Here is a 57,671-nt window from a genome sequence, read left to right on the forward strand (position 1 = left end):
CCATACGGCGCCGGTTGCCGGCCGCATCTCCCTGAACCGGATTGAATTGTACGGCCGCAACCTTGTACATTAACGGCCGTTGTTCCGAACTTGTATTCATACGATTACACCCACCATCGATTGTTCCGCCCAGTCGATCAGTACCGCCTCATCCACTCCGCTGCGGATTCGAACAGACGTATCCGGTGTCAGCTCCCCGACAACGGCTGCCGTAATGCCCTCTTGCGCAAAAAGCGCCGTCACATTATCCGTATGCTCCGGATCCACAGCCAGAATAAATCCGTAGCCCGGGAACATCTGCAGCCATCGCTCCATTTCAACCGCGGCCGGCTGCGGAATCCGGTCCAGATGAACGACCGCTCCGCAGCCGGCGTTCTCCGCCAGCATCGCAATCGTGCCGACAATCCCCGCATTGCTGATGTCCCGCGCTGCCGTTGCCCATCCGCTTTGCGCCAGCTTGGGCAGCAGCTCGAGTTTACGTTGCAGCTGCTCCGGCTCTTGCGCGCTTGTGCAGTCCCACTGCAAGTAATGCTTAAACGGCTTGCCGTCCAAATCGACCGCCATAACAAGCGACTGTCCCGCTCTTCCCATCGGGCCGCGAAGAAGGTGCGCCGCTCTGCCGATAATCGCCGTCGCCACCCCTTCGGCTTCCTGCGGCAAGTAATGTCCCCCTACCATCGGGACACCGAGCTTGCGGCATCCTTCCGCCATTCCTTCGGCAATAAGGGCGGCCGTTTCTCCATCCGGAGCGCTGAGCATATTCACGACCGCCGTCGGACGCCCTCCCATAGCGTAAATATCGCTGACGCTTACCAATACCGCGCAGTATCCGGCCCACTTCGGTTCATCCCGCACCAGCCCGGGCATGATGCCGTCGCACGATAAAAGCAAATATTCATCGCCGTTTGGAATAACGGCGGCATCATCGCCGATCGGATCGAGCATTTTATCCGGGTCCCAATGAAACGCTTTTAAAGGAATTTGAATATCTTTTTTCCGCATGAATCCGGACGAGTTAACAATTCGGCCCGCGAGATCGCGTAGTTCATCCATCGGACAATATCCTCCTGTAAAAATGGATATGACGGTCGGCGGCCGTTAGCCACGAATATTCGGCAGCCGTTTGTTTTCCGTTTGTCGTGAGCCGCTTTTGCAGCTCCTTGTCACGAACGGTTTGAAGCATGTGCGCCGCAACACTCGTCGGGTCGCCGGGATCCGCAAAACAGGCATTAAATCCATCGGTTAAAAATTCGCGGAATACGTCGATGCTGGAGGCAACGACCGGCGTTCCGCTTGCCATCGCCTCCAGGACGGCCAGTCCCCAGCCTTCCTGCAGAGAAGGCTGGAGGTAAACATCGGACAGCTGATACAGCTGCTGAACCGTGGCATCGTCGGGTGCGGTTATGATGCGGATATCGCCGCGCACCGATGAAGGCAATCGTTCCAGTATCCGGTCGAACTCGAGCCGGTAAGGCCGGTAATCAAACAGCGTCGACCCGCCGGCAATGATAAGCGCCGCCTGCGGAAGCTGCCGTTTTACCTCGGCAAACGCCTGCAGCGTAACGATCGTATTTTTACGGGGCTCAATGCCGCCCAAAGTCAGGAAAACGATGTTGTTTTCCAATTGCAGAGAGGTTTTAAGCGCTGCAGAGGCTGCATCGGGTTGAAAGAAACGGTCATCCACGCCGTTGTGGATGACCGCGGAGGAGCGTTCATACAACTGCTGTAATTTTTGTCGCCACGTTTGGCTGACGGTTATTAAAGCTTTGGGCACTACAACCGATTGCTGCTGGCAGCTCACTAGAGACGGAGTGACAAAATCGTCCAAATGATGTACCGTGCGAATAAAGAAAGGAATAAGCCCTTTTTGCTGAAGGCGGTTCAAGCAGTTTGCCGAAATGCAATCCTGAGCATGGAATATATCAAACCGGTCCAAAGCTTCCTGCTCCATACCTGCTGTATACGTGTCAATATAGCGGAGTATGCGGGATTCCAAACTTTCATCCTCGCGGGGAGGAAATGAAAATACTTGGGTCGGTACAGCAGCCGGTCGGTAAAATTGCGTCGAGCCGCCTAGTCCGAGGGCAAAGACGGTAACCGAGCAGCCTCTTGCGCAGAGCGCCTCGGCTAATGCGAGCGTGTGTACAACCCCGCCTCTTGGCTTCGTATTATAAGTGAAAAGAGCGACGTTAAGCATTGTTCATGCGCTCGCGGGAATCTTTGGGCTTGAAAGCAGGCCGGCATACTGTACGACTTTGTTGACGCTGTCCTCCGCACCGCCGATCGGGCGAATATGGATCCCTTTAATGCCTTCGATTTGCCGCAGCTGCTTAATGAGCTCCGCTGCAATAACCAAACCCTCTTCTTTCGATTCGGAAGCGGCGAGCCGACCACGGAACGAATCGGGTATGACGATGCCCGGAATTTTAAGCGCCGTCCCGACATGATCCGCATCGCGAAGAGGCAAAATGCTGGCCATGATCGTTGCTCTTTCGTGCAATCCGCGGCGCCGCGCCTCCTCCATCCATTCGCCGATCAGGTCCATATCGAAGACGAGCTGGGTCCGCACAAAGTCGGTTCCGTTGTCAACCTTCGTTTCCAGACGGTCAATCAGCTCCTTGATCGGCTTGCCGGCAATATTTTCGACGGTGCCGATCGTAAATTTGGGCGGCTCCTGCATCCGCGTACCGTCAAAGAGCAGCCCCTCATCCGCAAATTTGCGGGCGTAACGAACCAGCTCCATCGTTTCCAAATCGTACACTTCCTTGGCGCTGGGCTCGGTGCCGACTTTGGCCGGATATCCGCCCAAGATCGTTATATTTTTGACGCCGATTGCCGCCAGTCCCATCAGATCGCTTTGAATTCCCATCCGGTTCCGGTCGCGCAAATTGATTTGCACAATCGGCTCCATCCCGACCTGCCGTACAAAAAATGCACCGACGACAGGCGACAGCCTCGCAATTGCGAGCAGGTTATCGCTTAAATCGACCGCATCGACGTATCCTCTATACCGCAGCGCTTGCTCGATCAGCGGACGCGGATTCCAGTCGCGGGGAGGGATCAGCTCCGCTGTTACCGCGAAGCTGTCCTGCTGCTGTTGCCTCTTTTCCAATAATAAAGTCATAGCTACACCTGCACTTTCCCGGTTCGACCGATCAAACCGTTTAAATTTGGAACGTGCTCAATATGAAAGCTCCGGCACGCGAATATTCAATTAAGCAATCCTGCAGGTCGAGCGGGTGTACGGGAATCGTTCCTTCGATCAGATCTTCTTCCCTGAGGCCGTGCAGTCCGAGTCCGAACCGGCAAACGTACACTTTACCGCCTTCTTTAATAAAGGTCGCCAGCCCCTCGTTCGTATTCAGCTGACCACCGAAAGCAGCGTTCCCAACCGTCGGGAAGCCCCGGGTGGCAAGCGCGTTCATCGCGCCGGTGCCGTAGAAATAAATCGCCGTTTCATAACCTTTGCGCTGTGCCCGGATCGCCTGCAGCACGGCCACATAAGACAAAGAGGATTCATGAGCGATACCGTGGATCAGCGCCAGAAACTTTTCCCCCGGGTTGGCCTTGTAATCGGGAAACACTTTCGTTTCTCCGTACAGCCTCGTACCTGCAGGCAGCGACGGGTGAGGAATTTCATTCATCGATCTCAGTTCATTTTCCGTAAAGTTGGCCGTCATAGCTCATCTTCCTTCCAAAAGTTATTTTTTATATGGTAAAGGGCGCTTTATTGCCCTATGCCAACTTGTTAAAGTACATCTCCTGCGCATTGCCCCAAAAAATTCTTTCTTTAATCTCGTCGGAGATGCGCGCATCTTGAATTTTCCAAAATTCGCTTTCGTAATCGCTCCACGGCTCGTCGCAGCCGAACATAATCCGGTCCGCGCCGATGCCCGTACGATCCACCTCCTGAAGCAGCTTGCGGACGGCAAAGCCGATCGCCCAGCTTGTATCGATGTAAATCCGGTATCCTCCTTCGATCAGATCCTTCCATTGCGAAAGAAGCCGGATATGTCCGCTTACCCCGCCGCCCATATGGACGAGGTGGATTTTCATTTCTTTGCCCCAACGTTTGATCAGTTCGAAAAATCCGGTAATATCGGAGCCTCCGCCCGGGCTCGTATGGAAATGAATCGGGATGTCCCGTTCGATAGCCGCCTGAAAAATCGTCTCGTGCAGCTTTGTCGTCGCCTCATCCCACTTGCGCGGATCCGCCGTTCCTCCGAGCAAATAGCTCATTTTCAGCGCCGAAATGCCGGGTTCATCCATCAACGCGAGCGCGACCTGCGTTCGTTCGCTGTTCTGCGGCAGCCCGGACACCCATAGCGCTCCGGCCACGTTCCCGCCCCCCTGCCTGCACAGCTTGACGACGAGCTCATTATGGGAAAAAGGCTGCGCTTGAACGGGAATGCCGTAGTTCGGAATAATTAACGTTTTTTCGATGCCGCGGCATTTCATGAAATAATCGAGCTCTTCATTTGTCGCCGGCCCGGGGTCGGCAGGCGATATCGGTTCCTCCGATTCGTAAAACGGCCACGGGTCCAGATGCCCGACATGATTGTGCACGCTGAACACCTTGCGCCCGAAAGCGATCGTAAGCGGTGTTTCATGGATACATTCCTCTTGCTCGTGCGCCGGCGTCTCAGCTTTGGACAGGCTGTTTTGAACGCTTGCGGTTTGGTGCATCATGCACATGCAGATCCGCCTCCATAATTTGGTGAGGATGGTCGTGGAACCAAAATTCATCCCCAACGGTCTTCCACCCTAATTTAATGAACAGGTTTACATTTTGCTGCTGGACCTGGGCCAAAAAGCGTCGTACTTGACGAAGCTTCATTTCCGCGACGGCCGCCTCGATGAGGTATACACCGATTCCTCTCAGCCGGTATTCCGCGCGGACGGCAAGCCTGCCGCCCCACCAAACGGTTGCATCCTTTTTATCGGGATAACATCGTACGGTTCCCGTCAAAATCGACCCGTTTTTCCAGATGTTGATCAAGATCGAATCTTCATCGTGCTCATCCGCATCCGAAGCGTGAAACATATGCTGCTCTTCCACAAACACTTGGCGGCGGAGATGAAGAGCGGCTGCGACTTCCTGATCGGTGTCCGCCAGCTTGACCTCATAATTTCTCATTTGCCGCCGCTCCCTCCAGATGCAAGCTTTTCGAAGGAAGACAGCGCCGAGCAAGCGCCGCATTTGGCGCATCCCGCCCCGCTCGCCTCCGCAGAAATTCCTTCGTCAGCCAATATCGCAGCCACTTGCCGATAAACGCTTTCCATATATTCGCTCGTCGGCGGCACCGCATCCTCCAGCAGCGTTCCGCGCAATGGGCGGAGCGGAACGACGAACGGGTATACGCCCATCCTTGCCGCACGCGCGCAGCCTTCCAGCGTCCGGTCCACATTTTCTCCCATTCCTAAAATGACGTACGTGCTGACCTGGTTTCTCCCGAATATGGCTACCGCCTGTTCGAATGCTTTGAAGTACGTTTCGAGCGTGATGCCCGATTTGGAAGGCATTATCGTCCGCCGCACATCTTCGTCGAACGACTCGACATGCAGTCCGATCGTCGTAGCCCCGGCCTCTTTAAGCACCCGGTAGAGACCGTCGTCCTCGGGAGGCTCGCACTGCACCTGGATCGGGAGGCTGCTCACCTCACGGATCGCCTTGACGCATTCGGCCAAGTGCAGCGCGCCCCGGTCCGTTTCGTTCGGCGTCCCGGTCGTCAGCGTAATTTGCTTAATGCCGTCCAGCTCTTCCGCCGCCTGAACGACCTCCGCAAGCTGCTGCGGGGTTTTCATCGCAACGGTGCTTCCCGATTCCAATGAATTTCCGATTGCGCAAAATTTGCAGCGCTGGCTTGGCGCCCAGCGGATACAGCTTTGAATGACGGTGCTAGCGAGTACGTCGGCGCTGTGAAGGACGGCAATTTTGTTGTACGGGATTCCGTCTTTTGTCGTCCGGTCGTAAAACTTCGGACGCGCTACCGGATCCAGATACATCAAGCTTTTTCCTTCATATTGGAGTACGAGCCCTTCTTCCGTATCCGCCAGCGAATAAGGGGAAGTTTGTGCGGGACCGTTCAATGTCGGGAGCATGACAGCCCTCTCTCCCATCACAAAAGCGCGATCGTCGGTCGGTCCGGCTCCTCCGCGCCTGCTGCCTTCGATAAGCCCGTTCGAGCGCAGCCCCTTGTTGTGCAGATCGACCAGCCAGCTGGCATAGGATCGGCTTGCCGGTTCATCTTTTGCATCCTCTTGCTTCATGGAGAGCATATCAATCCACACCTTTCTTCCCAAGTATGTAACGCTCGCTTGCTTTGTGTTATCTTATATTCCATATGATGACGGAAATCCGGCCATCCGTGATCATCCACTAAAGCAGTTTTTTTCCCATCCACCTCAAGCGGGAACAAAAGCATAGAATCATACGCTGCATCGAGACAGACCGGATCCGGCTGCTTATAATCGGTGGAATATTCTCTTACATTTAGCTATAATGAACGTAATCGCGGTGCGAATGATCAAACTTAATCGTTGGAGGCTGCTATGGAATGGAGACCGAGCAAAGCGGAAGGTGTGCCCATTTATAAGCAAATTGCCTATTATATGGAAACCCGAATCTTTAACGGCGAATATCCGCCGGGCGGATCTCTGCCCTCGGAACGATTTTTGGCGTCCGAAATGGGCGTCAACAGAAGCACGATTATTTCCGCTTATGACGAGCTGCATGCGGTCGGGCTTGTGAAACGGGTTAAAGGGATCGGCACAATCGTGAGTCCCGATGTGTACGAGGAAGGGCCGCAGAAGCGCGTGCCGAATTGGGAGCAGTATGTGCGGAGCGGTTTTTTTCAGATCAACAATCCGATTAATCAGCAAATTTACCGCATTATACAGAGCAAAGATGAGATGATCAATTTTGCGATCGGCGACTTATCGATGGATTTGCAGCCGATTTCGCTGCTGCAAAGCATTCATCGCTCGATGGAAATTAGCCAGTATTTGGGATATGAACATTTGCAGGGCAATATCAAATTACGCGAATCCATTTCAGCCCATCTTCAGAAGTACCGTGAAATCGAAACGACTCCTTCTTCCATCATCATAACATCGGGCGCCCAACAGGCCCTTCACCTTATTATTCAATGCTTATTGAAGCCGGGCGATGCGGTCGCGATCGAAGATCCGTCCTATGCTTATTCGCTGCCAATCTTTCATTCGGCCGGCCTGAAAACGTACTTTCTACCGACTGAACCGGAAGGGATCGACCCCGAGCACATCATTTCGTTATACAAGCGGAACCGGATCAAAATGGTGTTTCTAAACCCTACGTTTCAAAATCCTACAGGGACAACGATGACGATGGAGAGAAAGCAGAAAATCATTGAAATCTCGACGAAATACGGAATTCCGATTGTCGAGGATGACCCTTACAGCATTACCGGTTACGACCACCAGCCGGTTGCGACACTCAAATCGATGGACCGGGACGGCGCTGTCCTATACATTAGCTCGCTTTCCAAAATCGTAGCTTCCGGCCTTCGCATCGGGTGGATCGTAGGTCCTCAATCCGTTATTAATCGTTTAACCGACGCCAAACAGCAGATCGACTTCGGTCATCCGAACTACCCGCAATGGATTGCCGCGCAGCTTCTCTCTTCCGATCAATTCGACGATCATCTGAAACAATTGAGAATCGGACTGCAAACAAAGCGCGATTTAACGATCGGAGCTTTCAAAAAAGAATTGGACGGATGGATTGAATTTCAAGTCCCCGCTGGAGGCATCCACCTCTGGTGCAAAATGAACGAGGAATGGGACGAGAAGGCTTTATTCAAAGAAGCGATTCAAAACGGCATGATCTATGCTCCGGGCAGCACGCTCGGCTCCAAGCCAAACTATTTGCGGTTCACATACAGCCGTACAGATACGCACCAAATCGAAGAAGGCATCGGACAGTTTGCCGCTGCTGTGAAACGGATTTGCAAATAATGAGCCAACCCCCGGCCTGCGGAGGTTAGCTCTTTTGTTTTTCAGGGGCGGCAAGCGAAAGCTAAGGTTCATCAATATACTCTTCTTCATTAACAGCACCGGCGTCATTTTCTTTCAGTGGCTGTTCATCCGTCACTAAAGTCATATCTCTGCAGCTGTTGTTCACATTCATTGTTTCATCTACCAGCTCATCATTTTTCATGGATGCATTCTGTTTGGGCATGGAGGTCCTCCTTTCGACGAAAGTAGGGTTGCCAATTTCAAGACAAATATTCGGTTGGATCATGATATAATGTTTAAGATGATCGATCGATGAGGGGGACTAGATGATGGAAATACATGTTCATGATGAATTAAACGGCGCGGCAACGTTCAGCGTACAGGAAATAGCGGCTCTGGCGCCGGGTCATTTTCCGATAACTGAACGGGTGGAAGGAGTAAGCGGCAAGGCATTCGACTGGTTATCCTGGTATAAAGCTTGGTGCGAGCGCCAGCAGGGTGCTCCCGCACGGATTCCTACCCATTTGCAAGTCGAGGCGGCCGATGAGTTCCAGGCGACGGTTCCGTGGAATCAATTGGACAAGGCGTTGTTTTTGTATGCGCAAGAAAACGGAGAGCCGCTTAAGAAAGGATTCCCGATCCGGCTCTACGTCCCGGACGGAAGCAGCGAATGCTTAAACGTAAAGAGCGTTGTGGCGATTCGGGTGCTCTATGACGGCGCAGCTGGCGACGAAGCTACTTATGGTTACAAAAACATGGTTACTCCGGACGAGCTGTTTAAGACGATAAAAAAATAAATAAAGCTGTCTCATAATTGATCACATAAACGAACAAGCCCAAATAGATGCAGAAAGGACCTCCCGTTCCGCTGGCAAAGCGGAGTTGGAGGTCCCTTCCTCGCTAAACCTGCGAATGTGCAGGTATTATCGCTCGTAATCGCATGTCTGGAGGGAAAGCCTGCGATAGTGCAGGAATTCCGGGCTATTCTGGCCTAAACGTAAGATGAAAAAAGATGCACGGACGCATCTTTTTCAAAAATACCCCATCATGCAGAGCGATTGTAGCGTTCGACGGTTATCTGTAGCTACGGTGATGGCCATTTTCGTTAACTATTTTAAAAAAGAGCAAGCTGCTCGTGAATTTTAGCACAAAAAGTCCATGCATCAATGCCCCGAATTGGCTTCGGCTAACAGCTTGTCTATTTTGGCCGCGGCAATATCCAATCCCGTTTTAACGGACAGTTCGCCTTGAAAAATTTTCTTCAAGTACATGAAGTATACTTCGTCGATTTTGCCCCAGTTGTTGACCGGCGGCCGCAGAAATGAATTATTTACAGCTTCGGCAAATGGATGCAAGTAAGAATTCCGGCTTACGGACCAAGCTTTGGCCGCTTCCCGGTTGGATGGAATCAATCCGGTTTGAGCCATGAAAAGCTGCGCTTCCTTGCTCGTCAACCATTTCATAAAGGTCCAAGCCTCGGCTTGCCGTTTGCTGCCCTTCATAATAACCATGTTTTCGCCGCCAATGATCGAAGAAAATCCGTCTCGATGCGGAAAAAGCGCGGAAACGGTCAACTTCTCGGCCCGTTCCAATTCCGCTTTATTCAATAAGCTGTAGAACCAAGGCCCCTCATCAATCATCAGCATATTTCCGGCCTGTATCCGTGACCACCGTTCCCCGTTGTTGGACTTGGAAGAAACAACAAGCAGCTTTTCCTTATAAAGGGCCTTAAGCAACTCCACGGCATGAACGGTTTCTTCACTGTTTAAATATCCCGATGATCTGCTGATCTTCTCGTCGGTTAAGGAGCCTCCGAGACTGTAAATATACAGGAGAGTTTCCCATGACCAGAATCCGTCGATTCCGATCGTATATCGATGCTGGCGCGCAATCCGGAGCACTTCTTCCATCGTACGCGGAGGGTTGGTATATCCCGCTTTCTTAAGGAGATTGCGGTTAAAAATGGCCACCTTCGTGTAAAGGTTCAGAGGCAGCGAATAATAATCGTTTTTATAGAGACCGACATCCATAATTTTAGGATCGAATCGGCTGCGGATCTGATCGAAACCCGGGAATCCGTTTAACGGAACAAGCAGGCCTTTATGTGAAAATTCGGGCACCCAGTCGATACTCATCCGGACGACATCGGGACCGCGGCTCGAGGAGGCTCGCGCAATCAAGGTGTTTTTTAATTCGTTATTGAAAACGAGATTTTTCGATTCGACCCGGATGCCCGGATTTTCCCGCTCGAACGCAGGAATCAGCTCCCGCTCCAGCAGCCAGGCTTCTTTATCGCTGTAGGTGTTCCAAAACGTCACGACGGTTTCTTCCTGTTCATGAAGCTTTTGAACGTTGTTCGGATCGGTAATGACCGATGGGCTTCCACAACCTGCTGTCAATACGAGAATGAGTAATAGGGTCAGCCATCGGCAGCACATTAACGAAATCCTCCTTTCCTAAACGGCATGCCTTGGTGCCGCCTGGTGCTTTTCCCTGTATTCCAAAGGAGTTAACCCGGTCATCTTCTTGAATACTTTGCTGAAATATTTCACGTCTTTAAACCCGGCGGCTTTGGCGATATCGTAAATCCGGCTTTCGTTTTGTGCGAGCAGCCGCTTCGCTTCCCGGATCCGCAGCTCGATCAAATAATCGATAAAGTTCCGGCCGGTCAGTTTTTTGAAATAAAGACTGAAGTAGCTTTTGCTGAGATGAACGATATCCGCTACGCTCTGAAGGGATAAGTTCTCGGTATAATGAGCCGCGATATAATCGAGCGCCTTCGTAATCAGCTGCCCGTCATATCCTTGATCGGACAGCTTCAGTGTAAAGGACTTTTCCATCATCTCTTCCAGCTGTTCAATCATAGTGGCTGCCAATTGTTCCAATGTCTCCACTTTGAGAAGCTGATCACGCAGCTCAGGGGGCAGCGGCTCAGACTCCTCATGCAGCTGATAAACGGTTGTCAGCAAACTGAGCGCTTCCTGCTGCACTTCTTCCGTATTCAAGAACCTGCTCTTCCAGCGTTCAAGCGCAAATTCGACGGCGGAAGAAACCGGATCGCCATTGCGGATCATATCGAAGAAAGGAGCCCAGTCATGCTGCGCTTCCTTGTCGGCCGACGTTTTTTCCCGATCCGATCCCGATTCGTCGATCCGATACAAACCGCCGAGCCCTTCGAAAAATCGTCTATTGCAAGCCGAGAGACTGTCTTCATATCCTTTAAGAATACTGCCCGTCCCTTGTTTTACGACGAAACCGACGGACGTTGAAACTTCCCATTCCGTCTCCAGCATCCGCTTCCACTCATTGATCCGCGCTTCCGCTTCATCGCAAGCACCCGGGATGAGCAGAAACAAGCTGCTTTCAGACACCTGAAGCGCCGTTCCTTCTTGCATTTGCACATAAAACTGTTCTTGTATTTCCTCAAGCAGCAGCTGCACATGCAAATAACCGTGATTTTCAATCCATTCCTCGGCCCCGTCCAGCATAAGGTAGACGCAAGCATAACATTTTGCCAGCCAGGCTGGAGCCCAATCGGTTGACGCGAGCGGGGTTTGTTCCTGCACGATCAATCGTTTGATCTGCTGTTCGACTTGCTTTCGTTCCTTGTAAAGCAATCCCTGCCGGGAGATCGTCCGTTCGGAATCCTCTCTTCTTTCATCCTCCAGCAACGTGATGCATCTTCTCAGGACGGCCAGAAGATCCTCCTTTTGGAGCGTCAGCTTCAATAAATAATCGACAGCACCCAGCTTAAGCCCTTCTTTTACATACTCAAAGTCGCTGTAGCTGCTGATCAGAATGACTTTGAGCCAAGGGCACAGCTCCAGCGCTTGTTTCATCAGCTCGATACCGTTTAAGCGCGGCATTTTGATATCCGTAATCAAAATATCGAAGGAACGGTTTTTTAACGCTTCCAGTGCTTCCATGCCATTGGCATAATGATCTTCAACCGTCAGCCCTACCTTTTCCCAATCGATAAAAGCGCTAATTCCGTTGCGGATGACAGGCTCGTCATCCACGATAAGAACCGAATACTTCATATCACACTCTCCTTCAGGTTTTGCCGGAGGCAAAACCACTTCGTTAGCGTAGGCTTAGGTTTTGCCGGAGGCAAAACCACTTCGTTAGCATACGCTTAGGTTTTGCCCGTTCTAAGAGACGGATTTCGCAAGTTGTTTCAATACGATGTGTATGGCGGTTCCTTGCCCCGGCTTGCTCTCGACGGACCACTCCCAATTACCAGCGTAATACAGCCGCAGCGTGTCGTAGATATGACGCAGACCGATACCGATTTCTCCTGCCGCAATCGCCGCCTCCGGCTCGTTCAGTTGCTTCAACCTCTCTTCATCAATGCCCATTCCGTTATCATATACATGAAACTCCAAATCCCCATTGCAGGAATGAACCCGGATCGAGATGCGGCCGTCCTGATTTGTCGGAACGATTCCATGGAAAATCGCGTTTTCCACTACAGGCTGCAGCAGCATGCGGGGGATGACGATCTTCTCTAGACCGGGTTCAACGTCTAGTTTGAGATCAAATGTTTTCTCATAACGAAGCTCCAATATGACCAAGTATTTCTTAATAATGTCCAGTTCCTCACTTACCGTGATCATGTTCCCGTTTTTGGCCATATTCGCCTCAAGCAGATGGTTCAGTGCCGTCAATACGCTGGAAGCGCGATCGTTCTGGTTCGAATCGATCAGCCACCGCAGCGTGCTGAGCGTGTTATAAAGGAAGTGCGGATGTACCCGGTGAATGACCGCCCTCAGCTCCGCGTGATGCTTCTCGCTTTGTTCATTTTTGACCTGCCGCATCAAATGACCGATTTCGTGAACCATTTTGTTAAACTGCTTGCTCAAAAAGCCGATTTCATCGGAAGATTGGACGGTCGTCCTTACTTTAAGGTCTCCCTTTTGAACGAGCATCATGCTTCGGGTAAGCTGTTTTACAGGCTTGGTCACCCACCCCGCAATGAACAGTCCGATGCAAATCGCAAGCATGGAGAAAACGGCACATGAAAACAAAATCCACGATTTGAGGCTGTTGAGCTGCCCGCTGATTTCATGAACCGGAACGGTGCCGACAATCATCCAGCCGTTGCTCAGCGGCTCCTTGACCCCATAATACGGCACCCCGTTTACCTCGTACTCGAATTCCATTGCGTCATTGCCCACAATATGTTTATATAATTCGGAATTGTCCACTCTTTTGTTGACCATTTCAAGATTGGAATCGATCATTATTTTCCCTTCGGAATCAACGACGAAAAATTTCCCCGTCTTTCCCAGCTTCAACTGCCCGATCGTTTTGAAAACGGACCTGCCGTCCAAATCGACCTGTACAAGCCCGATATTGCGCATCGTGTCGAAATCTTTCAGAACCCTGCCGACAGGAAGCACCAAGCCGCTGAAATGGTCATATTGAATCGGCTGCCAAACCAACTCCCCGTCCCGGCGTTTCGTCTCTTTCACCCACTCTTGATCGGACAGCCGTATTTTCTTCATTTTGTTGTTGGAGAAAGCGCCGCTGCTCCAGCCGCTGCCATTCTCCTTCAGCACGTAAACAATTTTGACGAAGGAGTTGGAAAACACAAAGTTGTTCAGCAAAGTGTCGATATATTGGTCATCGCTGTTCTCCTCGTAAGCCGGTACGTTTTTCGGGTGCAAAACCGCCTGCTGGATCTGCAGATTGTTGCTGATAAAATCGGAGGTATCGACCCCGACGTTCAAGATGAAAGAAAGCGACTCCGCCGTCTGTTTCGTAATTTGCACCGTGGATTCCCGCACGTTTTTTTTCAAAACCGAGTTGGATTCCCAGTAGAAGGACACACTTGTAAAAAGAGTCGGCAGCAAAATCACAAACAGAAACGCCAGTATGATTTTGGATGAAAAGCTGCCCGATATCTGAAGTTTACGAACCATAACGCCCACCTTATTTCGATTCTGCTTTGCTGATCACTATTATACATGTAATGGCGTGCGGAAACCCTTTGTAGGATCTGGAAAGGCGAGATATGCCCTTATCTACAATAGCCGTCCGAACGAGAAATTTTTAGTGTCCGTTCGTACTATTTTCATTTGTAACCGTCATCATTTAAGGAAGTGTCTTATTTCTTTGAAAAAGCAAAAGATAATCCTCCTATTATTTCAACGTACTTCAACATAAAATTGATTTTTTTAATTAATAATTTACATTAAAAGGCAATAAAACATACTGAAGTGTCATCTTTTAAGATCGAAATGAAAAATAAGAGGTTGCCAATTCACGCAAATGTGAATAAAGACGATAGTCCTTTAGGTCTCCCATACTAGACTTTTCCATTTTATTCCTCACTTTTGTTTATAAAGTTTGATGATTATCGCCAAAAAGTGTGGACAAAAAAACGCACTAATCCTAGCTCCCGCGCTGTTTTGCGCCTTTTTCCGATACGTTGGAAACTTTTTACCTCTACTATTGAAGGCGCCTTCAAGCTTTCAATAGGCGTTATTCCCCATTGTTCATAACGGCTCCAATTGCTAATGTTGAGAGGGAAATCCGAATTCAAATTGATGCATGTCAGGTCAGTGAGTTCTTTTCATTACTTAACGTCCCCTAAAACAATCCGAGAATTGAGGTCGCATCATGAACAACATCGTAAAAATTTCTGCCGGCATCCTAAGCCTCTCCCTGTTGGCTGTTCAATTTGCACAACCGATCCAAGCCGCACCGGCTGGTCCAACCAAGCATGGACAATTAACTGCCGAAACGGCAAAGAAATCATCGTGGGATAAAAGCTCGCTGTCTTTCACCGGGCAAACCTCCTATTCCGGCGGGATTTCTGCGACAGTTCAAAATAAAGGGTCGCAAATGGACGGCGAAACGGTTTACGAGCTGTATCGGGTGGAAAAGGGCAATCCGAAAAATGGCGAAATTGTCGCCCTCGGCATTATTAAGCCGTTAGGCCCCGGCGAAACTCAGCAGTTGACTTATGTTCCCAATCTGCTTAAACCGGGAAAATATATTTTTAAAGCTTATCAACGTCCGGGCCATCCGGGAACAGGAGAGCTGTGGAGCTCTTCGATCACTGTGAAAGAGCAGGAAGTTGCGAAGGATCAGCTTGAGCCGGAGCGTCCGCTCGATCAGTTTTTCAATTCCACTGTTGAAGAAGGAACCGCAACGTTTACGGTGCCGGAAGGGATGAAACCGGTTGAGATCAGTTTCTCGAGCTACGTTTATCCGGAAGGTGTCGTTCCGCAGCAGGACGGCGCGCCTTATGAAAATCAAACGGTCTACGATAACGTAACCGCAACCTATGGTCCGGGTACCCACACCGTGCACGTTCAATTGCCGCCGAATCAATATTGGCAGACAGACCTTTATTTAGGCCCTGTCATTGAAACGTTGACCGAAAGCGGACACCCGATGGATAAAATTATCGATGCCGATTATAGTCCGGCAGCTACTGTGCAAACGGTTCAGTGAGTCTAGACTAAAACGGCAATTCCGCCACGATTCTTGCTACGCTTGGGACTGTCCCAAAGCAGGTTATTCGCGGATTTCATCCAGCTCATAAGCTTCGAAAACTTTAACGAGCCGGTCAAGGAACTATCCTTGGCCGGTTCGTTTGCTTTATATCCAGCTTCCTCGCATCCAAAATATAGGTTGCCGCTTTGTTCCTTATTGTTCTATAATGTTTGATATAGTGCAAATAAACATTTTCGAACTTGGAGGCTGACCATTAAGATGAAAATCCGTCATTCCGTTCATCCGTCCGACTTCAAACATTACGATACCGACCGTCTGCGCCAACATTTTTTGATTGAAGAGCTGTTTGCGGGCGGCCGCATCACGATGGTATACACCCATGAAGACCGCATGGTCATCGGCGGCGCCAAACCGGCAGGTGAGGCTCTTCTTCTCGAAGCCGCCGATACGCTGAAAACCGATTATTTCCTGGAGCGACGTGAAATCGGTTTCATCAACATTGGCGGCGACGCCGTCATTACGGTGGACGGAGAATCGTACGAGCTCGGCCTGCTCGATACGCTGTATGTCGGCATGGGAGCGCGCGATCTCCGTTTGGCAAGCCGGAGCGCGAACGAACCGGCCAAAATCTACTTCTGCTCCGCCCTTGCCCACACGGCGAAGCCGACGCGCAAAGTATCCGTTCAGGAAGCGAACACGCTTCATCTCGGCGCGCTCGAGACGTCGAACGAGCGGACGCTGCACCAGATCATTCATGAAGGCGGCGTTCAAAGCTGCCAGCTGATGCTCGGCGTAACTCTGCTGAAGCCGGGAAGCGTCTGGAACACGATGCCCGCCCATTTGCACGACCGCCGTATGGAAGCGTATTTGTACTTTAATCTGGGCCCGGATGCACGCGTTTTTCACCTGATGGGCAGTCCGGAGGAAACGCGCCATCTTGTCGTGGCGAACGAGCAGGCCGTCATTTCCCCCGCCTGGTCGATTCATTCCGGGGCCGGAACGAGCAATTATGCGTTCATCTGGGCGATGGCCGGCGAGAACTACACGTTCAAGGATATGGATCTTGTCACGATGGATACGTTGAAATAGAGAGATTACAGGAGGAGATTGACCCAATGCTAGCCGTCGCACGACATCAATACATTTTAGAACAGCTGCAGCAGAACGGCTCCGTAAAGGTTGCGGATTTGAGCGAACATCTCGGCGTGACGCCAAAGACGGTGCGGGAAGATTTGGAGAAGCTCGAGGAAAACGGCCTGCTGCGCCGCACGCACGGCGGTGCGGTTGCCATTCCGGACAGCGATTCCATTCTCCCGCTGCTGCAAATTCCGAACACAAAGTTTCCGCTGGAAAAGGAAGCGATTGCCGCCTATGCGCTCCGCTATATTCGGCCTGAAGAGGTCATTGCGCTTGATGCGGGCAGCACGACACTCGAAATCGCGCGGCTGCTTCCGAACGAGCCGATGACGGTGGTGACCAACGATCTGATGATTATGCGCGAGCTGGTCGGCAAAGAGCGGATCCAGCTCGTCGTGCCCGGCGGCTACCGTCACAACAACGTGCTGATCGGCAACGATTCGCTCGAGTGGGTGAATCGGCTGAACATACAGAAAGTGTTTTTATCGGCGGCGGGCATTCATGAGAAGTACGGGTTATCCGTGTTCACCGGCGAGCTGATCAAGCTGAAAAAAGCGTTCATCGCCGGGGCCAAGGAAATATTCGCAGTCGCCGACCACAGCAAGTTCGACCGGGCGACGCTGCTGACATTCGCTTCGCTGGAGGATGTGGATGTTATCATTACGGACGCCGGACTGGACGAGGACACGTTGCGGCGGTATGAAAGGAGTTCGGTGCGAATTGAACAAGCTGTTTGATTTAACGGGGCGCACTGCGATCGTGACGGGAGCGGGCCGGGGGCTCGGTCGCGCGATCGCGGCGGGACTTGCGGAAGCGGGCGCCGACGTCGCGCTGGTGACGAACCGCACACCCGCAGAGGATACGAAACGCGAAATCGAAGCGATCGGCCGCAAAGCGATCGTGCTGCAGGCCGATGTCGCCGATCGCGGCAAGCTTGAAGGTATCGTGGACGAGACAATCGGACAGCTTGGCAGACTCGATATTCTCGTCAACAATGCGGGCATTATCCGCCGCACGCCGGCGGTTGACCACTTGTACTCGGATTGGCAGGACGTGCTTGACGTCAACGTGAACTCCGTATTCGTTTTATCCCAAATCGCCGGCCGGATCATGACCCGGCAGCGCTCGGGCAAAATCATCAACATCGCCTCCATGCTTTCGTTTCAGGGCGGCATCAACGTTCCGGGCTACACGGCAAGCAAGCATGCGGTTACGGGCCTCACGAAAGCTCTTGCGAACGAATGGGCGGGCAGCGGCGTCCAGGTGAACGCCATTGCGCCGGGCTACATGATAAGCGACAATACGGAAGCGCTGCGGAACGATCCGGTCCGCAGCCGCCAAATTCTCGATCGCATCCCCGCAGGCCGCTGGGGATCGGATTTGGATCTGGTTGGACCTGCCGTCTTCCTCGCATCGAAAGCGTCCGATTACATGAGCGGTCACGTGCTCTGTGTCGACGGCGGCTGGATGGTACGCTGACAAAGGACGGGAGGTCAATGCCGTGAGCGAAACGTTTCAACAGCAAGTCCCCGAAGTCGTCACGTTCGGGGAGTCGATGGCGCTGTTCATGCCTTCATCGAACAAAGGCATCGAGCATGCCGCAGCGCTCGAGAAGCTGTTCGGCGGCGCGGAAAGCAACCTCGCGATCGGACTTGCGCGGCTCGGGCACCGGGTCGGCTGGTTCGGAAGGCTGGGAGACGATCCGCTCGGACGGTTTATCCTGAAAAAAATGCGCGGCGAGGGCGTCGACGTCTCCCGTGCCGCACTCTCATCCGCCGGCCCAACGGGGCTGATGATCCGGGAAACGGTAGCCGGTAAATCGTCCGTCTATTACTACCGCAAACGGACGGCAATGAGCGAGATGCGGCCGGAAGAACTCGACGCGGCCTATATCGGATCGGCGCGAATTTTGCACGTAACCGGCATTACGCCGGCGCTCAGCGACAGCTGCCGACAGACGCTGCTGGAAGCGGTGCGTATCGCCCGCGCAAGCGGCGTGTGCGTATGCTTCGATCCGAATATCCGCCTGAAGCTCTGGAACGCGGATGAAGCGAAAGCAGTGCTGGTGCCGATTGCGGAACAAGCGGATTATTTTCTGCCGGGACTGGATGAATTGAAGCTGCTGTACGGAACGGACGATCTTTCCGCGCTGACGGATAAGCTAGGCAAGCTGCCGGGAGTATCCGTCATCAAGGGCGGAAACGGCGTCACGCACTTGCTTGAAGACGGTGTTATAAGTGCTGTTCCTCATTTCCCTGTCAAGCAGGTTGTCGATACCGTCGGCGCGGGCGACGCTTTTTGCGCGGGATTTCTGTCCGGCGTGCTGCGCGGTAAACCGCTCGGGGAGGCCGTCCGCTTCGGCAATCTGCTCGGCTCGCTTGCCGTACAGGTTCACGGCGATTGGGAAGGTCTTCCGACGCTGGCGGAAGCCGAGTCCATGCTTGGCGGCAAAGAACATGTAGAACGTTAGGAGCTGACATATGCCATGAAAAAGATGAAAATCGTCCAACAGATCGCTGCGGAAGGCGTTGTGGCGGTGCTGCGCGGCAGCTCGCCGGACGATGCCGTCGCGATGGCCGAGCAGGCGATAGCCGGCGGCATCAAGATCATTGAAATTACGATGACCGTCCCTTTCGCCTTGCAGGCGATCGAATCGCTCGCCAAAAAATATAGCTCGCAAGCCGCGCCCGATTCGGACCGCTATGCTGTCATCGGGGCCGGCACCGCGCTCGATCCGGAGTCCGCCCGCGCCGCCATACTGGCCGGGGCTGAGTTTGTTGTCGGCCCCTCGCTTAATCCGGACACCGTCAAGCTTTGCAACCGTTACCGGGTGCCGGTCATGCCGGGCGTCATGACGATCAAGGAAATTCAGGAGGCGCTTGAGCTGGGGGTCGATATATGCAAGCTGTTTCCCGGCAGCCTGTACTCGCCTTCCACCATTTCCGCTGTCAAAGGGCCGCTTCCCCAAGCGAATTTAATGCCGACGGGAGGCGTCAATCTCGCCAACCTGGGCGACTGGATCCGCGCAGGAGCCGTTGCGGTGGGCATCGGATCGGACCTGACGAACGAAGCGGTGAAAACCGGCGACTACAGCCTTATCCGCCGGAAGTCCGCGGAATATGTCGCTGCTTATCGAAATGCCAAACAACCGGTTTGACAATCGGACAAAACGACTGCCGCCCCCCCTTTGTTTGCGCACTGTCTGAATATAGGAACTTATACTTTTCATATCGAGCGTATAAGAAGATCGCGCCTCCCCGTCTGCTTGGCAAGGTGGCCCGCGATCTTTTTATTCCCTTGGCAAATGGCAATTGGCAACGCTTGCTTAAGCACCTTAACTGTTAAACTATAAGCTGATCACCGTCGTTAGTTACCATTGATTAGTAACCGTCGGTTATAAATTATCTTTGTTTCCGGATTGCAAGCGGAGAAATGAATTGAGAGAAAAAAAGAGACACTGCCAACGAATAGCAGTGTCAGGTACGGACCAACGGTTTGTATACGGTTCATTCAACGGCTTTAACGGTCTGCACGATCGGTTACAGCACTCTCCGTGCGGTAACGTAGTGGCCCGCCCACCAGCCGGTGTTCAGGCTATTAATGGAAAGACCGTCTTTGGAAGGCGTATTGTGAATAAATTGGCCGTCTCCCATGTAAATTCCGACATGGTTGATCACGCCGTCATTGCCACCGATCGTATCGAAAAATACCAGGTCGCCTTTTTGCAAACTTTCTTTGCCGGCAAAAGTACCTTGATTTTTTTGTACGCGTGTCCCCCACGCCAGCTCAACACCTACCTGACGGTAAATAAACTGGGTGAACGAAGAACAGTCGAACAACAGCTTGTCCGGATTCCTTGTGCCAAAATCGTAATGAACGCGCCCCATATAGCTTTGTGCAAATGCAATCACTTGGTCGGCCCTTGCATTTCCTCCCGGTTGATCAATGTTTCCGCTAGGTTGAGGACTGTTCCCGCCCGAATAATTCGTATATTTGGAATTAGAAGATATATATCCCGTTTGGCCATCCTGTGTACTGATTTGCAGCCAATATTTATTTGCCTGCGAAATGACGTGAATGTCCTCGCCCTTCGGAATCAGCCTGATCTTGCTTGCGCTTGTGCTCGGACTCGTTCTATAATTTACGCCGCTGACCACTTTCGTTTCATAAACTGAAGCCGCCGACACCGTCGATACAGCAACAGTCTGACCGACCGCAAGAGCTGAGAAGCCGATTGCTGCGCAAAGGCTTGCGCCGATTACTTTGTGGATGAGCATTTTAGTCTGCATTGATGTTGCCTCCTTGTTGAAAGATAAGGACAACTATAGCAGAATTCTGCATATCTAAAATTTTCCACGGAGAAAAGGAATTGAGGCGCCGCCTGGTTTCAATGGCTTTTGTTAAAAAAAAATGAGAATCGGTTAATCGATCATTTTGGTATACAGTATTCCAAAAACTTGCTATACTTCGGTTAAGCTTATGCTTACGAAGTGCTTTTGCTTACGCAAAAGCTTTAGGAGGGCTGCAATGAGAAGCTATTTTATATTAAGCATTTGTTTCTTGTTCCTGGTTCAATATTTTGTCCAAGCCCCGTGGCTGCAGCTGCTGCTTGCGGCAGCCGCCATCATCGCCTTCATCGGAAGCATCACACTGGCCAGAACGGTTCCCCGGATTTTCAGCGCCCTGATGTTCGCCGCCGGAATCGTGTTTACCGTTTTGAAAGGACAAGATCTGAACGCGGCTGCAACTGCTATTAACTCCAATCTGCCGCTGCTTACGCTGCTCGTTCTCGTCCCTTTGCTGTCGATTCCGTTCAAGCTCGGCGGTTATTTCGATTCCATCCTCGTCTATCTGCAGCGGCTGAATAACAGTCCCCGCAAAATGTTCATGGGCATAACGGCGGTACTGTTCTTCCTCGGACCCATTCTGAACATCGGATCGATCCGAATCGTGCACGAGCTGCTGAAAGATCTGAAGCTGAACGCTTCTTTTCTCGCCAAAGCGTATCTGGTCGGTTTTTCAACGACGATTCTATGGTCGCCTTATTACGCGGCTGTCGGCGTCACGCTGTTGTATCTGCATGTTTCCGTCGGCAGCTATATGTCTTACGGTATCGGGCTTGCGCTGCTGTTCCTCGTTTCGGGCAACGTGCTGTTCGCCATCCGGTCGAAGAAGCAAAAGCAGGAATTGACCGAAGAGCAGTTCGTGCCGGTTAAGCCTATCGACCGGAAACGGCTGCGGCAGCTGCCGTTCATTATTGCGGCGCTTATGCTGATCACCATCTCGGCCGAATCCGTCACCCACTGGTCCATGCTCGTGCTCGTAAGTCTCGCCGCGATCCTGTTTCCGGTTGTATGGGGATTCGCAACCCGGCAGTGGCAGCCGCTAAAGCGGCAAATCACCGATTACCGGGACAAAGCCGTTCCCATGATGAACAATGAAATTATTATGTATATCAGCGCCGGATTTTTCGGCCAGTCGTTTAGAGGGACAAGCCTCGGTGACGGCATCAACACGTTCATGATCCGCTTGTCCGATATTTCATTCCTTTTGTTTGCGTTATTCGTTCTTGTCACGATGGTTGTTGTTACGTTTATCGGCATCCATCAAGTCGTCATCGTGACGATCCTGGCAACGCAAATGGATCCGGCCGCACTAGGCACAACGAAAGAAATTTTGGCGATGGTTATCATGCTGGCCTGGTCGGCTGCGTCCGTTCTCAGCCCCATAAATCCGATCAATCTGCTTGTAAGCACATTGGTGAAACGATCGAGCCTCCAGATCGGCATTCGGGATAACGGAGTATACCTGCTGGTCGTATGTACGATTGGAATCGCCCTGCTTACATATTTTCACTAGCGTAGCTCACAAAAAAAATACCCTCAACCACTTTGCATCATAGTGTTGAGGGTATATGCCGGAATGCTACACAAGCTCCGCCTTTTTTCCAAGCTTTTTCAACAGATCTATCGCCTGCTTCTTCTCCTCTGCAGAGAGTCCGCTCATAATCGAATCCACGTATGCCATATGTTTCGGAAAAATGCCGTCCAGCAATTCGGTACCGGCTTTCGTAATTTCCGCGAAAGTGACCCTTCGATCTTCTGCGCACGGCACTCTTTTCATCAGACCGCGGTTTTCCAGCTTATCGATATTATACGTGATACTGCCGCTCGTCACCAATATCTTTTCACCGATTTGCTGCAGCGGAATTCGTCCCTTATGATACAAAACCTCGAGAATCGTAAATTCGGAGGACGAGAAGCCATGCCTTTTCATATCCTTCACTGCACGGTCCATAACCGTCTTGTATGCTTTTGACAGCACCACAAACAGCTTCAGCGAAATGGACTGATCCGGTTCTGTCGAAGTCGACACGCCCTATCACCGCCTTATCTTGTATATCACTATTATCGTTTATTCAAAGCGGCCGCTCAAGTGAAAACATTTCGCCGATTTTCCCGTAATTGCTGCCCGCAAGCCGGCTGACGGGCTGAAGCCGGTCCACATCAATGCGTCCGTTATGCAATAGTTCATCTGCGATATGAAAACAAACGACCCGGCCGATCAACAGATCGCAAGCCGGCTCGTCCGCCGTTCCGCCAAGCGGATACGCTTGCTCCAGCACGCACTCCATCCGGACTTTCGCTTCGACAATACCAGGGACGGTTATTTTTTCGCTGGGGACCGTCGTTAAACGGGCAAAATCAATTTCGCTTTCAGCCGCGGGCAAATTCGCAGCCGTCCGATTGACCGCTTCCACGTTCGCCGCATCGGTAATATGAACGACGAAGCTGCCGGCCGTCAGCGCATTGCGCGCCGTATCTTTGCGGATCCCTTGTTTGCGCTGCACCGAGACCGAAACCATCGGCGGATTGGCCGTTACGATATTAAAGTAGCTGAATGGCGCCGCATTGACGACCCCGTCCCCGGAAAGGGTTGTCACCAGTGCAATGGGCCGCGGCACAATGCTTCCGATCATCAGCTTATAGTTGTCACGCTCACTCTGGCTTAACGGATCGATCGTGATCAAGTCCAATCCCTCCCCAAAAAAATTAGCGTACGAATTGCTCCCTGTACCAGCTGGCGGCTGCCTCGACTTCCGAGCGTGTCAATTGGTGACCGAACGACTCCCAGTGAACCGTTACGTCAGCTCCCGCATCTTGCAGCAATGTTTGCAATTCTTCCGTTTCCTTAGGAGCGCAGATCGGGTCATTGTTGCCGGCGCCGATAAAGACCGGAACTCCGTTCAGATCCGGAAGCTTGACGCCGCGGCGCGGCACCATCGGGTGATGAAGGATTGCGCCTTTGAAAACAGCACCGTAGTGAAACAGCAAGCTGCCGGCGATGTTCGCCCCGTTCGAATATCCGACCGCTACCAGATTGTTCCGGTCGAAACCGTGTTCAGCCGATGCCTGGTCGAGAAAGTCATGCAATTCCTTTGTGCGGAAAACGAGATCCTCTTCATCAAATACGCCCTCGGCAAGCCGTCTAAAAAAGCGGGGCATGCCGTTTTCGAGAACGTTGCCGCGCACACTAAGGACGGAGGCAGCAGGATTGATCATTTGCGCCAGCGGGAGCAAATCACGCTCCGTGCCCCCCGTGCCATGAAATAGAACGAATGTAGGAGCTGTAAGATCGGTCCCTTGCTTGAATATATGTTTCATGCTTGATCCTCCTTCAGTACACGAACTTTGATCGGCGAAAGCCCTTGTTCAATCTGCACACGATTCGGCTCGTACCATTCCGGCAGCATCAGCTTTTCGCCAAGCGCTTCGAACGGCTCATCCCTTGTGAACCCCGGCGGATCGGTTGCAATTTCAAACAATATTCCGCCTTCTTCGCGGAAATAGATCGCATTGAAATATTGACGATCCACGACCGGCGTCGGCTTCAGCCCGCTCTCCTGCACTTTGGCTCTCCAGCGCAGATGATCTTCATCGTCCTGCGCACGCCAAGCGATATGATGAACCGTCCCCGCGCCGCCGTGTCCCCACTCCATCGCTTCCGCGTTGATATCGATCATATTCCCCAAATCTCCGGAAGCGCGGAAACGGACCAGGCCGCCTTCGGCTCCAACTTGCTCAAGACCCATTACCTGCTGCAGCACTTCCATCGTTTTGTGAGGAGCGACACTGTAGAGCACGGCGCCGCCGAACCCTTTTATCGCCTTGTCGGCCGGCACACCGCCAAAGGACCAATTGCTTTGCGGCCCTTGTTCACGCTCCACGATTTCCAGCTGCAAACCGTCTTTATCGCGGAATTGCAGAAACGTTTCTCCGAACCGGACCGCCTCGGAAAATGAAACTTGTAATTTGGCCAGTCTTTCTCTCCAAAAATCAATGGCTCCTACCGGGACAACGAACGTTGTCCACCCGACTTGCCCGCCGCCGATTTGGCCCTTGCGTCCCGCCTCAAAAGGGAAGAACGTGATCGCCGTTCCCGGGCTTCCGTTCTCGTTACCGAAGTAAAGATGGTATACCTCCGGCGCGTCGAAGTTGATCGTTTTTTTCACAAGCCGCAATCCGAGTACGCCTGCGTAAAAATCGACATTATCCTGCGCATTGCGGACAAAAGCGGTAATATGATGAATGCCTGCGGTTTGATGTGTCATTTCGTATTCCTCCTCATAATTATTTTCATTAATTTAAATTTAATTAGTTTAAATTTAAGATATAAGAGCTGAAGTTGAACAACCATTTGTTTATTGGAGTCTTCGCAAGTTGTGTACGGCATCCTAGCTGTCGGCAACGATTGTGATGCTGCATGTTCCCTCCCCTCAATTTGTTTTAATTTAAATGTTTTAAATTTAAGATAAATATACACCGTTTCTTCGCGTTTTGCAATAGGTTATTTTGAAAAAATTTCACCGATTGATTGATCCGCTTTAACCGGGGATATGCCCCAACAAGAAAAAGCTGCAAACCCGTGTGGTCTGCAGCTTTTTCTGTTCATACTCGATATTTCTCGTTTCGATCAATCCTATCTCCACACAATTTACGCATTCGCTTGTTTGGATTCTTCAACCGTTTTGCCGATATGCTGTTCTCCCCATGAGCACATCGCATCCAGAATCGGCTTTAAAGACCAGCCGTAATCGGTGAGCGAGTAAACGACTTTCGGCGGGATTTGCTCGTATATAACCCGTTTCACTACCCCGTCCTCTTCAAGCTCGCGTAATTGCTGCGTCAGCATTTTTTGGGTGATTTCAGGCATTAACCTTTTCAATTCGCTAGTCCGTTTCTCTCCTTTATCCAAATGACACAAAATGACGACCTTCCATTTGCCGCCGACGACTTCGAGAGTCGCTTCCACTGGAATGTTATACATTGCCGTATACCTCCTTAATTATTGTAGGTTACTTTTTAGTACCTATGATACTTCAAAGTACGTACTTACTATGCATGTCGTATGTGTTTATAATAACCCCATGAAACAAATACTGCAAGGTGCTGCAGTTAAACACAAATCAAAATAAAAAGCAGGAGGAATTCAAAATGAGCGACACATTAGTACAGTCATCGTCTCATACAAAAGAGACGACCAAAAGAGGAATTTGGCCGCTTCTTGCCCTGGCGATCAGCGCCTTCGGGATCGGAACGACCGAGTTTGTACCCGTAGGTCTGCTTGCATCCATTTCAGACAGCTTGAACATTAGCATCACGGTTGCCGGCCTTCTTATTTCCGGTTATGCGATCGGGGTGGCGGTCGGTGCTCCCATTATAACAGCACTCACCAATCGAATGAGCCGCAAGTCTTTGCTTATGTGGCTGATGGTTATTTTCATCGTAGGCAACGTCGTCGCCGGACTTTCATCGTCATTCGGATTGCTTCTCGTTGCACGTTTTATTACCGCATTTTCACATGGCGTCTTTTTCTCAATCGGCTCGACGATCGCAGTGCAGCTTGTAGCCCCCGAGAAAAAAGCGAGCGCAATCGCATTGATGTTCACGGGTTTAACGATAGCTATCGTAACCGGCGTTCCGCTCGGAACATTCATTGGACAAACGTTTGGCTGGAGAGCAACCTTCTTGGGCGTGGCCTTGCTGGGCGTCATTGCAATCATTGCCAGCGCAATACTCATTCCTAAGGATTTAAAACAATCTCCACCGGCTAAATTTTCGGATATGCTTCGTTTGATTACAAATCGCCGGCTGCTGCTCGGATTTGCCATCACGGCTCTTGGCTATGGCGGAACATTTGTCGCCTTTACCTATTTGACTCCAATCCTTGAGGATGTCGTCAAACTAAGCCCTAAAGTTGTCGGGATCATCCTGCTCGTCTACGGCGTTGCAGTGGCCGTCGGCAACGAGGTCGGGGGAAGATGGGCAAACCGCAACCCGGTACGCGCTCTATTTATGATGTTTATTATTCAAGCGGCCGTCCTGATTGCGATGTCGTTTATGATTCCATTTAAAGTAGCCGGATTGATTGCCGTATTTTTGATGGGGCTGTTTGCCTTTATGAATGTACCTGGTCTTCAGTTATATGTTGTGCAGCTCGCGGAAAAATATGTCCCGTCTGCAGTAGACGTCGCTTCGGCATTAAATATTGCGGCTTTCAACATCGGCATTGCGATCGGCGCCTCTTTGGGCGGAGTTGTCGTGGAAAACATGGGTCTTGTACACACGCCATGGATCGGCGGCTTGATGGTTGTCGTTGCGATCGTACTCACCGGTGTTTCGGCCAAGCTCGAGCGGAATTAATTAGGGGGAATAACATATGTTTGAACAACATGCATCTTACCAAAGAATGTACCGGGAAGATGAGCTGACGCTTGGTCTGCATATCCCGTTAGAGAATTATCAAATGAGCACGCCGACGATGGCGCATCAGATTGAATTGGCTCAGACGGCTGAAAATTACGGTTTTACGGCGCTTTGGCTGCGGGACGTTATCTTGAAGGATCCGTATTTTCTTGATCCGGCTGTCGGACAAATTTATGATATTTTGATTTACGGCACGCATCTTCTCAGCCGGACAAATCAAATTGCGCTCGGAACTTCTGCACTTGTGCTGCCTCTTCGTCATCCGCTTCGGATGGCGAAAGAGGTCGCCACGATTGAAGCGCTGTTTCCTCAAAGGCTCATTATGGGCGTATCATCCGGAGACCGGCAAGCTGACTTCCGCGGACTCGGTATCGATCACCCCACCAGGGGCGCTCAGTTCCGCGAAGCATATTCCTATTTGCAAAAAGCGCTGTACGAGGAATATCCTTCAATCGACTCCAGCTACGGCCGGATGGAACGAACGACGCTTGTTCCGAAACTCGAACATAAAATTCCGACGATGGTAACCGGATTTGCGCAGCAAGGCCTTGACTGGCTCGGACAGAACGGCGATGGATGGATGTACTACCCTCAAGCGCCATTGCAGCAGCGGGAAGTGATTTCGGCGTGGCGGAATGCGTCTGCAGCGCAGAACAACACTGCGTTTCGTCCATTCTCAATGCCGATGCATCTCGATTTAGCGAAAGACCCTAATGAAGATGCCTCGCCGATCCGGCTCGGATTTCGAATCGGCCGCAATAAACTGATCGAATTGCTGGAAATTTACCGCTCGATCGGCGTTAACCATCTCTTCTTTGCCCTCTTTGACAGCCCACGTCCGGCAGGTGAAGTCATACATGAACTCGGCGAATACGTGCTGCCGCATTTCCCTCCGCACAAGATGAATAACTAGCAACAGCAAAGAGCAATCATTTTTTAGAAAAACTCCAAACCGGTGTTGCAGCCATAACCAAACTCAAACCGGAGCCTGCGATCGCGCACGCTCCGGACTTTTTATTTTCATGTCCTAATCACCAATTCCGATACGCTCCATAGCAAATTAATTTGGCCGAACAGCGGAATGAGAACGTTTTCGTACGATGACTAGCGACGGTCCGACCATCGATTCATTCAATATCGCAATAATAAGGAATTTTTATCAGCTCACTATATTTATCCGACAATTTTCGACTTATTGCTAGCATTTGAGAAAACGATTGCTATCTGTTCCTGCTATAAACTGGTACAAATGAACCTTTCTACTATTTAGATACTTATATCTATGGAATTTTTTATGAGATGTGATTTAAAATTTTAATTACTAGTAGATCCCGCAAAAATAGACTCCAGTTGTCATATCCCCCAGCCCTCTTCTTTTATGTTTACCCCAAACCGAAAGGAGAATGAGTGATGAAAAAAGCTGCCTTTTTGTCTAAAATAACAGTCTCTATCATGCTGCTGCTCCTTCTGGCCGCAAATCTTGCAGCGGGAGCTCCAACCGAATCAGAAAAGCATTCATACCTTGTAGGGCTTACTCCGGGCGCTTCGTCCAAAGCTTTGGAGGCCCCCGGTATTCAGTTGAAAGACAAGTGGGACAATTTGGGCGCGGTACATATTTCTGCAACGGCTGCGGCTATTAAAGGTCTGGAAAATAACCCTAATGTAAGCTACATTGAGGAGGACCGTCCCGTCTTTGCGAGCAGCACCGGTACGTCCTACTCGGACGGTGCACTCACTTGGGGTTTACAGGCTGTTAACGCCGAGCAAGCATGGACCCGGAATGCAACCGGAGTCAATATCAAGGTTTGTGTACTGGATACCGGTATCGATTACGGTCATCCGGAGTTTACAAGAAATGGCGAAACGATCATAAAAGGCAGCAAAAACTTCGTTAGCGACGGACATCCAGATGCTGCCGACGGCGATAGCCATGGTACCCACGTGGCCGGCACAATCGCGGGTCAGACCAGCAATAGCGGAAGCAAAATTGGAGCGGCGCCGGGCGTCGATTTGTACGTTGCCAGAGTGCTGGGTGACGATGGAAGCGGAACAACCAGCGGAGTCATCAATGGTCTTAATTGGTGTCAAGAGAATAAAGCCAATGTTGCCAATCTTTCGCTTGGAAGCGACAAGCCTTCCCGAACGGAACAAAAGGCGTTTGATCTGGCCTACCAGAACGGAATGCTGAGCATTGCGGCAAGCGGAAACGATGGCGGAAGAATCGGTTATCCTGCCAACTATAGTTCCGTCGTTGCGGTAGGTGCCGTCGACAGCAGCCTGTCACTTGCCGGGTTCTCCAACTACGGTAAAAATCAAGAGCTTGTGGCGCCGGGAGTAGGTACGTTATCCAGTGTTCCAGAAGGTTCCGGCATGCTAACCTCAACCAAGGAGATCGAAAACGGGGTCGAAACGAGCTATCGCAGCGGCGGGATCGAATTCTCTGCACTCGGTGACGCAACGGGCCCTCTTATCGACTGCGGCTTGGCCGATTCGATTACCTCATGCAGCAGCAAGCCGGAAAGCGGCTCTTGGATTGCATTCATCAATCGGGGTAGTAATACCTTTGCTGAAAAGGTTCAAAATGCAATAGCGCAAGGTGCAGCGGCAGCTATCATCGCCAACAATGACACCGCCAATCCCGATGACCCCGGCAGCTTTACACTCGGCAGCGCCGGAAGCTGGATTCCTGCCGTTTCCGTCTCTTACAACAGCGGGAATTCGATTCGAAGCGGCGCACTCGGTATAGGGATCGTTAACGTTTCCCCATGGGACTACAACTATTTCGAAGGCACTTCGATGGCTACGCCTCACGTTTCCGCAGTAGCCGCACTCGCATGGTCCGTTAACCCGCAGCTTACGAACGAGCAAATCCGCCAAGTGCTTCAGACCACAGCTCAAGACTTAGGAACGGCTGGACTAGATAACCTTTACGGATATGGACTCGTCCAGGCAGATGCAGCGGCACAAATGGCCGGAGAATTATAATGCTGAAGAGCTCAAAGCGAGCAGGATGCGCTGTGTCCTGCTCGCTTTGAGCTCTTTCTTTTTCTTAAACTCAGCCGCAATCTTCGGTTACCTCTTCAACCTGAACACCGCATATTTCATCATAAAAAAGCTGGAAACGGAGGATACTGCCATCGACAGCCCTTTAGCCGCATTGTGGATGAGCCATAAAGGAAGCGTTAGAAGCCCGAACATATACACACTGAGCAAAAAGACGGCGTTGCTGATAAGCAGACTGAGTAGCGCTTGAAAAGAAAAGGTGATTTTTTCGATAGACGTAAAAGATGCATCCTGCTGAAACGTGAAATTCGCGTTCCAATAATAACTGTTCAATACCGCGAGCGCATAGGCGATTGTATTAATCATAATTAATCCGACGGCGCTTGGCGACTTCCATAGCTGAAGCAGCAGGTTCAACGACAATAAATCGATAAGCCCGTTCAACAGGCCGATTGAGCTGAATGTGGCAAACTGTCTTTTGTGACCCGAAGGGATACGCTGCTTTGCCTTTAATACGTTTGAATAAAAGCCGAGCAGCTGCTCCGAAGGCATGGACCAGCCAAACCTGCTGCCCGTCGCATGCGAATTGCTCGACATGGCCGCTCTTACATGCGGATCGGCCAGCTTCTCTACAGCACGCTTCATACTGTCCGTATTCTCGGCCTCGAACAGAAAACCTGTAACGCCATCCTCTATCTGCTCGTTTGTCGGTCCGCTTTTTGCAGCCACGACGGGCAGTCCCGACACCATCGCTTCAAGCAAGACCAGACCTAACGTTTCCGACGTTGACGGAAACACGAATATATCGGAAGAAGCATAAGCCTGCGCCAACGAAGAACCATGAATAAATCCGGCGAAGACCGTATTCGTACCGTGGAAATGCTTTTCCAAAAAAGAGCGGTGCGGTCCATCCCCGACCAGCGCCAGACAATAGTCAGGGGAGGAATCCAAAATGTCCCGCAGCTTTTCGATATTTTTCTCGGCAGCAAGCCTTCCTACATAAAGCAGCATTATTTTGCCGGTCTGCCCGCCCGTCAAATAATCCCTCATTGATTCGGAATAATTGTCAGGACCGAAGAGCTCCGTATTTACGCCGTGCTTCCAAACATGAACGTCGCGGAAGCGTTTCGCCACCAGCTCGGTTTGAATCGCTTGGGATGGACAAAGATTGAGATCGGCCCGATTGTGCAGCGTCCGGAAAAACCACCATAGAACCGGCTTCAAAAAAGGAAGACCGTAGTAGTCCGCGTAATGTGGAATTTGCGTATGATAGGAGGCGATCATCGGAAGCTTTAACCGGCGTCCATAGAAGATGCCGGCGACTCCGAGCAGAGCCGGATTCACGACATGAATCAGATCCGGTCCGAACTGCTTCAAGGCCAGCTTCAATTTGCGGCTCGGATAAGCCAGCTTCTTGTCCCGGTACAGAAAAAAAGAGCGCGCCGGTATTCCTACCACTTTGGCACCCTCAAATTCCGTTACACCCAGATCCGGTGCAATAATACAAACATGATGACCGTTTAGCCGCAGCCACCGGATTGTGGCGCAAAGGCGCGTCACTATGCCGTCAGTCGAGGGCAAAAACGTTTCCGTTACGATCGCGATTTTCATAAGCTGCACGCTCCATCTGTTATTTCCAAGTCACTTTGAGATCCACATTCCCCATAATAACCCGGTCCTTGTGCTGCAGTGCGGTTGCCAGAATTCCGCGAAGCACACCATCGGTCAATAGATTCGGCCGAACTCCCAGATCAATCCCGAACATCATATTATAGCTGTCATGCATGCACTATGGACTATTTTAGTCTTTAATTATTATCTGACCGTTAATAGCACGTAAATTTTATTAAATTGGAAGATCCGCCTGAGGAGCCGCAATAATTAATCCGCCGTCATCCTTCATTCTGTGCTGCAATCCAGTCAATGCATTATATGTACACGTCGCAGCTGCTATGCTCAGGGCTGTCTTGCCATGAAAAAGATCGCCTATATCCGGCCAGCTTGGCCAGCAACAGGCGATCTTCTTGACTTTGTGTCCCGATCATCATATGTTCATCAGAAATGTCGATCTTAATCATGTTCAATAATAACCCTATTTTCTTTCTTATGAACCGAAAGCTTTGATGGATTGCTTTTTACTAATTCTTTGATTGGTGTAAAATCAATTTGTGCTCGATCCAGTGTGATATCAAGGACAATCTTTTCCCCTTTTAAAAATACCAAATTATGATAAATATCATCGTCTAATTAACATCGGTCATCATAAATTCGTTTCTTTGATTCGTTATCGCATATAAATTGCTCTCGAATTCCGTAAGATGTCGATCGCTGATATTATATTTATGATAATGATAGTAGCTAACAAAAAATGGGTTGAGAATGATGCTTAAGACTACCGCCGTAAAAAAATGTTTGAGCTTTATTTTCATTGACCCTCCAATGATTTTTCATTCTACGGGATCCATTCCATTAATCGTAATCAATTATTCCGCCTCCTGCTTTCTAATTCGAGTTGCTCAATTATCTCCAATTGGCCCTCCTGATTCTATAACTTGCTTTTCATCATGATCCCTGCTATTTCATTGTCATTAAAGTCTTTCATGATCTTTAGATCAAAGGGTTTAAAACCTAGCTTATAATAAAAGAGCAGCGCTTTCGTATTGATGTTGTGGCAGACCAAGTTGATTTCGTTCACTTTTATTTCCTCTTTTGCCCGGGCTTTTATGACACGGATTAAATGCTTTCCTGCCCCAATACCTCTAAACTCGGGATTAATAATGACATTTCCCAGCCAGCAGCTCTCGCCCTCTGTTCGATCATAAATATTGCAGTATCCAACGATCTTATTATTTCTTTCGATAACTGTAGGTAATAAGCGATTCTGCGCGATTTCAAATAGTTGCTCAGGATGAAGGGGATAACCTCCACGCGGAAACATAAAATAGGCTTCCATTTGATTTTGCGGAAAGGTCGAGATCAATTGGAAATCTTCTCTGTGTGCATCTCTAAAAGTAAACATCATGACACCAGCTTTTCTATTGGGTGTAGTGATTTGATTAGGCTTGATCGCTATAAACTAATAATACCATCTCGCCGCAACGGGAGATGGTATTATTTACGGTTTATATTCCTGTGCTGAAAATCCTATTTTCTTTATTAACGTAATGGCGATCTGTTTTTCCTCTACCGTAAGTCCCTGCATGATGGATTCAATCACTTCCGAGTGCGGTGGGAATAATTGATCGAACAGCTCTGTACCGGCCGCTGTTATTTCCGCGTACGTCACACGTCTGTCTTCCGGGCTTGCAACTCGTTTCAAGTAACCTTTCTGTTCCAGCTTATCGATGGTGTACGTAATGCTTCCGCTAGTTACAAGAAGCTTCTCACCTAAACGTTGTAAAGGAATTTTACCCTTATGATAGAGCAGTTCCAATACGGTAAATTCGGATGCGGACAATCCTCTTTTTTTCATATCTTTAACGGCATGATCCATAGCGACTTTATAGGCTTTGGAAAGAACCACAAAAAGCTTTAACGATAGTTCACGATTATCCATGATCGTACCTCCTCAAACCGCACTACCAAAATTCATAATCTTAACATAAAGATAAATATACCTTTATTTTATACCTCATGCAACACTGGCGCTTACGATGCTGACGCCATTGCCTTGTCACTAATACCGCCCGGGCAAGCTCCATATCTTGTTGCCGCATCGAATTGCCTTCATTACTGCTATCCCTCCCCATTTTTTTTGACGTAAAGCGGAAATCAGCGGTGCCGCACCTTTAGGCTCAGTTCGACTCCGTCCGGTTCGATTCGTTCCGGATGAGGGGGGCGATGGATGCCAGGTTATTTCCTAACGGCTGCCATAGCCGCTAATTGAATGAAAATGACCCATTTGAAATTTTAACGGAGCTGAGCGCCTTTATTGTATGCACGAATGGTCATATTTCAACGGAAACCTTCAAATAAGGTCTCTGACAACCGTTAAATTTTGCAAAAGGGCATTTTGAGCACATTAACGTCTTTCCAAGCCGTTAGCGCTCGAAGGTCGTCCATTCCGTCCGCGCGGGCTGAACCTACGATCCCATCGCTGCCAGCGATGCTCTATATCCACAATTCCTAAACAAAAAAAACACCCGGCCGGCATACGCGATGCCAACCGGGCGTCCAAGATCGATTACCATGCAGACAGCAGCTTCCAGATATCGACTGCGTTTACAGTAACGGAACCCCCCGCTGCAAAAATGTCCAGGTCCACGTTTGCCGGATCAGGATAGATGTTGTTGGTCATTACGGTACGGTAGTCGTCCGCATACACTTCGATGACGCTGGTGTCCACAAAAATGTGAAGGCGCAGCGGATCGCTTCCGGACCTTTCCAATCGGGCGGTTTGGATGCCCTCACTCCATCCGTCGGCCTTAGTACGGTCGAAACGGAGCTCATTGGCTGCGCGGTTGTACACGAGCAGCGTCTGCTCGCTCCGGTCCCGGGCGGCTCTTAGAACAAAGCCCACCTCTTCTGCTGAGCTGCCGTCCAGATTAAATTCAACCTTAATTTCAAGACAGTCGCTGCCCACATAGTCGGGCAGTGTCCGTACGCCCGGCCGGACGACAAGAGCCTCCTGGTGGTAGCTGTCCCTGCGAAGGACCTCAAGCTCTTCGACCGGCGTAAACTTCAATCTTCCATCCTTGTCAAGTTCCACCACCCGCGGAAGCGACATGGCGCCGCACCAGTCGTTTTTCCCGGTCGGACCGAAATTTTTGAACCAGGGCATCCAGTCCCACGCATTCAGCCATGCGATGATGATGCGCCGTCCTTGCCCGTCAAGGAAGGACTGCGGCGCATAGTATTCGAAACCAAGGTCCACATCGCCCATTGTATCCCAATCGAAGCGGCCGGTGGTGTAATCCATATCTCCTACCAGGTAGATCGTTTTGTGCTGCCCCATCCCCATCGGCGAGAACATGAGGACATGCCGGTCACCGAGGGGGAAGAAATCCGGGCACTCCCACATGTATCCCATCGTCCCGTCGCTCTCGGCGAGCACACCGGCATAGTCCCATTTGCGGAGATCCGGCGACCGGTAAAGGAGGGCTTTTCCGATATCGCCCTTCTGGGAACCGACCACCATGTACCAGGTATCGTCATGCTTCCACACCTTGGGGTCGCGGAAAGCGGCCGAGCCGTCTTCCGGCGGGACGGAAATAACCGGATTTCCATCATACTTTTGGAAAGTGATGCCGTCTTCGCTGGTGGCCAGGCATTGGCTTTGAATGACCGTGCCATCCTCCTGAATGATCGTGCCCGTGTACAGGACGGAAAGCACACCGTTATCGTCAACCGCGCTGCCCGAGAAACAGCCTCCCCGCTCATGCAGATCGTAGGGCTCGCTGGGCGCAAGGGCGATCGGCAGGTGCTCCCAGTGGACCAAATCCTTGCTTTTTGCATGTCCCCAATGCATGGAGCCCCACTCAGCGCCGTACGGATAATGCTGATAGAAGAGATGGTACTCGCCTTTGTAAAAGATCAGGCCGTTCGGATCGTTAATCCAATAGGCAGGTGCCATAAAATGATACTTCAGTCGCGTCAAGTCTCTGCTTACCGCATCTTTGATTTTAGCTATGGACTGCTCCGCTTTCAGCAAAGCCTCGCGATGCGGGGTCCGGTTCTTGGCCGTAAAGCTCATGGTTATCCTCCTATCGGCTTCAGCTGCAGGAAACGTCCGTCCCAGCGCCCTTTCCGTATTATCGAAACGATTGCCGAATGTTTTTGCCTTGTTCAATGTTCCCTTTGGAATGTCCGGCCACACGGCCTTCTTTCTTTTCCACCTGAGCCGTCCGCCCTTCCGAATAGCTGTCCATCCGCTTCCGGGCGAGTTCGTACGACTCTTTCATCTCGGCGTTCAATGCAACTTGCTTCAGAGGGCCCGGGCTCGGGAACTGAGGCATCAGCTGGATGCGCTCTTCCACCGGCAAAATGCCGAACGGCTTCGAAGGAAGCGTCTGATACCAGTAAGCTGTGGAAGACCAGTCGTCGGACAGATGGTTGGCGTGGCCGTGCTCGATCGTCACTTTAATGCTTTCCGAGAAATGAATCGGGTCGGTAATGTGGAAGCGGTACGAAACCTGATAGCCGGGCACGTCGCTCTCGTGAACAATGGAGCCATGGAAAGGAAAAGCGTTCTTCTGCATCCCCCATGCATGATTGAAATAATCCTCCGCGCCGGTGCCCACGATGCTCGGCAGCTCCTCGCCGTCAATGAAGATCATATCGTCGCCTTCGCCCCACCAGCTGCCTTGAAAATGGGTAACCGACAGGTTGCAGCCGACGTAGTGCCCATTGCCCTCGGCCTCCAGAATGACATAGTTCCCTGCGCCGTCAAGGTTCGCCACCCGGTTCACTTCGGGCGTATTCACCTGCAGATCCGGAGCCCAGCCGTCGCACGGATTCTCACGGCGCCACTGGGCATGGAAGTATGCCGTATCGTCAGGAAGCGGCTGCTTGTACAGCTCGTAATCGATATGGAAGTAGAGGCCGAACGGCACATCGTTCTCATTGATGATTTCAATTTTCGCTTTTTTGTTAAACGGCATCGGGAAGTAGCAGTTGACGGAAGCAACGCCTCCGAACTTGAACTGCTCCTCCGGCTTGACCGATACGGTAATCGGCATGGAGGCAAAATTGCCGGGCATCGAATGACCAATGCAGAAGAAATCGCCGTAAGGAACGAGCACACTCGGATGAGACTGGTCGTCCCACGTCATCTTGATCAGCACTTTCCGGTACCAAGCCGTATCGGCGGATTCCCACGTCACGCCCAGTGCATTATGAATTTCATTAACCGGAGCGATATTGCCGCCGCCTGACGGGTCGAGAACGCTTGGGCCATGTATCCTGCGGCAGAACGAGGTCATCCAAATATGACTAATGCTGCCCGGCCCTTCCACTTCGCCGAGTACGACGGACTCGCCCGCGGGAATCATCCAGTAGTCCTGATTGCGGCCATCCTGATCCCAGCTGGAAAAGCGCGCGGAACGGACTTCTTTGACCTTGGTAAGCTGATCAAGCAGATTGAGAGATTGGCTTTGCATGCATGATTTCTCCTTTTCTTTTATATGTGAAGTTGGTGTTGCTTAAGTTAATAGCACGGCCTAGCCTTTCACCGCGCCTGCTGTCATGCCTTCCATAATGAAGCGCTGGAAGAAGCCGAAGAAGACGAGCTGCGGAATAATGATGAGCATGCTCGCGGCAATGATGCCGCCATAGTCGATATTGAACCGTCCCTTGAATTGCGAAATGCCAAGTGAGATCGTGGTCAGCGAATCATCGCTGATCAGCGTGACGGCGAAGGGAAACTCATTCCAGATGTACAGCACGTTAAAGATAAACACGGTGGCGACGACGGGCATGACAATCGGGAACACTACCGACCTCCCCAGTGAAATTAACCCGCAGCCGTCAATGACGGCCGCCTCCTCGACTTCCCTCGGGAATCCTCTCAGAAACCCCGTGAACAAGAGCGTATTGAACGAGATGGAGGTTGCGATATAAGGAAGCACCAGCGATGTATAGCTGTTGTTAAGCCCGAGCATAATCGTAATCCGATAAACCGGAAACAACAGAATGAAGGCCGGTATCGCAAGCCCCATCAGCAGGAAAGCGGTGACCGAACGCCTTAACCTCTCGGAACGGAAAACCATTCTCGCAAGCGCATAGGAGCTCATGAACGTAATTAAAATTTCAAACACGATTGTAACGATTGCGATGACGAGCGTATTTCGATACAGCAACCCGAGATTAAGCGTCTCCAAAGCTCTCGCGTAGTTCTCAAAGCTGATGACCCGCGGGAGGCTGAACGGATTATTCAATATGTCTTCATTCGATTTGAAAGAAAGAAGGACCATCCACAGTAAAGGAAGCATGACAAGAAATGTGACTCCATAGGCCAAAATCGTGAGCGGCACGCTGCTTCTTGGATGTATCGCCTCTTTGCGTACCCGTTTGCCGCTTACCGCAATCGTTGCACTCACCTTTGCCTTTGCCAATTGATTCACCTCGGAACCCCCTCTCTAGTCCTCGACGTTTCTGCGGCTTGCTCCCAGATAGATCAGGGAGAATACCATCGTTAACAGGAACGTAACGGTTGCAATCGACATGCCGTAACCATATTCGCCAGACGTAAAGGTGATATTGTACATGTACGTAACCATCACTTCGGAAAGGTGATTCGGTCCGCCGTTCGTAAGCAGAAAAACGGTTTCGAATACTTTGAAGACGCCTGTTATGATAAGCACGACATTAATTTTGACCGCCTCGTTCAGCATGGGGATGGTGATGAAAAATAATTGCTGCAGCTTGCTCGCGCCATCGATGGAGCTTGATTCGTACACGTCTTTCGGAATCATTTTGAGTCCCGCCAGAAAAATGGTCGCCAGAAACCCGATCGTCTGCCACGAATAGACAAATCCGACCGAATACGGTGTTAATGACCTGCCGCCGATCCAGGAAAGGGCAAGAGGATCAAGACCGATTCGCCTCAGCAGCACGTTGATGAGGCCCATTTGCGGGTCCAGAATGAATACCCAGATCAGCCCCACCAGAATGGGCGCGATAATACTGGGCGCAAAGTTCAACGCTTTTACCGCATTTCCGCCTTTAATTTTCGCATTAAGGAGAAGGGCGAGAAGGAATGCGCCCGGAAGGAGCAGCACCACCGACACGACCAGCACAATGAAGGTGTTTTTAAGCGAGATCCAGAACAGCGAGTCATCGATCAGCTGCTTGTAGTTGTCCAGACCGACGAATACGGCCGCGCCAATGCCGGTATAGGTCGTCAGACTGTAATAAAAGGACACGAGCACCGGAAGGATGATGTATAAACCGTATACGAGCAGGACAGGCAGCAGCAGCGCCAGTATATATCTGCGTTTGCTCAGCCAGACCATGGCATTCACTCCTTATCTCAGGATGCGGCGGATGACCTGCCGGCACTTCAAACGGTGCCGGCAGGCGCGCATCCTTTATTTTGTCGACTTGCTGTCGATCAGCTTCAATGCTTCTTGCGGCGTGTAAATACCGTTGATCACGCCGTAAATGCTGTCATTCAGCTGGTTTGCTGCCGCTTCCGACAGGACAAGGTCCGGCTGGGCGGCAGGACGTTCCCAGCCCGCTTCGTTCAGCTTACTGATGACATCCGCATAGACGGGATATTTTTCCTTGTCTACGCTGCCCGTATATTTGACGACCGGGGGCGCTTCATTCTCAGCCATGACGGCGGCCCCTTCCTGACTGTAGAAGAAGGCGAAAAATTTCTGGACGGCATCATACTTGGCGGCGTCTTTTTGCACTTTGGAGCTGGCGACAAGCGGCGCGGCCGCAACGGCCATCGCGATCTTCTGGTTGCCCACGCCGTCCGAGAACGTCGGGCCCCAGGAGAAGCCGGTTGTTTTCGCTACCGGACTTCCTTCGATTTTTTTGGTCTCCCATACTCCGGCATCCAGCATTGCCGCTTTACCGGACGTGAACATTTCCACTGCCTGGAAATAAGAGAGGCTGGACACGTTGTCCGGAAACGCGCCGCTTACACGCAGCTCATCAATTTTGTTAAAAAAGTTCAGAAAATCCGGATTGTCAAACTTCTCATCTCCCGCTTGAATCTTGTCGAGCTTGTCAAAGAAGCCGTAGCGCGTCAGCATGCCGAGGAACGCCCACGTACTGAACGTATCCTTCGCGCCTTTGGCAATCGTGACGACATTGTTTTGCTTAAAAACCTTTGCCGCTGCGAGCAGTTCGTCATACGTCTCCGGAACCTTGACGCCGTACTTATCAAATAATGCTTTGTTGTACCACAGCCCTGTGACAAGCGCCTGATAAGGCAATCCGAATTGCTTGCCGTCTTCCTGGTAACCGCTCAGCATTTTGGCGTCGATGCCGGAGGCAACCTCCGGATTGCTGTTCAGAAATTCCGTCAGGTCCAGGAGCAAGCCCGCTTTGTTCATTTCTTTGGCCGGTGCCGGGAGCATCCAGAAAATATCCGGCAGCGTACCCGACTGGGCCATCATTTTCATTTTTTTGACATGATCATCCGTGTCGGAACCGGAAAGATCGACTTTGATATTGGGGTATTTTTCCTGAAACTTCTGGACGATCCCGTACATATAAGGCTCTTGATCCTTGACGTTTGCCACATGCATGGAAATGGAGAGTGTCACCGGCTTCGCGCTTTCGCCGCCCGCACCGGCACTGGTACCATCGGTATTTGCGGTTTTGTTAGCGCTTGCACTATCGGCCGAATTTGAGCCGCTTTTGCCGCAAGCGGCAAGGCTCAGCATGAGCAGACAGACCATCACAATGAGCGATAAGCTTTTTTTCATAGACTGCTATTCCCCCTTATTTCCTAAAGTTTTTAAACTGGAAATTAAGCGCTTTCTTTTTGGGCCTGAATTAATAATAACTCCATTCTTTCGGCATGTATTTAGCAAAGCGAATAATTTATTTATCATTTCTCGCTTTTTTGATACGCTTACATTAGCGGTTCAAAATCATGCTGAACCGTTGCGCGGCACTTGATCCGGGAGGGTGATCCGAATGATTCTGCATCAGATATCGCCTTATATCCGTGTCGCCATGGATAATATTGTCGATCGTCCATGGGTGATACAGGAACGGGTATTGTTCGATTATGAGCTGCTTTACATTATGGAAGGCAAGATCATCGTGACCATTGAAAATGAAGTGTATGACGGCGAGCGCGGCGACATCTTCCTGTTCCGACCCAAACAGAAACATAAGCTTGTGAAGGTGGAGGGCAGGCGGCTGCGGCAGCCGCATATTCACTTTGATTTCTTTTATGGGGAGGACAGCGAGAAGGTAAAAGTCTCTTTTCGTACGCTGAAAGAAATCGCGCCGGAAGAGCAGCTCTTGTTCCGGGCCGATATTATTGAGCAAATGCCCGTCATTTTGCCGAGCCGGCTGCGGCTGCGAAATCCGATCCTCATCGAGAAGATGCTGATGGACATTATTTACGAATACGAAACGAAGATGCCCTTCTATGAGTTCAAAGTAAAGGGCATGTTTATTCAGCTGTGGATTCAACTGCTGCGGGAAAATTACTGGAGCCAGAACCCCCATTTGGAGACGAATATGCATGCTTTAATGCACGTCAAGCAGTACTTGATGCACAACACCAATCGCAAAGTAAGCCTGGACGAAATCGCAAAGATGTCCGGCATCAGCAAGCACTATCTGGGACGGCTGTTCCAGAAAGCCTTCGGCATGAGCCCGATCCAGTATCACCATCTCATGCGCGTCCATGCCGCCCGCCACCTGATCCAGTTTACGACCGATCCGCTCAGCGTCATTTCGGAGAAAATGGGCTTTTCCAACATCCACGCATTCAGCCGGTTTTTCAAGACGGTGGAAGGAATCTCTCCTTCTTTTTATCGAAGCAGCGAAAGCTGAATGGTTATTTGTCGCAGCGAAAGAAATCCGGCGCCCCATCGGGGCCGGAGGTCCAAGTACATGACCGGTGCACTTCCGAGCCTACCCGCTTCGTATATGCCAGACCGTATTTTAGGCTCCCCTAAGTCAATCGTTTGAACGAATTCACTCTCGAATCTAGTTTTTCACTAGACATTACGGGATGAGTATCTTTATAAGCGTAACCAAGAATTGCTGCGTTTACCATCTGCCGGAATGCAAAGAAGATCGCCTCCGATCTGCACAAGGTCGGATAAGGGCGATCTTCTTTCATTACATCCTCAAAATTTCAAACCAATCCATCTTTTCAACCCTTTAATTCAAGCTCCGATGGTTTTTCCAAATTGATATTCGCAAGTAAATTCGCTATAGCGTAGCCTACAAAAAAGATAATCAGAAATTCACCCAAAACCACCAGCGGATGAAGGTCAGGCGCAAGGTTCGCCGCCTCGTCTTCGCCGTGGGCTTGTGCGAAAGCCGGGATCATCATCCAGATCAGAGCAATTCCCGCTGCATGGTAACCCTTTAAACTCGTCTTCCTAATTGCGAAGTTCGTAAATAACAAGCAAAGCGCGACGCTGGCTAATACGGCATAACTAACGGAATCCCACCTAATAACAAGCGGGTTTTGTATTTCCTGCGTGATGACCATCCCGAGAACAGCTCCAATGGCAGCGCCATAATCGCGCCAGACAAGCCTCTTCGATGCCGTATAAACGATATCGAATAACAATCCGGATATGACGAGCACAAGCGGAAACCGGTAACCGGCCGGTGTGGTGTTCCACCACAAGTAAATCACCATTTGGAGGAGGAACGCGGTACCGGCGACCAAAGTTCCGGCAGGTATTTGCAACCGTTTCGACCCCAAGAGAAAACAATAAACAAGAACAGGAGATAAAAGGATGCTGAGATAGCCGGCGTAAGGCTGCCAGCGGCCGGTAATCGAAAAACTTTCGGTAATGCTGTACTCGATCAAGGCAAGCTGCATCGTGATGATTGCCAATGCTAAAGACAATAACGTTCCCAGCCATCTGTACAGCCGTTTTGTCTCTCCGGCCAGCATTTCATAGACCCCGAGCAACGCCAGCACGGAACCAAATACAACTGCGACATGAGGCGGGCTCCACATCGTAATATCAAAGCCAACAAGGTTATGGTACATTTCATCCGATACGCCTGCAAGCAGTTGAACCAGCGATCCGGTTCCCGATAACGCGTAACCTCTCACATTCGGAATCCGCTTTGGAGAGAAAGAACCGATCTTTATGGATTGTTGAATCACAACAAACATGACCAGCAGCCCGGTCGAAGCAATCGAGAAGTAAATGACGGCGTGGCTTGGCGTCCAGAATGTTTCAACAAACCCCATCACATGAGACCATATGTCCCATATCGCGCCGAAAATGGCGCTGAAAGCCAAGAGGATTAATACAAAAGGCAAATATCTGGCCACATGAATTACCTCCAATTGTTAAATAACCTCAGAAATAAATTAACATATATTGGATTAAAATGCGACAGTCCGGAAAACTTTTTTGAGACCTTAATACCCTATCTTCCCACATTACGGCACTCCATACCAATCTTTCACATCCGGGTTTCGCTGGCCGCATGCCGAGCATAACTGGCTTGACAGGAAGCTCTTGCATTTCAGCAGCGTAAGCTTCCGGGAACAAGCGGTGAAGGTTAATGTTTTCCGCGCGTTCTGATATACTTGGGTACGAAGAGATAAAACGGTTATAGACGAACCGGCATCATCGGAGAGTTTGGTGAAGGAGCTTTTGTTGTCCCCGATCGGGATATATCCGAAACGTTCGTGTTTGTCGCGGGCTTAAGGGCAGCAAATGTCGGGTATACCCGAGCGGATTTATCCCGCCACCTACGATTCGCTTAGAGCTGGGGGTCTTCTCCGTTACTTATGATAAATTCAGGTAGAGAAATGGTACGGTGATATTGATGAAGCGATATGCGCAGGTTTTTCAAGGGACTGCCTTTACCAGCAAATCCCCCAAAGAGGTTGATTGTTTACGGGAGCATCTGTTCTGCATTAACGAAGAAGGCATCATCGAGCGGGTCGTTGCTCCTGAAGCTGCCGACTATCAAGCGATACTTGACGATTATCGGGATGAGCCAAACTTCCAGCGTTTAACCCAAGGACAGTTTATATTGCCGGGTTTTATCGATTTGCACGTTCACGCCCCGCAATGGGCGCAGGCCGGTACCGCTTTGGATGTGCCGCTGTACGACTGGCTTCATACGCATACCTTTCCGCTGGAATCGAAATTTTCCGATTTAGAGTTCGCACAGGAAGTATACGACGACTTGGTGAGCGCGCTGCTCGCTAACGGAACGACGACCGCTCTCTATTTCGCGACGGTGCATAAAGAATCAAGTCTGCTGCTCGCCCGGATCTGCGCGAGCAAGGGGCAGCGCGGCTTAGTCGGCAAGGTCGTCATGGACGATCCCGAGCAGAACCCCGAATACTATCGGGATGCGGACACACGAACGGCATTAGAAGATACGGAGCAATTCATTATCGAAGTCAAACGGCTGGCAGAGTCCGTCAAGCAAGGCGTTTACCCGGTCGTCACGCCGCGGTTTATTCCGAGCTGCACGGACGAGGCATTGAAGGGATTAGGCGAATTGGCCGCCAAACACGATACGCATATCCAGTCGCATTGCAGCGAGAGCGATTGGGCGCATGGCTATGTCCAGGAGCGCCTCGGCAAGCATGATGCCTTCGCTCTTCACGATTTCGGCCTCTTGCGCGAGAAGTCCGTCATGGCGCATTGTAACTTCCTCGATGAAGCCGATGCGGCCCTCTTCGCCGAGACGGGAACGGCGATCAGCCATTGCCCCATCTCCAACGCGTACTTCGCCAACAGCGTCATTCCGATCGCCCGCTGGTTGGACAAGGGCGTCGATATCGGCTTGGGCTCCGATATCTCCGGCGGCTTTTCGCCGAGCTTATTCGACAACGCCCGGCAAGCCGTCATTTCCTCCCGAATGCTGGAGGATGGCGTGAACCCGGCGCTTCCTGCTAAGCAACGCGGCGTTCCGGCATCACGCATCCTGATCAACGAAGCGTTCTATCTTGCAACGGCCGGGGGAGGCGAGAGCTTAAGTCTGCCGATCGGCCGCTTGGCGGAGGGGTTTGCTTGGGACGCGCAGATGATCGACACCGCCTTGCCAGGGGGAAAGCTCCCCATCTTCGATGCAAACGAAGATTTACATGACATCTTCCAGAAAATCATGTATCTCAGCCGGCCTGAACATATCCGAGAGGTCTGGGTTCAAGGCGAAAAAGTCCACTCCCGCGCGTAAGTTCTATAAACGTGCATAATGCCAATTTAACTGCACGATCATTTTTACAAGTACAAAAAAAATCCCTGAAGATCAATCGACATTGATTTTCAGGGATCCGGTACCTAGCAGCTGTCTGTACGGAAAGGGCTTGCAGGCAGCCCGAATACGTTGTATAAATTGGCATCGGTGTAATTTGCCCACCCGTAGCGTACGGCCACGGGAAATTCGATTTCATCATTGCAGACTTCTACAGCATTTTCTATGATTACTGCCTTTGCCGCAATGAATCTTCCATTTTCGCCGCATATTTCAAAGCCTTTCAATGACGCTCCCATAGAAGTAAGTCCTTCCGCCGAACAATCAAAACGCAGAATCATTTTATTCTCGTTCACTTTCATATCCCGAAACACCGGTCCTGAACACTCCACTTCCTGACCATATATCTTGTTTCTGGCCAAAAGCGCTAATCGCACCCCTACAGACCGTTTGCCCGAAGGATGGATGTTGCTCCTATCTCCACAGTCAATCGTAACCGCCATCGCCGTAATCTTTACATTTTTTGAGACAAATGATTGTGATTCCCTTAATAGTGCCCATGAATCCGGTTTCAACAAGTTGCTGCCAAAAGACGCAAGCTGAACAAAAAGAAACGGAAGTTCCGGATTGTCCCAATCATCTCTCCAGTTCTGAATCATGTTGCCGAAAAGTTTTCGATACAAAACAGGCCTGCCCGAATCACTTTCACCCTGATACCAAATGACTCCCTTAATGGTGTAGGGTATGACTTTCTTCAGCATGGTATAATATAGGCCTGATGGACGAAAAGACGATTTAGGTCCTAATGGAGGCAGTGGAAGCGGCCCGGCACTTTGATCCATCAAGTATTCATCAATATGGTCCGGATGAATAGATTCATCTTTTCTTTTTTGTGCATATTGTTTCAGTTCAGTTTGATAACGTTTAAAATCTTCCTCATACTTATCGCGATTAAGATTTACAAGGTGTTTATTGTAATCATCAATATATACGTTGAGCCCCGCGTCTTCCGTTAAGTATTCTTCTTTCATCCAACATGCGGCTGAGGTTCCCCCCCAGTTACAGCTGATGATACCTATGGGGACATTCAATTCTTGGTTGATCTCTTTGGCGAAGTGAAAAGCTACTGCCGAGAAATATCCTGCATGTTCAGGCGTACATTCTTCCCATCTTGTTTGTGATGAAACGGTGTGTATAAAATGCCATCCATCAACAATCGCATCTTCAAAAGGACGCTTGGGTACGTTATACAAGCGTATGTTGGGAAAGAAAGCCGCCGGAATCTCATTCTTTCCTTCTTTAGTCACGATCAGAGGCTGTTCCATATTGGATTGTCCACCGGCTACCCAAACTTCACCAACGAGTATGTTTTGAGAACAACCTCATCTGTTTCATCCGCAACCCTCAAAATATATGGGCCGCCTGCTGCTACAGGTAAAAGGGTGACAGACCACTTTTCTCCCCATGCCCGCGTTTTTTGCCGCTGACCGCAAAACTCGACCATAATTTCGCTACCTGTACGTGCGCTTCCCCAAATTTTTATCCCGGAATCTCGTTGTAAGACCATGTTATCGGTAAATATTTCCGCTAAAACCAAACTTTTTTCCATAAGCTCACCTCTGTTTTCAAAATGGAATGGCGCCTGCAAGTGATACCGCTTGAGTAAGACCGCTCCTACAATTGCCTCAATTCGCGCCATGGCAAACAACAGCATTTCTTATTGCGATTGTACGACTCGAAATCCGCATTTTCCGGTGAAGCTGTCAGGTGTGTTCGAGCTTTTCGCCACGACCTGGTAGCGGTTACAAGTCCTGCCTCAAGTTTACACCGTTAAGTGTACCGGACTCAAATAATTGGGCAATCATGACGAGGTCGTACCGCAACCGGGCACAACCATCATGTTTAACATAAATGCCCCCTATAGAGCAGACACTTTTTATGTGGTCTACTTTATAGGGGGCATTTTTACAATTGCCATTGCTTTTTATCCAAGTCGCTATTTATTTTCCAGCATAAGTTTATTTGTGCTTATATTTTTTTCAGCTTCATGTATAAATAAGAAATTGACTACAAAAACGACAACGACATTGACTAAAAGTCCCCAGAAACCATCGTATCCTGGTAAATGAAAAATAAAGTGATTGAGGAATACCGTCGTAATACCTGCCACTAAACCAATAAGAACGGAAGTTTTTGCAAGTTTTTTCCAATACAAACTTAAGAATACAGCAGGAATTATTTGAGCGATGCCACTAACCCCTTCTAATTGGAGCTGAACCAAATAGTTAGGGAATAAAATACCGAATAACAAAGCTAATCCTGTAATCACAAAAACAAATAACCGTGCGACAAGCGTTTGTGTTCTTGCCGAAATATTTGGGAAGAATACGTCTTTCACAATATTGGTTGCAACCAAATTACTTGCAGCAAGTACCATGATCGAAGCGGGTACCAGGCTTGCTAACATAATTGTAGAGAACATAACGCCTTGAACAAAAGGATTTGAATAAGAGGCATCAATTAAATGCAGCAAAACGAAATTCGCAAATGACGGATCTTCAGGATGCTTCGGTAAAACGATAAAGGCAATAAGTCCAAGCAATATAACGAAGAATAATAAAACATTATAGAAAGATAAGAAAACGGTATTTTTTCGAACGGCCTCTTCCGATTTCGAACTTAGTACGCCGGTTGCGCCGTGCGGCCACATGAATAAGGCAAGAGCAGAAATAAATGATGCGGTCGCGAACCAAAAACTGTTTAACGACCCGTTTGGGCTCGTTCCCGGTAACGTTAGCTTTTCAGGATACTTCGTGACGATCTGATGGAGCATATCTCCCCATCCATCAAACCAAATATACGGGATTGTCACAATCATCGCGAACAAAACAATCCACACTAACAAATCTTTAATCACGCCTGTCCAAGCCGGTGCACGGAGACCGCTAAAGAATGTATATAAAGCAACCAGGAAGAAGGATACGATCAGAGCAATGGTTCCCACAGCTTTAGGATTTTCAAATACACCTTCTCCTGCCACTTGAACAACACCTGTAATACCTGATAATTGCAAACAAATATAGGGGATTAAAAAGACGATGCTGACGATGGCAACACATACGCCAAGCAACTTGCTTTGAAATCGTTCACGAGCATAATCGGCAAGCGTTGTTAAATTATGCTTTGACGCATATCGCCAAATTTTAGGGATAATAAAATAGGCAATTGGAAAAGCCATTACGGGATATGCAATCGCGAAAAATGCAGGTGCCCCAAAACTATAGGCATAGCCTGTCATGCCCAAGAATGCATACGCAGTATAAATATCCGCTCCAATCAGGAACCAAACTAATAATCCGCCAAAATTGCGTCCACCCACACTCCACTGCTCAATGGAGCTGCGAGCGGCTTTATCGCGGCCGGCTAAAAAGCCGACGAATATTACAGCTAATACAATGAAACAAGTAACAACAAATGCAGTCATTTCTCAGCACTCCTTAATTCACGATCCTGTTTCTTTCCACCCATAACATAAATACACCATGAAAGGATCGGGGTAATAATCAAACTCAAGAGATACCAGAACAGAAAAAAAGGCATCCCAATGATTAAGGGATGCACTCGGTTAATAAGAGGTAGCACCCCAACGTTGAGAATAATAATAACGAGTAATAAAATCCACTTCATGTCCTTCTCACTCCTAATAGAAAAAAGCTTAATGTATATAAAAATAGCACTAATTGATTAGTTTAGTAAAGCTTTTACTACATTAGAATCTAAAGCATATGTGTTTTTTTCTTCAATACCTGCCGCCGCCAATACCAATTACCGGAATCGTTAATTAGTTCAGTTGCTGTACCAATTTCTTTTCCACTTATTACATTTCTATTAACACAAGGGGTTAAAAAATCCGCTCGCTTTAATGCTATGCTTGTTTAGAAAAAAAGATCGACTTACCCGGCTAAGCTTGCGGGTAGAGCGATCTTCTTTTTTCATCTATTCAATATTTCAAAATCGTAGTGCAACATTGAACTATCGTTGTTCAAGACAACGCGGTCGGCCTAACCATAATTTCGCTGATTAGGGTGTCATCAGGTTCATTAATGGCAAACGCGATGGCTCTAGCAATACTGTAAGGAGAAATCCCTTTGCCGCTTAGCTGATTGGCTATCGTCTGCACTTCCGGGCTGGTAATGCTGTCAAAAAGTTCGGTCTTCGTCAGACCTGGAGCAATCACGGTAGATCTAATACGCGAAGTCGAAGACTCCTCCAAGCGCAGTCCTTCCGAAATGGCTCTAACTGCAAACTTTGTGGCCGCGTATACAGTAGATGTCGGGGACACATGATAACCGGAAGTAGACGATAGGTTGATGATATGACCGGACTGCTGCTCCCGCATGGTCGGCAATACCGCTGCGATACCGTATAAAACGCCTTTGATGTTCACATCGATCATTTGATCCCACTCTTCTACTCTTAATTCATTCAGTCTGGAACTCGGCATGACCCCTGCATTGTTCACCAATACATCAATTCGGCCATACATACTTAATGTAAACTTGGCCAAATTCTGCATATCTTCGGCAGAAACGACGTCTGCTTTTACAGAAACGGCCTCGCCGCCACCTTGTTTTATTTCATTAGCAATCGCATGCAGACGTTCCACTCTTCTGGCTGCCAATACCACTTTTGCGCCATTTTGTGCCAACAACTTCGCTGTAGCTTCTCCTATTCCGCTGGAGGCTCCCGTTATAATCACCACTTTATCTCGTATATTTTCCATTGTTAAATGCTCCTTTACCAAAAATTTTTCTTTAATACGTGCGTTGAATATTTAACGGCCGTTGATTAAGATTATAGACAGAAGCCCTGATTACTCAATGGTTAATTGATTTGTATTTGTTTTATATACAGCAGCACTCTCAGAATTGTTGATTATCTGAAGGAGGTCACGAAAGGAATGGAAAACGCTGTTAAAACCGATCGACGCATTCTCCGAACCAAGCAGTTCATAACGAAGTCGTTCCTGGAGCTTTTTTCGGAAAAAGATTTTGAACAAATCACTATTAACGAGATAGCGGAGCGTGCCAATGTTAACCGCGGCACTATTTATCTGCATTACAGTGACAAATACGACCTTTTGGACAAATGCATTGAAGATCACATCAACGAATTGATCTCGTTGTGCAAGAAACGGGAGGCTAATGCGGTTAGCCAAGGAATGGTACATGAGCCCACACCGGTTTTTGATTATTTTCGCGACAATTTCCCGTTTTTCTCAGCGATGTTTTCCAATCAAAGAGCCTTTCTTTTCCGGGACCGTTTGCTGAATTTTTTCTCAGTCAATCTTATGGCTAAAATGGAAAGGCCGGACAATAAGCCCGTTATCGACAATGAGTTAAAAGCCCAATTCATGGCCTCTGCTTTTATTGGCATTGTGGAGTGGTGGATACGTCATCAAATGCCGCATTCCACACAATTTATGGCCGATCAGGTTAGGAATTTATTTGATAAGAATCAAGTTTACCCGAAGTAGTGCCCTTTCGTAACGACCGATCCTCGATTAATGCTTTTTTTCTCAGTCCGGAAAATAAAAGGATCTACATATTAGTTGTGCATAATATGTAGATCCTTTTATTTTCCCATGTAACATCCATCGCTAACTATCCTCGAATCCCCCAGCGTAAGACATTTTTCGCATCGCTTTAATATCTTGCAGAGGAGGCAGACCAAAAAGCCTCCGGTATTCCCGACTGAATTGCGACGGACTTTCATAGCCTACTTTCAAAGCGGCCGTCGTTGCCCCCATGGGTCCGCTCAACATCAGGCGCCTGGCTTCCTGAAGGCGGAGCTGCTTCTGATACTGCAAAGGCCCCATTGTCGTGATCGCTTTGAATTTATGATGCAGTCCGGAAGTGCTCATGTTGCAGGATTTTGCGAGTTCCTCAACGGTAAAAGAACTTGCATAATTTTCTTTGATCCATTGGATCGCCTTTCCGACCCCATCCGCGCTTTGATCAAAGAGTACCTTTTGGAAAAATAAGTGCCCAAAATCACCTGACAGTAAGTTGAAAAGCATTTCCCTTTTGATCAGTTCGGACAGAAATCGAACTTCTTTAGGCTTATCGATTAGCTTCAATAATCTGAAAAATATATCAAGCAGTTCGGCATCCGTTTTTCCGATGAAAGCTCCGGCTCTCAGATCTTTCCCTTTTGATTCCGTGATGATTTCCGCCTCCATGACCACAGAAGCGATTTCTTGCGTCGTAAAATCGATACGCAAACCGATATAAGGCGATTGTTCCGTAGCGCCGATGACTTGGGCGGAAGCCGGTATATCGATCAGCGACGCCAAGTAATCACCAGCTGAGTAATGAATGATATCTTCACCAAGGTAAAGCTTCTTAGCCCCTTGAAGGATCAGACAAAAGGAAGGAGTCAAAACACCTGGATTCCGCAGCGTCTCGCGACTGCTTCTGATAACGGAAAGATACGGAACAATGGTTGGCGTCCGTCCATCCGCCAGGGTAATCTGATCCGTCATGGCAATGAGCTGATCCAACGCTTTCTTATGAATAGAAACACTTTTTCCGTTGATAGCCCGATTGTCCATTCTTTGTTCCGGCATGCATTCCATCCCTCCCATCCTTATCTAAATTATACCGGCATTGAAAATGATTGCAATGCAAATGAACGATGAAAAAAACAGAAGCTTGCAGCTTTAGGCAAATATAAAGCAGGAATGGTCTACTTCCTTCCGCCGATTCCATCCATAATATTCTTCAGAACACTATTTTCTAAAAAGGAAAGGAACATGTTTATGCATCAGTCAAAATGGATCATTTTAACCATTATCATCGCATGTCAACTTATCGTTGTGCTTGACGCCTCCATTATGGTAACGGCAGTCCCTCAAATCGGTCATTCGCTGCATATGACGGCAACCAGCTTGACCTGGGTCCATAATGGCTACATTTTGCCGTTTGGCGGTTTCTTGCTACTTGGTGCCCGGGCAGGGGATCTTTTGGGGCGCAGAAGAATGCTTAGTGTAGGCATTGGACTATTCTCGCTTGCCTCTATGCTGGCCGGTTTGGCGCCGACAGCCGAATTTTTGCTTGTTTCCCGTGCATTCCAAGGCTTTGCGGCTGCATTGACAACACCTGCTGCGCTAGCATTACTGTCAGCGAGCTTTGTAGAGGCCAAGGAACGTTCCAGAGCGATCGCGGTGTACAGCGCGGTTTCGGCTGGAGGCGGCAGTATCGGTCTCATTCTTGGCGGATTCTTCACCGATTTTATTTCTTGGCGCGTCGGGATGTTTATCAATGTACCCATTGGGATTGCTTTGCTGTATTTGGTACAGAGGTTTATACAGAAAACAGATACGAGAACCGGACGTTTTGATCTCTGGGGCGCGGTGACGTCCGTCATCGGCATGACCGCGTTGGTATACGGCTTTATTCAAGCTGCGGATCAAGGTTGGGGGAAACCCGAAACATTGATTTCGCTTGCAGCCGGGATTGTTTTGTTAGCGGTATTCGTGTTGATTGAAGCTCGAACGAAAGAGCCGATCATTCCACTCCGGTTGTTTGCGAGCCGTCAGCGGACCGGGGCTTATCTCGGAAGGTTCCTATTGTTGTGCGGGAATTTTTCGCTCTTTTTCTTTATCCCTCAATTTTTGCAGAACGTCTTGGATTTCAGCTCTTTTGAAGCCGGTCTTGCTTTCCTGCCATTTAATGGCGCCATGTTCGGGATGTTGTATCTGATGCCGCGGTTGGTGCACCGATTTGGAAATATAAAAGTCCTTATTGCCGGTTTGCTATTGGCAATCATCGGTACAGCCTGGATGAGCCAAATCGTCTCCATACACGTTCAATTCTTCCCGCAAATGTTCATCCTATTGGCCATCATGGGCATTGGCACCGGGATGGCTCTCCAACCGTTCACCTCTTTGGGGCTCTCGGATGTGGATTCTCGCGATACCGGTGCCGCTTCGGGTCTTATTAATGTCGCGCATCAAAGCGGCTCCTCGTTGGGTCTGGCTGTTCTCATAACCGTATTTGATGCAGCTATCCGTACGACGGGTCAACCTTCAAAGCTGCAATTCGCTCATGCAATATCGGATTCCATATTGGGATCAGCAGTATTTATTACATCAGCCCTTGTTGCGACGCTTTTCTACCTTCTTCCAGCACACCAACCTGCTCGAAAACAATCATTAATCGATTCTTGATACAAGGCCGGTATAAGTATAAACACGGGAGAAATTCCGCCGAAACTAATAGTGCTAGGAATAATGAGCGAGTTTTGCAAGGTAATGAGGTGTAAGGCTTCAGATCGTAAGCCTTGACACGTAATGATCTACGTATTCTCTTACTTGTTTATATTCGATTGTGGGATTACTAAAAATCCGCATTGCTGTATGGGAACAATAAGTCTTTAGAATGCGACTGCTATATTGAGCTATGTTGCCGCTCGAATCCGATCTTTTCCAACAATCATAGGAAGGCAGGCAATGTTAAAATTGCCTGCCTTAATAAGCTTGATACAAATTTATTTATAATTATCTATTTAATCGAAATTCCAACGAATTTTGCAACAATTCGTCTAACGAATTCTGAAACAATTCTAATTAATTCTGGAATTTTACGCAACATGTGATATTCCATTATTAATTAGAAATCAGAGCACTCTAACCCATGCGGCTCCGCTCTTGTTGTTCCAGAATTCGATAGAACTGAAAGAGTCAAACCGCGAAATCAGATATATGTTGCAGAATTCCTTAGAATAAACGAAATCCATTGATTGAATAATTATTCATCAATTAATCCTCAGAAAAGGTACATGGAAGCTTATCATGATTCAGTTGAACGAATTCACTCCATCGCTTGCAGCGTGGCTAGTCCCAGTTCAAGAGCGTTGAAGAAAAGCCACCGGTTCTCAAGGCTAATATGAACTCTTACGACCCTGACAACCTGATGTTCTCTTCAGCTTCATTGTTGGCTGAATCGAATTCATAAACGTCAATCATCTTTATATGCTTCCCATTGCAAGAAAGAAGTTTTCTGGGATTTATCCGTCAGGTTACGTGACTAAATGCACAATGTGATCAATGAGAAACTTCCATAAGGTTCTAAAACATCTTTTTTACAATACTATAAACTTTATTTCGATGCTCTGGGTTGGATGATCTGTTTGAGTACTTTCTAAATTGTTTTTATAGAAAGTTCTCGCTGACCCATATCGCCCAAATAAGTTTTAGGTTCTTCTTCTGAAAATAAGACTTTAACAAATCTTCTCTCACAAAGAAGAACAAGGGCATCCAAACCGGATGCCCTTGTGATCTTTAATTGATATTTTTTTGAATGATCTTCTCCACGACGACGCAATCAATCCATTTTCCCTCGAGCTTGCTGTGTTTTTCATAAATGCCGACTTCCCGATATCCGCAAGAGATGCATAAACTTCGGCTGGCCGCGTTGAACTCTAATATCCGTGAAGTCAACTTCCAGTACCCAATGCGCTCCGCTTCTTCCGTTAATGCTTGAAGCAGTTTTTTTCCAATCCCTTTTCCTCGATAGCCGCGACGTATATAAATGGAAAATACTCCTACTCCTTTGTAGACATCGCGCGGGCTGTACGACGAGATTGAGGCCCAACCGATAAGATGATTATGTTCGCTATGTGCCGTTAGGATCGGAAAGCGTTCGCCTTGGCCCTTAATCCCATCGGTTATTTCTTCAACTATCTTCTGTTTCGTTTCAAATGTGGACGCCCGTTCGTCAATGCCCTGATTATAAATCTCCGTTATCGCTTCGGCATCCTCTAATTTTGCCTTTTTTATTAGGATGTTCATCGATTATATACCCCGCAGCAGTATAGGATTATGACTAACTATTTCGTTATTTTCCTGGGATTTCCTGCTGTTTGTTAGATCAATGTGTTCTAAATAATTTGTTTAGTTTGGAGATTGATCGAAAAGTTTGAAAACTGACCCAGAGGGGGCCAGTTTTATATTAGTACTTGCCGGACATATCGTAATGTGAACGTCCGCAAGTCGGAAGCTTAATGGAAAACCTTCTCCATCATCATAATGTCCACAAACTTCCCGTCTAAGATTCCCTGGTTTTGAAGCGTTCCGACTTCTCGGTAGGCCGCCCTTCTGTAAAGCCTCTGCCCCAAAGTATTGAAAGGAAACGTAAACAGGACAAGCTTATAAAAGCCATTCTCCTTCGCAAGATCCTCCGCATGCAGCAGAAGTTTCCGGCCGATGCCGCACCCCCGGTAATTCCGGTGAACGTAGACTGATATATCACCGACTCCATCATAGGCACAGCCGCGAATGTATACGGGAAACTCATCATTTGATCCTGTTGCTAGTTGATCGCCCTTCATCAACATCCGCACCCGTTTCCTCCTGTTGCTGCCGGAACTTTTTCGGTTAACTCCTGTGCCGCAGACGGTGTACAGCATGTAGTGGCGAGCGGTTGCTGCGCAATCTTGTCTACAGAGTTCTCCTCCGATGACGTCGTACAGCACACGGCTTCTACCTTAGGAGCGTCAGCGGACTCGAATTCGGAATCGGCCTTCGTGAAAAAGACTTCCCATGGATTTCCCTCGGGATCGGTCACCCAAATTTTATCCTGCACCGCGTAACAGCACGTTGTATTCATCTCATCCAGCGGCAGGAGGCCCGCCTCCTGAAGGCGCTGTCTGGCCGACAGCACTTCTTCTTTGCTCCCGACTTGGAAGCCGAAATGGTTCAAGACCCCTTTGGATTCGTACGGACGGACATTGAGCGAAAAATGCAAACCCGGGTTAGTCAGTTCGAATTTCGCGTAATTATCTTTCACCTTCGTCGGCTCGGCATCGAACAGCTTTTTGTAAAACTGAATAGACGGCTCAAGATTTCTTACATTGATCGCAACATGCATTTTCATCGCTCATCGATCCTCTCAATGTTTAATAGTTGAAAAATGAGACTTCGCGGGCCGTTTTCTTAATCTCCTGTTGCTGTTGCTTCATCAATATTTCGGCACTGTACCAATTCAAATTTGAATCCATCACCTAGTCCACTCCTTATATATAATACCCCGTAAGAATCAATAATTGATAAATGAGATTATCAAGGGGAAGATAACCTCTATCCGGGCCAATCATGATAATCGGTCGCGTATAGAGGCTGGTTAACTAATTTTCTCCTATAGAGGAGGTGTACAGCAGTTGGAGCTTCGACTCATGGCGATGCTGAGGAGCTGCAAACTCTCCAATACTTGAGCCTGTTTGTCGCTTGGAATATTTTGAAATAACTCTTGGACGTATTCTTCCATTGTCGCGGCAATCGACGAAGCCTGCTCCTCTCCTTTAGTTGTGAGGGATAAGACGACGTAACGGCGATCTTTCGGATCGGGCATCCGGCTGACCATCTCATGCTCCACAAGCTGCTGCACCTGACGGCTGAGCGTGCTTGTATCGACAGACAAAATTTGGGCCAAATCGTTGAGCGACACCTTGGCGCCTTTGCTCAGCTCGTAGATCACGTGGCTTTGAAGTACAGAGATACCGCAGCATTGGGCACCGTCTTTCTGAAGCAGACCAAATCTTCGCACGAGAAGCTGCAGTACTTCCCTTACATTCGCATATTGCAGTAATTGTTTCATTTTTCCATCACCTGAGCTCATTATATGATGTATATTTGATAAATGCAACTATTAAATTTTGAGATCATTACACGAAAGTTGTCCATGCGACAAGAAATTGTACTACTTTTAGTTCTTCTGACCGAAGGATACTAAAAAGGAAAGGTTGATCCTCATCACTATGAAGATCAACCTTCCCTCATACCATTACTTACTCGATCATCTTCACCGGATATTACATATTCGGCGGAAGTTAGAAAATTACATCGGATATAGTTTAAGAAGCGATTCCCTTTGTGCGGGCTTAAGATCAATTACCTGACGGATGCTCTTGGCTTTAGCCTCTGCTTCCTCAATTGTTTTTGCCTCGCCAAGCTCAATAAGTGTTCCGGTGGCGACAGTACCTGTCCTACCCTTTCCACCGCCGCAGTGAAACGCGACTTTCTTGCCGCTGTTATAAGCACTAACGACTTCATCGATGGCTTTCTTGAAGAGCCTTTCTTGGCTTTCGGTTGCATTGTCTCCGAGAGGAATTTGAATCCACTCCACGTCTGCATCCGGATAAGCACACCCAGTTGCTTCTCCTCGAAGGTCAACCACAACCTCCACGCCTTCATTTTTTACCATTGCCTCTACATCTGCAGCTCCGCCAAGAAAGATTTTATCTTCAATAAGAGCCTGATAATTCTTTTCTGAATTCATTTGAACGCTCCTTTTTTGAATGAACCAAACTCAATCGCCACCGGCCCGGAAGGTGGAGCGCAGCAAAGCGACATATCGCGCACTTCACCGGCAGACTCAAATTCCGAATCCTCTTTCGTGTAAAAAATCTCCCAGG

Annotated in this window: 53 protein-coding genes and 2 pseudogenes (2 of these 55 running past the window's edge); 16 read left to right on the plus strand and 39 right to left on the minus strand. The window is 49.3% G+C overall.

Translation table 11 applies throughout. From position 1 onward, the window contains the following. The 8 genes in view from VN24_RS25635 to VN24_RS25670 are tightly spaced (at most 55 nt apart) and all read right to left on the minus strand, a layout consistent with a single transcriptional unit that may run on beyond the window. Positions 1-100, minus strand: partial view of a nitrilase-related carbon-nitrogen hydrolase gene (locus tag VN24_RS25635; RefSeq protein WP_045672748.1) — the start only. It extends 1,511 nt beyond the left edge of the window; the window shows 100 of its 1,611 coding nt (coding positions 1-100); the start codon lies at positions 98-100; its stop codon lies beyond the left edge, outside the window. Further along, on the minus strand, positions 97-1,053 hold the full coding sequence (locus VN24_RS25640; protein ID WP_045672749.1) for a sll0787 family AIR synthase-like protein: 957 nt from the start codon (positions 1,051-1,053) through the stop codon (positions 97-99). The genes VN24_RS25635 and VN24_RS25640 overlap by 4 nt, the downstream gene beginning before the upstream one ends. Then, a complete protein-coding gene (locus VN24_RS25645; protein WP_045672750.1) occupies positions 1,046-2,197 on the minus strand; it encodes an MSMEG_0565 family glycosyltransferase in 1,152 nt (383 codons plus the stop codon). Before VN24_RS25645 ends, VN24_RS25640 begins: the two co-directional genes overlap by 8 nt. Before the next feature lie 3 nt (positions 2,198-2,200). Beyond that, positions 2,201-3,124: a methylenetetrahydrofolate reductase gene (locus tag VN24_RS25650; protein WP_045672751.1), complete on the minus strand. Its 924-nt coding sequence runs from the start codon at positions 3,122-3,124 to the stop codon at positions 2,201-2,203. A gap of 40 nt (positions 3,125-3,164) precedes the next feature. Continuing rightward, entirely contained in the window at positions 3,165-3,680 is a 516-nt protein-coding gene (locus VN24_RS25655; protein ID WP_045672752.1) for an MSMEG_0572/Sll0783 family nitrogen starvation response protein, read from the minus strand. A gap of 55 nt (positions 3,681-3,735) precedes the next feature. Continuing rightward, positions 3,736-4,689: an amidohydrolase family protein gene (locus VN24_RS25660; RefSeq protein ID WP_238590777.1), complete on the minus strand. Its 954-nt coding sequence runs from the start codon at positions 4,687-4,689 to the stop codon at positions 3,736-3,738. Beyond that, positions 4,643-5,137 (minus strand): MSMEG_0567/Sll0786 family nitrogen starvation N-acetyltransferase, encoded by a 495-nt coding sequence (locus VN24_RS25665; RefSeq protein ID WP_045672753.1) that lies wholly within the window; start codon positions 5,135-5,137, stop codon positions 4,643-4,645. The genes VN24_RS25660 and VN24_RS25665 overlap by 47 nt, the downstream gene beginning before the upstream one ends. Continuing rightward, positions 5,134-6,279, minus strand: coding sequence for an MSMEG_0568 family radical SAM protein (locus tag VN24_RS25670; protein WP_052703150.1), 1,146 nt, complete (start codon positions 6,277-6,279; stop codon positions 5,134-5,136). The genes VN24_RS25665 and VN24_RS25670 overlap by 4 nt, the downstream gene beginning before the upstream one ends. A gap of 273 nt (positions 6,280-6,552) precedes the next feature. Here VN24_RS25670 and pdxR point away from each other — a divergent pair, with 273 nt between their 5' ends. Then, on the plus strand, positions 6,553-7,995 hold the full coding sequence (gene pdxR / locus VN24_RS25675) for a MocR-like pyridoxine biosynthesis transcription factor PdxR (RefSeq protein WP_045672754.1): 1,443 nt from the start codon (positions 6,553-6,555) through the stop codon (positions 7,993-7,995). Between the two features lie 61 nt (positions 7,996-8,056). Here pdxR and VN24_RS27770 read toward each other — a convergent pair whose 3' ends face one another. Further along, the gene (locus VN24_RS27770) at positions 8,057-8,218 is read right to left on the minus strand and encodes a hypothetical protein (protein ID WP_158453713.1); all 162 of its coding nucleotides are present in this window, start codon (positions 8,216-8,218) and stop codon (positions 8,057-8,059) included. A gap of 103 nt (positions 8,219-8,321) precedes the next feature. Here VN24_RS27770 and VN24_RS25680 point away from each other — a divergent pair, with 103 nt between their 5' ends. Continuing rightward, positions 8,322-8,792: a molybdopterin-binding protein gene (locus tag VN24_RS25680; RefSeq protein ID WP_238590778.1), complete on the plus strand. Its 471-nt coding sequence runs from the start codon at positions 8,322-8,324 to the stop codon at positions 8,790-8,792. Positions 8,793-9,158: 366 nt separating this feature from the next. Here VN24_RS25680 and VN24_RS25685 read toward each other — a convergent pair whose 3' ends face one another. The 3 genes from VN24_RS25685 to VN24_RS25695 all read right to left on the minus strand — a co-directional run bounded on the left by VN24_RS25685 (position 9,159) and on the right by VN24_RS25695 (position 13,919). After that, positions 9,159-10,433 (minus strand): extracellular solute-binding protein, encoded by a 1,275-nt coding sequence (locus tag VN24_RS25685; RefSeq protein WP_045672756.1) that lies wholly within the window; start codon positions 10,431-10,433, stop codon positions 9,159-9,161. A gap of 18 nt (positions 10,434-10,451) precedes the next feature. After that, positions 10,452-12,035, minus strand: coding sequence for a response regulator transcription factor (locus VN24_RS25690; protein ID WP_045672757.1), 1,584 nt, complete (start codon positions 12,033-12,035; stop codon positions 10,452-10,454). Positions 12,036-12,146: 111 nt separating this feature from the next. Then, entirely contained in the window at positions 12,147-13,919 is a 1,773-nt protein-coding gene (locus VN24_RS25695) for a sensor histidine kinase (protein WP_045672758.1), read from the minus strand. A gap of 700 nt (positions 13,920-14,619) precedes the next feature. On the opposite strand from VN24_RS25695, the gene VN24_RS25700 reads away from it, so the two are divergent. The 6 genes from VN24_RS25700 (at position 14,620) to VN24_RS25725 (ending at position 19,756) form a co-directional block, all read left to right on the plus strand. Continuing rightward, entirely contained in the window at positions 14,620-15,459 is an 840-nt protein-coding gene (locus VN24_RS25700; protein WP_045672759.1) for a hypothetical protein, read from the plus strand. Between the two features lie 261 nt (positions 15,460-15,720). Beyond that, positions 15,721-16,551, plus strand: a complete 831-nt coding sequence (gene kduI / locus VN24_RS25705; protein WP_045672760.1) for a 5-dehydro-4-deoxy-D-glucuronate isomerase — start codon at positions 15,721-15,723, stop codon at positions 16,549-16,551. 26 nt (positions 16,552-16,577) lie between these two features. Further along, a complete protein-coding gene (locus tag VN24_RS25710) occupies positions 16,578-17,336 on the plus strand; it encodes a DeoR/GlpR family DNA-binding transcription regulator (RefSeq protein ID WP_045672761.1) in 759 nt (252 codons plus the stop codon). Beyond that, positions 17,299-18,078, plus strand: a complete 780-nt coding sequence (gene kduD, locus VN24_RS25715; protein WP_045672762.1) for a 2-dehydro-3-deoxy-D-gluconate 5-dehydrogenase KduD — start codon at positions 17,299-17,301, stop codon at positions 18,076-18,078. Before VN24_RS25710 ends, kduD begins: the two co-directional genes overlap by 38 nt. Before the next feature lie 22 nt (positions 18,079-18,100). Next, positions 18,101-19,069 carry a sugar kinase gene (locus tag VN24_RS25720; protein WP_045672763.1) on the plus strand — a complete coding sequence of 323 codons (969 nt, stop codon included), beginning with the start codon at positions 18,101-18,103 and terminating at the stop codon, positions 19,067-19,069. A 15-nt stretch (positions 19,070-19,084) separates the two neighbouring features. Then, on the plus strand, positions 19,085-19,756 hold the full coding sequence (locus VN24_RS25725; protein WP_045672764.1) for a bifunctional 2-keto-4-hydroxyglutarate aldolase/2-keto-3-deoxy-6-phosphogluconate aldolase: 672 nt from the start codon (positions 19,085-19,087) through the stop codon (positions 19,754-19,756). Positions 19,757-20,138: 382 nt separating this feature from the next. On the opposite strand, the gene VN24_RS26645 is transcribed toward VN24_RS25725, so the two are convergent. Beyond that, positions 20,139-20,888 carry a C40 family peptidase gene (locus VN24_RS26645; protein WP_052703151.1) on the minus strand — a complete coding sequence of 250 codons (750 nt, stop codon included), beginning with the start codon at positions 20,886-20,888 and terminating at the stop codon, positions 20,139-20,141. A gap of 238 nt (positions 20,889-21,126) precedes the next feature. On the opposite strand from VN24_RS26645, the gene VN24_RS25735 reads away from it, so the two are divergent. Continuing rightward, a complete protein-coding gene (locus tag VN24_RS25735) occupies positions 21,127-22,458 on the plus strand; it encodes a hypothetical protein (RefSeq protein ID WP_045672765.1) in 1,332 nt (443 codons plus the stop codon). A 66-nt stretch (positions 22,459-22,524) separates the two neighbouring features. On the opposite strand, the gene VN24_RS25740 is transcribed toward VN24_RS25735, so the two are convergent. The 5 genes from VN24_RS25740 to VN24_RS25760 form a co-directional block, all read right to left on the minus strand. Next, entirely contained in the window at positions 22,525-22,974 is a 450-nt protein-coding gene (locus VN24_RS25740) for a MarR family winged helix-turn-helix transcriptional regulator (RefSeq protein WP_045672766.1), read from the minus strand. A 43-nt stretch (positions 22,975-23,017) separates the two neighbouring features. Further along, positions 23,018-23,578: a flavin reductase family protein gene (locus VN24_RS25745; protein WP_420798638.1), complete on the minus strand. Its 561-nt coding sequence runs from the start codon at positions 23,576-23,578 to the stop codon at positions 23,018-23,020. Between the two features lie 73 nt (positions 23,579-23,651). Beyond that, positions 23,652-24,263 (minus strand): alpha/beta hydrolase, encoded by a 612-nt coding sequence (locus tag VN24_RS25750; protein WP_045672768.1) that lies wholly within the window; start codon positions 24,261-24,263, stop codon positions 23,652-23,654. Further along, positions 24,260-25,210: a ring-cleaving dioxygenase gene (locus tag VN24_RS25755; RefSeq protein ID WP_045672769.1), complete on the minus strand. Its 951-nt coding sequence runs from the start codon at positions 25,208-25,210 to the stop codon at positions 24,260-24,262. Before VN24_RS25755 ends, VN24_RS25750 begins: the two co-directional genes overlap by 4 nt. Before the next feature lie 383 nt (positions 25,211-25,593). Beyond that, positions 25,594-25,926 (minus strand): winged helix-turn-helix transcriptional regulator, encoded by a 333-nt coding sequence (locus VN24_RS25760; RefSeq protein ID WP_045672770.1) that lies wholly within the window; start codon positions 25,924-25,926, stop codon positions 25,594-25,596. Between the two features lie 167 nt (positions 25,927-26,093). Here VN24_RS25760 and VN24_RS25765 point away from each other — a divergent pair, with 167 nt between their 5' ends. The 3 genes from VN24_RS25765 to VN24_RS25775 all read left to right on the plus strand — a co-directional run bounded on the left by VN24_RS25765 (position 26,094) and on the right by VN24_RS25775 (position 30,350). Continuing rightward, positions 26,094-27,302 (plus strand): MFS transporter, encoded by a 1,209-nt coding sequence (locus VN24_RS25765; protein WP_082084138.1) that lies wholly within the window; start codon positions 26,094-26,096, stop codon positions 27,300-27,302. A 16-nt stretch (positions 27,303-27,318) separates the two neighbouring features. Further along, positions 27,319-28,278: a TIGR03571 family LLM class oxidoreductase gene (locus tag VN24_RS25770; protein ID WP_045672771.1), complete on the plus strand. Its 960-nt coding sequence runs from the start codon at positions 27,319-27,321 to the stop codon at positions 28,276-28,278. Positions 28,279-28,775: 497 nt separating this feature from the next. Continuing rightward, positions 28,776-30,350, plus strand: coding sequence for a S8 family serine peptidase (locus VN24_RS25775; RefSeq protein ID WP_052703152.1), 1,575 nt, complete (start codon positions 28,776-28,778; stop codon positions 30,348-30,350). A gap of 87 nt (positions 30,351-30,437) precedes the next feature. Here VN24_RS25775 and VN24_RS25780 read toward each other — a convergent pair whose 3' ends face one another. The 8 genes from VN24_RS25780 to VN24_RS25820 all read right to left on the minus strand — a co-directional run bounded on the left by VN24_RS25780 (position 30,438) and on the right by VN24_RS25820 (position 40,747). Then, positions 30,438-31,979 (minus strand): glycosyltransferase, encoded by a 1,542-nt coding sequence (locus tag VN24_RS25780; RefSeq protein WP_082084139.1) that lies wholly within the window; start codon positions 31,977-31,979, stop codon positions 30,438-30,440. 934 nt (positions 31,980-32,913) lie between these two features. Then, the gene (locus VN24_RS25790; protein ID WP_045672773.1) at positions 32,914-33,390 is read right to left on the minus strand and encodes a GNAT family N-acetyltransferase; all 477 of its coding nucleotides are present in this window, start codon (positions 33,388-33,390) and stop codon (positions 32,914-32,916) included. A gap of 93 nt (positions 33,391-33,483) precedes the next feature. Continuing rightward, the gene (locus tag VN24_RS25795; RefSeq protein ID WP_045672774.1) at positions 33,484-33,924 is read right to left on the minus strand and encodes a MarR family winged helix-turn-helix transcriptional regulator; all 441 of its coding nucleotides are present in this window, start codon (positions 33,922-33,924) and stop codon (positions 33,484-33,486) included. 627 nt (positions 33,925-34,551) lie between these two features. Continuing rightward, on the minus strand, positions 34,552-36,060 hold the full coding sequence (locus tag VN24_RS25800; RefSeq protein ID WP_045672775.1) for a glycoside hydrolase family 32 protein: 1,509 nt from the start codon (positions 36,058-36,060) through the stop codon (positions 34,552-34,554). A 58-nt stretch (positions 36,061-36,118) separates the two neighbouring features. Further along, positions 36,119-37,465, minus strand: coding sequence for a glycoside hydrolase family 172 protein (locus VN24_RS25805; RefSeq protein WP_045672776.1), 1,347 nt, complete (start codon positions 37,463-37,465; stop codon positions 36,119-36,121). A 60-nt stretch (positions 37,466-37,525) separates the two neighbouring features. After that, positions 37,526-38,428, minus strand: a complete 903-nt coding sequence (locus VN24_RS25810) for a carbohydrate ABC transporter permease (protein WP_238590779.1) — start codon at positions 38,426-38,428, stop codon at positions 37,526-37,528. A gap of 15 nt (positions 38,429-38,443) precedes the next feature. Continuing rightward, a complete protein-coding gene (locus tag VN24_RS25815) occupies positions 38,444-39,319 on the minus strand; it encodes a carbohydrate ABC transporter permease (protein WP_045672777.1) in 876 nt (291 codons plus the stop codon). 75 nt (positions 39,320-39,394) lie between these two features. Then, positions 39,395-40,747 (minus strand): ABC transporter substrate-binding protein, encoded by a 1,353-nt coding sequence (locus VN24_RS25820; RefSeq protein ID WP_045672778.1) that lies wholly within the window; start codon positions 40,745-40,747, stop codon positions 39,395-39,397. A 214-nt stretch (positions 40,748-40,961) separates the two neighbouring features. Here VN24_RS25820 and VN24_RS25825 point away from each other — a divergent pair, with 214 nt between their 5' ends. Beyond that, on the plus strand, positions 40,962-41,834 hold the full coding sequence (locus tag VN24_RS25825) for an AraC family transcriptional regulator (protein WP_045672779.1): 873 nt from the start codon (positions 40,962-40,964) through the stop codon (positions 41,832-41,834). Positions 41,835-42,159: 325 nt separating this feature from the next. Here the strand turns inward: VN24_RS25825 and VN24_RS25830 are convergent, their stop codons facing one another. Next, positions 42,160-43,308 carry a hypothetical protein gene (locus VN24_RS25830; RefSeq protein ID WP_045672780.1) on the minus strand — a complete coding sequence of 383 codons (1,149 nt, stop codon included), beginning with the start codon at positions 43,306-43,308 and terminating at the stop codon, positions 42,160-42,162. A gap of 503 nt (positions 43,309-43,811) precedes the next feature. Between VN24_RS25830 and guaD the strand changes: the two genes are divergently transcribed. Continuing rightward, a complete protein-coding gene (gene guaD / locus VN24_RS25835; RefSeq protein WP_045673715.1) occupies positions 43,812-45,179 on the plus strand; it encodes a guanine deaminase in 1,368 nt (455 codons plus the stop codon). Positions 45,180-45,283: 104 nt separating this feature from the next. Here guaD and VN24_RS25840 read toward each other — a convergent pair whose 3' ends face one another. The 5 genes from VN24_RS25840 to VN24_RS25855 all read right to left on the minus strand — a co-directional run bounded on the left by VN24_RS25840 (position 45,284) and on the right by VN24_RS25855 (position 49,980). Further along, a complete protein-coding gene (locus VN24_RS25840; protein WP_052703153.1) occupies positions 45,284-46,522 on the minus strand; it encodes a sialate O-acetylesterase in 1,239 nt (412 codons plus the stop codon). Positions 46,523-46,539: 17 nt separating this feature from the next. Next, on the minus strand, positions 46,540-46,806 hold the full coding sequence (locus VN24_RS26650; protein ID WP_148505314.1) for a hypothetical protein: 267 nt from the start codon (positions 46,804-46,806) through the stop codon (positions 46,540-46,542). A 387-nt stretch (positions 46,807-47,193) separates the two neighbouring features. Then, positions 47,194-48,681, minus strand: coding sequence for a sodium:solute symporter family protein (locus VN24_RS25845; RefSeq protein ID WP_045672781.1), 1,488 nt, complete (start codon positions 48,679-48,681; stop codon positions 47,194-47,196). Beyond that, positions 48,678-48,884: a DUF3311 domain-containing protein gene (locus tag VN24_RS28755; RefSeq protein WP_045672782.1), complete on the minus strand. Its 207-nt coding sequence runs from the start codon at positions 48,882-48,884 to the stop codon at positions 48,678-48,680. Before VN24_RS28755 ends, VN24_RS25845 begins: the two co-directional genes overlap by 4 nt. A gap of 355 nt (positions 48,885-49,239) precedes the next feature. Then, a complete protein-coding gene (locus VN24_RS25855; protein WP_045672783.1) occupies positions 49,240-49,980 on the minus strand; it encodes an SDR family oxidoreductase in 741 nt (246 codons plus the stop codon). Between the two features lie 177 nt (positions 49,981-50,157). On the opposite strand from VN24_RS25855, the gene VN24_RS25860 reads away from it, so the two are divergent. Next, positions 50,158-50,733 (plus strand): TetR/AcrR family transcriptional regulator, encoded by a 576-nt coding sequence (locus VN24_RS25860; RefSeq protein ID WP_045672784.1) that lies wholly within the window; start codon positions 50,158-50,160, stop codon positions 50,731-50,733. A 123-nt stretch (positions 50,734-50,856) separates the two neighbouring features. Here VN24_RS25860 and VN24_RS25865 read toward each other — a convergent pair whose 3' ends face one another. Continuing rightward, a complete protein-coding gene (locus VN24_RS25865; protein WP_045672785.1) occupies positions 50,857-51,825 on the minus strand; it encodes an AraC family transcriptional regulator in 969 nt (322 codons plus the stop codon). Positions 51,826-52,011: 186 nt separating this feature from the next. On the opposite strand from VN24_RS25865, the gene VN24_RS25870 reads away from it, so the two are divergent. Next, complete coding sequence (locus tag VN24_RS25870) at positions 52,012-53,427, plus strand: MFS transporter (RefSeq protein ID WP_238590780.1); 1,416 nt, start codon at positions 52,012-52,014, stop codon at positions 53,425-53,427. Between the two features lie 1,113 nt (positions 53,428-54,540). On the opposite strand, the gene VN24_RS25875 is transcribed toward VN24_RS25870, so the two are convergent. The 6 genes and pseudogenes from VN24_RS25875 to VN24_RS25900 form a co-directional block, all read right to left on the minus strand. Beyond that, positions 54,541-55,050: an arsinothricin resistance N-acetyltransferase ArsN1 family A gene (locus VN24_RS25875; RefSeq protein WP_045672786.1), complete on the minus strand. Its 510-nt coding sequence runs from the start codon at positions 55,048-55,050 to the stop codon at positions 54,541-54,543. Between the two features lie 209 nt (positions 55,051-55,259). Next, positions 55,260-55,541: pseudogene (locus tag VN24_RS25880) on the minus strand (N-acetyltransferase family protein); the annotation flags it as partial. A gap of 119 nt (positions 55,542-55,660) precedes the next feature. Continuing rightward, positions 55,661-56,134, minus strand: a pseudogene (locus VN24_RS25885) (ArsI/CadI family heavy metal resistance metalloenzyme); the annotation flags it as partial. Positions 56,135-56,395: 261 nt separating this feature from the next. Continuing rightward, the gene (locus VN24_RS25890; protein ID WP_045672787.1) at positions 56,396-56,854 is read right to left on the minus strand and encodes a MarR family winged helix-turn-helix transcriptional regulator; all 459 of its coding nucleotides are present in this window, start codon (positions 56,852-56,854) and stop codon (positions 56,396-56,398) included. Between the two features lie 240 nt (positions 56,855-57,094). Continuing rightward, a complete protein-coding gene (locus VN24_RS25895) occupies positions 57,095-57,535 on the minus strand; it encodes a protein-tyrosine phosphatase family protein (RefSeq protein WP_045672788.1) in 441 nt (146 codons plus the stop codon). After that, positions 57,532-57,671 carry the 3' portion of an ArsI/CadI family heavy metal resistance metalloenzyme gene (locus VN24_RS25900; protein WP_045672789.1) on the minus strand. 337 nt of this gene lie beyond the right edge of the window, so only the last 140 of its 477 coding nucleotides appear in the window; the start codon falls outside the window, past its right edge — the gene reads right to left on this strand; the stop codon is at positions 57,532-57,534. The genes VN24_RS25895 and VN24_RS25900 overlap by 4 nt, the downstream gene beginning before the upstream one ends.

It is taken from the genome of Paenibacillus beijingensis (genome assembly GCF_000961095.1).
GTDB classification, from domain to species: domain Bacteria; phylum Bacillota; class Bacilli; order Paenibacillales; family Paenibacillaceae; genus Paenibacillus_O; species Paenibacillus_O beijingensis.

Excerpts from the sequence above, each read along its gene's own strand:
- VN24_RS25640 (WP_045672749.1), bottom strand. The coding sequence starts at position 1,053 with ATGGATGAACTACGCGATCTCGCGGGCCGAATTGTTAACTCGTCCGGA.
- VN24_RS25645 (WP_045672750.1), bottom strand. The coding sequence starts at position 2,197 with ATGCTTAACGTCGCTCTTTTCACTTATAATACGAAGCCAAGAGGCGGG.
- VN24_RS25650 (WP_045672751.1), bottom strand. The coding sequence starts at position 3,124 with ATGACTTTATTATTGGAAAAGAGGCAACAGCAGCAGGACAGCTTCGCG.
- VN24_RS25655 (WP_045672752.1), bottom strand. The coding sequence starts at position 3,680 with ATGACGGCCAACTTTACGGAAAATGAACTGAGATCGATGAATGAAATT.
- VN24_RS25660 (WP_238590777.1), bottom strand. The coding sequence starts at position 4,689 with ATGATGCACCAAACCGCAAGCGTTCAAAACAGCCTGTCCAAAGCTGAG.
- VN24_RS25665 (WP_045672753.1), bottom strand. The coding sequence starts at position 5,137 with ATGAGAAATTATGAGGTCAAGCTGGCGGACACCGATCAGGAAGTCGCA.
- VN24_RS25670 (WP_052703150.1), bottom strand. The coding sequence starts at position 6,279 with ATGCTCTCCATGAAGCAAGAGGATGCAAAAGATGAACCGGCAAGCCGA.
- pdxR (WP_045672754.1), top strand. The coding sequence starts at position 6,553 with ATGGAATGGAGACCGAGCAAAGCGGAAGGTGTGCCCATTTATAAGCAA.
- VN24_RS27770 (WP_158453713.1), bottom strand. The coding sequence starts at position 8,218 with ATGCCCAAACAGAATGCATCCATGAAAAATGATGAGCTGGTAGATGAA.
- VN24_RS25680 (WP_238590778.1), top strand. The coding sequence starts at position 8,322 with ATGATGGAAATACATGTTCATGATGAATTAAACGGCGCGGCAACGTTC.
- VN24_RS25685 (WP_045672756.1), bottom strand. The coding sequence starts at position 10,433 with ATGTGCTGCCGATGGCTGACCCTATTACTCATTCTCGTATTGACAGCA.
- VN24_RS25690 (WP_045672757.1), bottom strand. The coding sequence starts at position 12,035 with ATGAAGTATTCGGTTCTTATCGTGGATGACGAGCCTGTCATCCGCAAC.
- VN24_RS25695 (WP_045672758.1), bottom strand. The coding sequence starts at position 13,919 with ATGGTTCGTAAACTTCAGATATCGGGCAGCTTTTCATCCAAAATCATA.
- VN24_RS25700 (WP_045672759.1), top strand. The coding sequence starts at position 14,620 with ATGAACAACATCGTAAAAATTTCTGCCGGCATCCTAAGCCTCTCCCTG.
- kduI (WP_045672760.1), top strand. The coding sequence starts at position 15,721 with ATGAAAATCCGTCATTCCGTTCATCCGTCCGACTTCAAACATTACGAT.
- VN24_RS25710 (WP_045672761.1), top strand. The coding sequence starts at position 16,578 with ATGCTAGCCGTCGCACGACATCAATACATTTTAGAACAGCTGCAGCAG.
- kduD (WP_045672762.1), top strand. The coding sequence starts at position 17,299 with ATGAAAGGAGTTCGGTGCGAATTGAACAAGCTGTTTGATTTAACGGGG.
- VN24_RS25725 (WP_045672764.1), top strand. The coding sequence starts at position 19,085 with ATGAAAAAGATGAAAATCGTCCAACAGATCGCTGCGGAAGGCGTTGTG.
- VN24_RS26645 (WP_052703151.1), bottom strand. The coding sequence starts at position 20,888 with ATGCAGACTAAAATGCTCATCCACAAAGTAATCGGCGCAAGCCTTTGC.
- VN24_RS25735 (WP_045672765.1), top strand. The coding sequence starts at position 21,127 with ATGAGAAGCTATTTTATATTAAGCATTTGTTTCTTGTTCCTGGTTCAA.
- VN24_RS25745 (WP_420798638.1), bottom strand. The coding sequence starts at position 23,578 with ATGATCGGAAGCATTGTGCCGCGGCCCATTGCACTGGTGACAACCCTT.
- VN24_RS25750 (WP_045672768.1), bottom strand. The coding sequence starts at position 24,263 with ATGAAACATATATTCAAGCAAGGGACCGATCTTACAGCTCCTACATTC.
- VN24_RS25755 (WP_045672769.1), bottom strand. The coding sequence starts at position 25,210 with ATGACACATCAAACCGCAGGCATTCATCATATTACCGCTTTTGTCCGC.
- VN24_RS25760 (WP_045672770.1), bottom strand. The coding sequence starts at position 25,926 with ATGTATAACATTCCAGTGGAAGCGACTCTCGAAGTCGTCGGCGGCAAA.
- VN24_RS25765 (WP_082084138.1), top strand. The coding sequence starts at position 26,094 with ATGAGCGACACATTAGTACAGTCATCGTCTCATACAAAAGAGACGACC.
- VN24_RS25770 (WP_045672771.1), top strand. The coding sequence starts at position 27,319 with ATGTTTGAACAACATGCATCTTACCAAAGAATGTACCGGGAAGATGAG.
- VN24_RS25775 (WP_052703152.1), top strand. The coding sequence starts at position 28,776 with ATGAAAAAAGCTGCCTTTTTGTCTAAAATAACAGTCTCTATCATGCTG.
- VN24_RS25780 (WP_082084139.1), bottom strand. The coding sequence starts at position 31,979 with ATGAAAATCGCGATCGTAACGGAAACGTTTTTGCCCTCGACTGACGGC.
- VN24_RS25790 (WP_045672773.1), bottom strand. The coding sequence starts at position 33,390 with ATGATGTTTACTTTTAGAGATGCACACAGAGAAGATTTCCAATTGATC.
- VN24_RS25795 (WP_045672774.1), bottom strand. The coding sequence starts at position 33,924 with ATGGATAATCGTGAACTATCGTTAAAGCTTTTTGTGGTTCTTTCCAAA.
- VN24_RS25800 (WP_045672775.1), bottom strand. The coding sequence starts at position 36,060 with ATGAGCTTTACGGCCAAGAACCGGACCCCGCATCGCGAGGCTTTGCTG.
- VN24_RS25805 (WP_045672776.1), bottom strand. The coding sequence starts at position 37,465 with ATGCAAAGCCAATCTCTCAATCTGCTTGATCAGCTTACCAAGGTCAAA.
- VN24_RS25815 (WP_045672777.1), bottom strand. The coding sequence starts at position 39,319 with ATGGTCTGGCTGAGCAAACGCAGATATATACTGGCGCTGCTGCTGCCT.
- VN24_RS25820 (WP_045672778.1), bottom strand. The coding sequence starts at position 40,747 with ATGAAAAAAAGCTTATCGCTCATTGTGATGGTCTGTCTGCTCATGCTG.
- VN24_RS25825 (WP_045672779.1), top strand. The coding sequence starts at position 40,962 with ATGATTCTGCATCAGATATCGCCTTATATCCGTGTCGCCATGGATAAT.
- guaD (WP_045673715.1), top strand. The coding sequence starts at position 43,812 with ATGAAGCGATATGCGCAGGTTTTTCAAGGGACTGCCTTTACCAGCAAA.
- VN24_RS25840 (WP_052703153.1), bottom strand. The coding sequence starts at position 46,522 with ATGGAACAGCCTCTGATCGTGACTAAAGAAGGAAAGAATGAGATTCCG.
- VN24_RS26650 (WP_148505314.1), bottom strand. The coding sequence starts at position 46,806 with ATGGAAAAAAGTTTGGTTTTAGCGGAAATATTTACCGATAACATGGTC.
- VN24_RS25845 (WP_045672781.1), bottom strand. The coding sequence starts at position 48,681 with ATGACTGCATTTGTTGTTACTTGTTTCATTGTATTAGCTGTAATATTC.
- VN24_RS28755 (WP_045672782.1), bottom strand. The coding sequence starts at position 48,884 with ATGAAGTGGATTTTATTACTCGTTATTATTATTCTCAACGTTGGGGTG.
- VN24_RS25855 (WP_045672783.1), bottom strand. The coding sequence starts at position 49,980 with ATGGAAAATATACGAGATAAAGTGGTGATTATAACGGGAGCCTCCAGC.
- VN24_RS25860 (WP_045672784.1), top strand. The coding sequence starts at position 50,158 with ATGGAAAACGCTGTTAAAACCGATCGACGCATTCTCCGAACCAAGCAG.
- VN24_RS25865 (WP_045672785.1), bottom strand. The coding sequence starts at position 51,825 with ATGCCGGAACAAAGAATGGACAATCGGGCTATCAACGGAAAAAGTGTT.
- VN24_RS25870 (WP_238590780.1), top strand. The coding sequence starts at position 52,012 with ATGTTTATGCATCAGTCAAAATGGATCATTTTAACCATTATCATCGCA.
- VN24_RS25875 (WP_045672786.1), bottom strand. The coding sequence starts at position 55,050 with ATGAACATCCTAATAAAAAAGGCAAAATTAGAGGATGCCGAAGCGATA.
- VN24_RS25890 (WP_045672787.1), bottom strand. The coding sequence starts at position 56,854 with ATGAAACAATTACTGCAATATGCGAATGTAAGGGAAGTACTGCAGCTT.
- VN24_RS25895 (WP_045672788.1), bottom strand. The coding sequence starts at position 57,535 with ATGAATTCAGAAAAGAATTATCAGGCTCTTATTGAAGATAAAATCTTT.